Source organism: Streptomyces sp. 7R007 (genome assembly GCF_054850255.1).
This window is the reverse complement of the sequence record NZ_JBTWMV010000040.1, coordinates 1-56,702: the sequence shown is the minus strand read 5'-3', so window position 1 is coordinate 56,702 and position 56,702 is coordinate 1. Positions and strand designations below refer to the sequence as shown.

Genomic DNA, 56,702 nt, shown 5'->3' with positions numbered 1-56,702 from the left:
CCGTGGTGTGGGCGAGCAGGCCGTGGTGCTTGCCGGAGCGGGTGGCCTTGAGGTCGAGTTCGGGGATGTTGCCGTCGCCGTTCGGGGTCTTGGACAGGACGGCGCCCGTGACGGCGCTTCCGTCGGGCGCGATCCACTGCGGCGTACCGGAGTTGGGCGCGACGAAGGAGTGCCGGATGCCGGCGCCGAGCAGGGCGCTGACGTCACGCTGGGCGAAGGCGTATCCGCCGCCGTCGGTGGGCTTGCACTCGTAGATCTGCTTGCCCTTGACGACGGAGGCCTGGAAGTTGTCGAGGGCGCCACGGAAGGCGAAGCCGGCGACGGTGACCTTGTGGAGCTGCCCGCGGACGGCTCCGCCGGGGAACTCGGCGGTGTGGAGGTTGGCGTAGAAGGAGCCGGGGTCGGAGGTGAGGGCGCCGAGCAGGGCCGGGTCGTCGACCTTGACGGTGCCGGTGACGGTGTGGCTGCCGCCGCTCTTGCCGAGCAGGGCGCTGAAGTCGATCTTGACGCCGCCGTTGGTGCCCTTGGCGCCCTGGTGGATGTGGAGCATGGTCGGCCGTGCGGTGCCGCGCCAGGTGACGGCGACGGAGACCTTGTCGCCCTTGACCCTGACGAACTCCAGCGCGGCGCCGTCCTTGTCCCCGACGGCGGGGCCGCCTGCCACGGGCACCTCGTTGGCGCCACGGAGACTGGCGGCGAGCAGTGTCTGGTGGGCCGCGGTGGCGGTGTGGGCCGCGTGGTCGGTGCGGGTGCCTCCGGCGGCGGAGGCGGGGATCACGGCACCGGCCACCCCACCGACGGCGGCCACCGCGGCAGCGGTGACGAGCAGGCTGTTACGGCGCCTGGTCAGGAACGTCGCATTCAAACCCATGATGAACTTGTCTCCCCGTATCACAGCCGACGCCCCCTGCGTCGGCTTCTGTGCATGGATACGGAATGGTTCTTGGTTTGGATTCAGTCCAGAGATGTGCCATACGTCACACCCTGCGCCGGGGCGGGCAGGGGCGACGGGGGCGTCTCAGCCCGCGCGGTGCACCACCGCGTCGCACATCTCCATCAGCGCCACCTTCGCATCGCACTCCGGCAACGGCGCCAACGCGGCCCGCGCGTCCTCCGCGTACCGCACCGTGTCCCGCCGGGCCTGCTCCAACGCGGGATGCGCCCGCAGCCCCGCGAGCGCCTCCGCGTGCCGCGCGTCGTCACTCAGGTCGGAGTCCAGCAGCTCGCACAGCGCGATGTCCTCCGCCAGCCCCAACCGCTCGGCCCGCTCCCGCAGCCGCAGCACCGGCAGCGTCGGCACCCCCTCGCGCAGATCCGTCCCCGGCGTCTTCCCCGACTCGTGCGAGTCGGACGCGATGTCCAGCACGTCGTCGGCGAGCTGGAAGGCCACCCCCAGCCGCTCCCCGTACTGCGTCAGCACGTCCACGACCGTCTCGTCGGCCCCCGACATCATCGCCCCGAACCGGCACGACACCGCCACCAGCGACCCCGTCTTGCCGCCGAGCACGTCGAGGTAGTGCTCGACGGGGTCCCGCCCGTCCTGCGGCCCCGCCGTCTCCAGGATCTGCCCGGTCACCAGCCGCTCGAACGCCAGCGACTGCACGCGCACCGCCTCCGGCCCGAGGTCGGCGAGGATCTGCGAGGCACGCGCGAACAGGAAGTCGCCGGTCAGCACCGCCACCGAGTTCCCCCAGCGGGTGTTCGCGCTGTCGACTCCGCGCCGCACCGCCGCCTCGTCCATGACGTCGTCGTGGTAGAGCGTCGCCAGGTGGGTCAGCTCCACCACCACCGCCGACGGCACGACGCCCGGCGCGTACGGGTCCCCGAACTGCGCCGCGAGCATCACGAGCAGCGGCCGGAAGCGCTTGCCCCCCGCCCGTACCAGATGCTGGGCGGCCTCCGTGATGAAGGGGACCTCGCTCTTGGTGGCTTCGAGCAGTCCCTCCTCGACAGCCGCCAATCCGGCCTGGACATCGGCTTCCAGAGCCTGGTCCCGCACGCTCAGCCCGAACGGCCCGACGACGGTCACGAGGGGTCTCCTGTCTGCTGGTGTCTACTGGCGATTACACGGTTTGTCGATAGGTCGCTGCCATCACTCAAGTCAGCGTATCCGGTCACGTTTCGATCACCGATGCCGCCCGCCCGTCCAGGACGGTCGGTATCGGATCACGACCGGTATGTTGCTGATCACCCGATAAGGATGCATATCGATCCCATGAGACGGAAGTACTGCCACTCGCGGCATCGCCGCAGGCGAGGGTCCGCACAAGCGGCCGGTTATCTGCGAGTTGAGCCGATTGCCCGATTTGCCGTCGGCGTCGACACCCGCCCGGGGCCCGTGAGTTGGCTCACTCCGCCCCACGGCCCGGTCCGCGCGACGCCTTCCCCGATCCCCCTTCCGCCACACCCCAGTTGACCCTTGGCTCCAGCAAAGGATCAAGCACCCCATACGCCCCAGACCAAGGTCAACAGGGTCGTTCTGTGAATCCTGCACTTGTTCCCGACATGTGCTCTCGCATACGTTCCCGCCGTGCCGGGCGGACGCCGAATCCTGCCGCCGCCCACGGCTCACCATCGACGAACGACACTCGCGTACGGCAGGAGCGGGGGAACCAGGTAAGTCGCCGATCCGGGCACGTCCCGGACCGGCTGGGGGTGAAGCCGCGCCGCCGCAGGGCGGAGCGGCCGGGCATCTCCCGCCCGAACCCGACAGCTCACCTCGCAGGCGCCGGAGAGGAACTTCGCCATGCCTGCAACCGCTCGCCACCGCAGCACCAGAACGTCCCGCCTCGCCCGCAAGCTCGCCGTCGCCGGCACCGGCGCCGCCGTGCTCGCCCTCCCGCTCATCGGCGCGACCACCGCCTCCGCGGCCACCTCCGGCGTGGTCACCGCCACCTCGCTCGGCTACCCCAACACCCTCGACGGCTGGATCCGCGCCTCCCTCCAGGTCATGGCGCAGAACGGCATCCCGGGCACGTACGACGGCATCTACCGCAACGTCATCCGCGAGTCCTCCGGCAACCCCTACGCCATCAACAACTGGGACTCGAACGCGGCCGCCGGCACCCCCTCCAAGGGCCTGCTGCAGGTGATCGACCCGACCTTCGCGGCCTACCACGTGGCCGGGACGTCGTACGACCCCTACGACCCGGTCGCGAACATCACCGCCGCCTGCAACTACGCGGCCCACGTCTACGGCTCGATCGACAACGTCTACGGCGCCTACTGAGCGCTGGGCGCGAGAGAGAACACCCTCTCCAGGACGACCGCGATGCCGTCGTCCTCGTTCGACAGGGTGATCTCGTCGGCCACCGCCTTGAGTTCGGGGTGGGCGTTGGCCATGGCGACGCCGTAGGCGGCCCAGTCGAACATGGGGATGTCGTTGGGCATGTCCCCGAAGGCGACCGTCTCGTGCGGGCCGCAGCCGAGGTACTTGGCGGCCAGCGCGAGACCGGTCGCCTTCGTGATGCCGCACGGCTGGAGTTCGACGGTCCCGGGCCCCGACATGGTGACCGTGGCCAGGGAGCCGACCACCGAGCGCGCCGTGGCCGCCAACTCGTCGTCGGACAGGTCCGGATGGCGCAGCAGCACCTTGCTGATCGGCTCGCACCACAGCTCGTCGCGCCGCCCGACCCGCACGGCGGGCAGGGTGGGGTGCGGCATGAGATAGCCGGGCTCGATGAGGGTGAGGCCGTCGACCCCGTCCTGGTCGACGGCCGCGTACACCTGCCCCACCTCCGCCTCGATCTTGCCGAGCGCGGTCTCCGCCAGCTCCCGGTCCAGGGTGACGGACCACAGCAGACGGTCCGCGCCGGCGTCGTACACCTGCGCGCCCTGCCCGCACACCGCGAGCCCGGCGCTGCCCAGGTCGTCCAGGAGCGGCCGCACCCTCGGCGCCGGGCGCCCGGTGACGACGAGGTGCCGGGCGCCGGCCTCCGCCACCCGCGCCAGCGCGGCCAGGGAGCGGTCGGAGAGCGTGTCGTCGCCCCGGAGCAGGGTGCCGTCCAGGTCGGTGGCGATGAGTGCATATGCGGTGGGTGCGGCCATGATCAGAGAATACGGACAGGACGCCCCACCGACTCATCTCGAACCGGCCGACCGCGGTTTCACCCCCGTAGCACGGTCAACTCCCGTATCATCCCCGGCCCTTGGCACCCCTCCGGCGCCGACCGCCTCAACCGTGGGCCGCCGGCTCAGCCGTGCGCCGCCGCGAGGTGCTTCGCCAGCCGCGGGGAGGCGAAGTCCGTACCGCACACGAAGCGCATGACCGGGCCGTACGAGGACGCCGCCGGCAGGCCGGTGAAGTAGAGGCCGGGCACCGAGGAGACGTAGCCGGCGCCCAGCCGCGGAGTGCCTCGGCTGACGGCCAGGCGGGTGCGCAGTTCGTGGCCGAGGAAGTCCATCGCCGCGATGTTCACCCGGTAACCGGTCGCCGCTATGACGTGGTCGGCGGGCAGCTTCTCGGTGTGGCCGGCGTGGGTGCGCACGGTCAGGCTCGCGGCGCCGTCGGACGCCTCGGCCCGCACGATCCGCTCGACCTCGCTGACCTGCACATGGCCGTCGAAGCGGTCCCTGAGCCACCAGGCGCCGAGCGGTCCGAGGACCCGGCGGACCAGGTAGTGGCGCGCCTCGGCCGGAAGGTAGCGGTAGGGGTGGGGGTAGTAGCTGAACGCCCACAGCGACCAGGCGCGGCCGAAGGGCGACTCGGGCCGCAGCCGCGGCTGGTCCCAGGGCGGCGCGCCGAAGGCGACCTTGCCGCGGCCGCGGGAGACCACCCGCACCCGCGCGCCGGCCTCCGCCGCCAGCACGGCCGTCTCCAGCGCGGACTGGCCGGCGCCGACGACGAGCAGTTCCCTGCCGGAGAAGCGCGTGAGGTCGTGGTGCTGGGAGCTGTGGGAGACGGGGCCGGAGGGCGTGGGGCCGTCCGGCGCGGCGGCCGCCAGCTCCCGCGGCAGGTGGGCGAGCCCGGACAGGCCCGTGGCCACGACCACCGCGCGGGCGGTGAACAGTTCCCCCGAGTCCAGCTTCAGTTCGAAACCGCCGCCGGTGCGCCGGTCCACGGAGACCACCCGCACCCGCTCCAGCTCGGGCACCAGTTTCTGCTGGAACCACTCGCCGTAGGCGATGAAGGTCTCCACCGGGATGATGTCCTCGTCGGTCACCAGGCGCGGGATGCCCGCCGCGTCGCAGTAGTCGGCGAGGGTGTGGCCGCGTTGCGGCGCGTGGATGCTGGAGGCGGCCGGTGTCGACTTCAGGAGCATCCCCACGGGCATGTGGTCGCGCCAGCTGACCATGGGCTCGCCGAAGACGCGCACCGGGAGACCGCGGGCCCGCAGGTGGGCCGCGGTCGACAGGCCGAAGGGCCCGGCTCCGATGACTGCTACCGGTTGGATCACGAAGTCCCTCCCCAGGACGTCACTTTCGTCACTTCGTGTTGTCCGGCTCGTGCAACTGGCCGATCCCGCTCGGCTGGTCGATCCGGCCCGGCTGGTCGGTCCAGCTCGGCCGGTCTGTCCGGCTCAGCCGGTCAGGCCGGCCGCCTTGCGCGAACTGGTGGTGCGGCCGCGGCGGTTGGTCCGCCACAGCTGATACAGGTGCTTCGCGCCCGGCCGCACGAAGCGCGCGAGCATCGTGAGGAACGGCAGCGGGTCGTCACCCGCGAGCCAGGCCAGCTCCGTCCCGCTCGCGTGCGCCGGCGCGTGCGGCGTCGTATAGCCGCTGCGGCGGTAGGCGAGCAGGGCGGGCAGGTCGATGTTCTCCACGATGTACCGGTGGCCGGCCCGCTGTTCCCCCTCCGGGACGGGGCGTCCGGTCAGATCGAGGTGCATGGCGCGGACGACGTCCACCCCCGACTCGTTCTCGAAGAGCCGGAACTGGGCGCCCATGCGGGGGTTGAAGTCGAGGAGCTTGTACTGTCCGTCGCGCCGGTCGAAGCGCAGGTCGAGGTCGACGATGCCGGTGAAGCCGATCTGTTTGATGAAACGAGCGGCGAGGTCCGCGAGTTCCGGGTTGTCGACCACGTACGCGTTGGCCGTCATGCCGGCGTGCGGCGGCCAGGAGCGGACCTTCACCCCGGTGAACATGGCGAGCGGGGTGGAGTCCTGGTCGAAGTAGGCGTGCACGATCCAGTCCTCGGCGTCCTCCCTGGGCAGGTACTCCTGGAGGATCACGCCGGGGTGGTCGCCCCAGTCACGGGCGAGGGCGAGCAGTCCCTCACGGGTGGCGATCCTCGTCGTGCCGTTGACCGCGGGCCGCTTCCGCCGCAGGAACGCCTCCCTGTTCTTGGCCACCACCGGGAAGCGGGCCTTCTCGCTGAAGGCCACGATGTCGTCGTACGACCGCGGGAAGGCGGCCGTGGGGCTGGGGATGCCGTGCTCCACGCACAGTTCGTGCAGTCCCTGCTTGCTCGCCAGGCGGCGCGGCAGGTCCGGGTCCACGCGCGGGAAGAGGAAGAACTCCTTCAGCTCGTCCTGGTGCTCGGCGATCAGCACGGCGGCCTCCTCGTCGGTGGGGACGAGGACCGCGGGGCGGCCGATGCGGTGGCCGACGCGGCGCAGTCCCTCCACCAGGTGGCCGGGGTCCTCCGTGCCGGTGGTCGGCCAGACGAAGGCCCGCCGCAGGTAGCGGGAAGCGGCGGCGGGCGTGTAACGGTCCTCCGTGATTGCATACATCGGCACACCGAGGCGGCCCAGGCTGCGGATCGCGCCGACCCCGCCGTGGTGCAGCGGGTAGTCGCCGAACTTGACGATCAGGCCCGGCACGTCGCGGTCCGCCTCGAAAGGCACGCTGCCGGTGCTCCTGGCCACGGGTCCCCCCACGTGTCCCCCCTACGGACCGGACCCACCCCGTCCGTGTCCCCCAAAGGACGCTAAGCCGGAATTGGGTGCTCCGACAAGGCCAATTCGGACATTGCAAACTCTTTAGACACTGCCCAGGACAGGCAACTCAGCCGTAACGTGTGGCGCGGCCACAGGTCAGTACGCGTATCGGTACTGGACACGGAACGCACGAGAGCGAGGCAGCACCCATGCCCCCCTTCGATCTCCCCGAGGGCGACCCCTTCGGTCCGCACAACCTTCCGTACGGCGTCTTCTCGGTCCCCGGCGCGGTCGAGCGGACCGTCGGCGTCCGGTTGGGCGAGCACGTCCTCGACGCGGGCGCGGCGGCCCGCGCACTCGGTTCGCCGTACGCCGCCCTGCTCGCCCGGCCCACGCTGAACCCGCTGCTCGGGGCCGGCCGCACCGCCTGGTCGGACGTGCGGCGGGCGGTCACCGCGTGGGTGACGGTGCCGGCGCACCAGGCGGTCGTCGAGGAGTTCCTCCACCCGCTGACGTCGGTGACCCTGCACCTGCCCTTCGAGGTGGCGGACTACGTCGACTTCTACGCCTCCGAGAACCACGCCCGCAACGTCGGGCAGATCTTCCGCCCGGACGCGGCCGACTCGCTGACCCCGAACTGGAAGCACCTGCCGATCGGCTACCACGGCCGCGCGGGCACGGTGGTGGTCTCCGGCACGGACGTCGTACGGCCGTCCGGGCAGCGCAAGGCCCCCACCGACGCGGCGCCCGTCTTCGGGCCGTCCGTGCGCCTGGACATCGAGGCGGAGGTCGGCTTCGTGGTCGGCGCGCCGTCGCGGCCGGGTGTCCCCGTGGCACTCGGCGACTTCCGGGAGCACGTCTTCGGGCTGTGCCTGCTCAACGACTGGTCGGCACGCGACATCCAGGCCTGGGAGTACGTCCCCCTCGGGCCGTTCCTCGGCAAGTCCTTCGCCACCTCGGTGGCGGCGTGGATCACCCCGCTGGAGGCGCTGGAGGAGGCGCGGGTGGCGCCGCCGCAGCGCACGCACCCGCTGCTGCCGTACCTGGACGACACGACCCCCGGGGACGAGCCGGGCGGCTACGACCTGCGCATCTCCGTCGCGGTCAACGGTCACGTCGTCTCCGAGCCGCCCTTCTCCACCATGTACTGGACGGCGGCCCAGCAGCTGGCGCACATGACCGTCAACGGGGCCTGCCTGCGCACCGGCGACCTGTACGGGTCGGGCACGGTGAGCGGGCCTGCGGCCGACCAGCGCGGGTCGCTGCTGGAGCTGACCTGGAACGGGCGCGATCCGCTGGAACTCCCGGACGGCAAGCGGGCGTTCCTGGAGGACGGGGACGTGGTGACGCTGTCGGCGTGGGCGCCCGGTCCGGGCGGGGTCCGGGTCGGGCTCGGCGAGGTCACGGGGCGGATCGTGCCCGGTCCGGCCGCCGGGTGAGCTTCGGTCGGCGTCGGACTCCTGACGCCGACCGCCCCTCGCCGTCATACTGGCGGCGGGCGGCACGCGCCTCGCGCACCGCCGCCCCCACCGCCCCTCTTCCTCCTATCAAGGAACCGGAGCCCGTGGCATGACCGTCTGCCTGCTCCTGCTGAGCGTCGTCGCCCTCACCGCCGCCGTGCCGGTGCCGCGTGCGCTGGTGCGGGCCGCCTGGCCCGAGCGGGAGCCCGTGGTCGCGCTGTGGGTGTGGCAGTGCCTGGTCGCCACCGTCCTGCTGTGCTGCCTGACGGCGCTGGCGCTGGGCGCGGCCGCCGTGTTCGGCACGGTGCGCGCCCAGCTCTTCGCGCCCGCGCCGCCGGCGGTGACCGCCGCGTACGACCTGTCCGTCGCGCCCGCCTGGGCCGCCGCGCTCACCCTGCTGCTGGCCTGCGGCGCCGCCTGGACGACGGCGATGCTGGCCCGCGAGCTGGTCGAGACGCGGCGGCGGCGCGGGGTGGCCCGGGCGCACCTGCGGGAGCGCGCGCCGGAGCTGCCGGCCGGCCTGGAGGACATGGCCCGCGGGCCGCTGCTGGTGCTGGAGGACGAGTACCCCGACGCCTGGTGGATGCCGGGCCATCCGGCGCAGCTGGTCGTCACGACGGGGGCGCTGCACCGCCTGACCGACCACCAGCTCGACGCGGTCCTCACCCACGAGCGCGATCACGCCCGCTCCCACCACGACTGGCTGCTGCACCTGTCGACCGCGCTGGCCACCGGGTTTCCCCGGGTGCCGCTGTTCACCCACTTCTGCGACCAGACGCACCGGCTGGTGGAGCTGGCCGCGGACGACACGGCGTCGCGCCGGTGCGGTCACCTGACCACCGCGCTGGCCCTGATCGAGCTGAACCAGCACCGCGGGGTGCTGTCCTGCGCCTCCAGCCACCGCCTGCTCGGCGAGCGGGTCGACCGCCTGCTGCAGCCGCCGCCCCGCCTGGGCCGCCGGCACCGGGCCCTGACGACGACGGTGGCGGCACTGGTACCGCTGCTCCCCCTGCTGATCGTGTTCGGCCCAGGGCTGACGGCCCTGACCTGACGCTTGGCGGCGGAAGCCGAGCGGGGTGAGGGGGCCGGCTCGGCGGCGGGAGCCTAGCGGGGTGAGGAGGTCGGCTGGGCGGCGGGAGCCTAGCGGGGTGAGGAGGTCGGCTGGGCGGCGGGAGCCGAGCAGGGTGAGGGGGCCGGCTGGGCGGCGGGGCGAGCGCGTCGAGGAGCGAGCGGGCCGAAGGGGGAGCGGGCCGAGGAGCGGGCGGGTCGAGCGGTCGGTCGTGTTGGCTCGCGTTCGGTGGGAGGCGGCTCCAGGCGCTGGGTGCCCCCAGGGCGGCGCCCGTGCTCCCTCGCCGTGCCTATGTCCAGTCCTCCGGCTCCGGGTCCCCCTCCATCTCCGGCCAGTCGTCATCGGCCCCCGTGCCCGTGCCCGCGTCCGCGTCCGCTCCCGCGGAGGCGTGTGTGTCCGCGCCGGTGTCGGGTGCGCCGTCCAGTGACGCCAGGACCGCCAGCACGCCCTCCCCGTACGTCGCCAGCTTCTTCTCGCCGACCCCGCTGATGCCGCCGAGCTGGGCGATGGACGTGGGCCAGGCCGTGGCGATCTCCCGGAGTGTGGCGTCGTGGAAGATGACGTAGGCCGGGACGCCCTGTTCCCTCGCCTGTTCGGCGCGCCAGGCGCGCAGCGCCTCGAAGGCGGGCTGCAACTCCTGCGGCAGTTCGGCCGCCGCAGCCTTGGCCTTGCGCTCGCCCCGGCCGGCGGACCCGGACGCCGACCGCGCGGTCACCGGCTTCTTCGGCTCCTTGCGCAACGGCACCTCCCGCTCGCGCCGCAGCACCGCCCCGCTGGCCTCGGTGAGCACGAGCGTGCCGTAGTCCCCCTCCACCGCGAGCAGCCCCTGCGCCAGCAACTGCCGTACGACGCCCCGCCATTCCCCCTCGGAGAGCTCCTCGCCGATGCCGAACACGGACAGCTGGTCGTGGTCGAACTGGATCACCTTGGCCGTGCGCCGCCCCAGCAGGATGTCGACGATCTGCACGGCGCCGAACTTCTGCCCCCGCTCCCGCTGCAGCCGCACCACCGTCGACAGCACCTTCTGCGCGGCGATCGTGCCGTCCCAGGTCTCCGGCGGGGCCAGGCAGGTGTCGCAGTTGCCGCAGCCCGCCGGGTCGGGGTCCTGCCCGAAGTAGGCGAGGAGCTGGCCGCGCCGGCACTGGGCCGTCTCGCACAGCGCCAGCATCGAGTCGAGGTGGGCGGCGGCCCGGCGGCGGAACGCCTCGTCGCCCTCGCCGGACTGGATCAGCTTGCGCTGCTGTATGACGTCGTTGAGGCCGTAGGCCATCCAGGCCGTGGAGGGCAGGCCGTCGCGTCCGGCGCGGCCCGTCTCCTGGTAGTACCCCTCGACCGACTTGGGCAGGTCGAGATGGGCGACGAAACGGACGTCCGGCTTGTCGATGCCCATACCGAAGGCGATGGTCGCGACCACGACCAGGCCGTCCTCCCGCAGGAAGCGGGACTGGTGCGCCGCGCGCGTGCCCGCGTCCAGGCCCGCGTGGTAGGGCACCGCCTCGATGCCGTTCTTCGACAGGAACTCGGCCGTCTTCTCCACCGAGTTGCGCGAGAGGCAGTACACGATGCCCGCGTCGCCCGCGTGCTCCTCGCGCAGGAACGCCAGCAACTGCTTCTTGGGGTCGGCCTTGGGCACGATGCGGTACTGGATGTTGGGCCGGTCGAAGCTGGCCACGAAGTGCCGGGCCTCCGGCATGTTCAGCCGCTGCGTGATCTCCTGGTGCGTGGCCCGCGTGGCCGTCGCCGTCAGGGCGATCCGCGGGACGTCCGGCCAGCGCTCGCCCAGCAGGGACAGGGCCAGGTAGTCGGGGCGGAAGTCGTGGCCCCACTGGGAGACGCAGTGCGCCTCGTCGATCGCGAAGACCGCGATCTTGCCCCGGGAGAGCAGGTCCAGCGTGGAGTCCAGACGCAGTCGCTCCGGCGCCAGGTAGAGCAGGTCCAGCTCTCCTGCGAGGAACTCGGCCTCCACCACGCGCCGCTCGTCGAAGTCCTGCGTGGAGTTCATGAACCCGGCGTTGACGCCGAGCGCGCGCAGTGCGTCCACCTGGTCCTGCATCAGCGCGATCAGCGGGGAGACCACCACGCCCGTGCCGGGTCTGACCAGGGCCGGGATCTGGTAGCACAGCGACTTGCCGCCGCCGGTCGGCATGAGGACCACGGCGTCGCCGCCGGCCACCACATGCTCGATGACCGCTTCCTGTTCGCCGCGGAAGGCCTCGTATCCGAAGACCCGGTGCAGCGTGGCCAGCGCCTCGCTGTCCGTCACCTCTGGCATCTCGCTGATCCCGCCCATCCCGCCCATAGCCCTGTCCCCCGCACGTCGTCCCTCGACCACTGCCTCCACGATAGGGGCCCGCACCGACAGCGACGGAGTTATCCACAGGCCCGCGTCAGTGACTGTGTGTCGTCATCCTTCCGGCTCTCGTCACATGGCGCGGTCAGGGCCGCCGGGACATGCTGCTGGGGCGGGACGGGGAGGCCCGTCGTCCCCGATCCAAGGAGCTCCGGCATGTCCCCTCGGCCCCTCGCAGCCGCCCTCACCCTGGCGGCGGCCACGTCGCTCTCCCTCACCGCCCTGCCGGCCCGCGCCGCCTCCGACCCCGCGCCGTCGGACTGGGTGCAGCTGACCGACACTTACACGGCGACGGCGAAGTACGCCTACGAGCCGTTCGCCAAGGACGGCGGCTACGTCCCCATCGGCGGTTGCGCCGCCTCGGCCGAGGGCGGCGTCGGCTACCGCTACGTCAACATGGGCAACATCGGCTCACTCGATCCGGCCAAACCGGCGGCCCTGCTGTACGCGGACGAGGAGCAGGACCCGGACGGCGTGACGGCCGGCCTGGTCGACGACGAGGACGACGCGGGCAGCGACGCGCGTGAGCTCGTCGGCGTGGAGTGGATCGTCCCGAACTCGGGCCAGGCCACGCCGGCGCTGTTCGGCCAGACCTTCCGCACGGACCGGCTCTCCGGCTACTACACCCTGGACGCCTGGCTGTACCGCCCCAGCCCCCAGGGCCTGCTGGGGGCGGCGAACCCGGAGGTGACGTGCCCGGCCGCCTCCTGAGCCCTCCGGTCCGCGGACGGCGACGGGCCCCGGCTCCCACGAGGGGATCCGGGGCCCGTCGGCCTGGTGGCACAGGTCAGCGCACGAACACCCCGGCCTGGTTCGCCAGGTCCAGGAAGTACTGCGGCGCCACACCCAGCACCAGCGTGACCGCCACGCCGACGGCGATCGCCGTCATCGTCAGCGGCGACGGCACGGCGACCGTGGGGCCCTCCGGCCGCGGCTCGCTGAAGAACATCAGCACGATCACGCGGATGTAGAAGAACGCGGCGACCGCGGACGAGATCACACCGACCACGACCAGCGGCACCGCCCCGCCGTCCGCCGCCGCCTTGAACACCGCGAACTTCCCGGCGAAGCCGGAGGTCAGCGGGATACCGGCGAAGGCCAGCAGGAACACCGCGAACACGGCCGCCACCAGCGGCGAACGGCGCCCGAGCCCGGCCCACTTGGACAGGTGCGTCGCCTCGCCGCCCGCGTCGCGCACCAGCGTCACGACGGCGAAGGCGCCGATGGTCACGAACGAGTACGCGCCCAGGTAGAACAGGACGGACGAGACACCGTCCGGCGTGGTGGCGATGACACCCGCGAGGATGAAACCGGCGTGCGCGATGGACGAGTACGCCAGCAGCCGCTTGATGTCGGTCTGCGTGATCGCGATGATCGCGCCGCCCAGCATGGTGACGATCGCGACGGCCCACATGACCGGCCGCCAGTCCCAGCGCATCCCCGGCAGCACCACGTACAGCAGCCGCAGCAGCGCGCCGAACGCCGCGACCTTCGTGGCCGCCGCCATGAACCCGGTCACCGGGGTCGGCGCGCCCTGGTAGACGTCCGGCGTCCACATGTGGAACGGCACGGCGCCCACCTTGAACAGCAGCCCCATGACGACCATCGCGGAGCCGATCAGCAGCAGCGCGTCGTTGCCCATGGTGTCGATGAGGGCCGGGTTGACGTTGGTGATGGAGCCGTCGACGACCCGCGCGATCGTCCCGTACGACACCGAGCCCGCGTAGCCGTACAGCAGTGCGATGCCGAAGAGCGTGAACGCGGAGGCGAACGCGCCCAGCAGGAAGTACTTGACCGCGGCCTCCTGCGACATCAGCCGCTTGCGGCGGGCGAGGGCACACATCAGGTACAGCGGCAGGGAGAAGACCTCCAGGGCCACGAACAGCGTCAGCAGGTCGTTGGCCGAGGGGAAGACCAGCATGCCGGCGACCGCGAACAGCAGGAGCGGGAAGACCTCGGTCGTGGTGAACCCGGCCTTCACGGCCGCCTTCTCGCTGTCGCTGCCCGGCACGGAGGCGGCCTGCGCGGCGAAGGAGTCGACCCTGTTGCCGTGCGCCTCCGGGTCCAGCCGGCGCTCGGCGAAGGTGAACAGGCCGACCAGACCGGACAGCAGGATCGTGCCCTGCAGGAACAGGGAGGGTCCGTCGACGGCGATCGCGCCCATGGCCGCGATGTGCGCCTTGGTCGTGCCGTACCCGTCCGCCGCGAGCGCGACGACCGCGGCGAAGGCGGCGACCAGCGCGACGGCGGACACGAACACCTGGGCGTAGTAGCGGGACTTGCGCGGGACGAACGCCTCGACCAGCACCCCGACGATCGCCGCGCCCACGACGATCAGGGTGGGCGACAGCTGCGCGTATTCGATCTTCGGCGCGTCGATCTTGGAGATCGGGTCGGCCGCGGTTGTCCACAGGCTGTGGACGGCTGCTGCGCTCACTTGGCCACCGCCTCCACGTCGGGCTTGGGGTCCTTCTTGTGTACGTCGGACAAGGTCGACTTCACCGCCGGGTTGACGATGTCCGTCACGGGCTTCGGGTAGACGCCCAGGAAGATCAGCAGAACGATCAGCGGGGCCACCACGAGGAGCTCGCGCACCCTGAGGTCGGGCATCGCGGAGACCTCCGGCTTCACCGGGCCCGTCATCGTCCGCTGGTAGAGGACGAGGGCGTACAGCGCGGCCAGCACGATGCCGAAGGTGCCGATGATGCCGATCGCCGGGTAGCGCGTGAACGTGCCGACCAGGACCAGGAACTCGCTCACGAACGGCGCGAGACCCGGCAGGGAGAGCGTGGCCAGCGTGCCGATCAGGAACGTGCCGGCGAGCACCGGGGCGACCTTCTGGACGCCTCCGTAGTCGGCGATGAGCCGCGAGCCGCGCCGCGAGATGAGGAAGCCGGCCAGCAGCATCCACGCGGCCGTGGAGATCCCGTGGTTGACCATGTAGAGCGTCGCGCCGGACTGGCCCTGGCTGGTCATCGCGAAGATGCCCATGATGATGAAGCCGAAGTGCGAGATCGACGCGTACGCCACCAGGCGCTTGATGTCCCGCTGGCCGACCGCGAGCAGCGCCCCGTAGACGATGCTGATGAGCGCCAGCACGAGGATCGTGGGCGTCGCCCACTTCGACGCCTCCGGGAAGAGCTGGAGGCAGAAGCGGAGCATCGCGAAGGTGCCCACCTTGTCGACGACCGCCGTGATGAGGACGGCGACCGGGGCGGTGGACTCCTGCATGGCGTTGGGCAGCCAGGTGTGCAGCGGCCACAGCGGCGCCTTCACCGCGAAGGCGAAGAAGAAGCCGAGGAACAGCCAGCGTTCGGTGCTGGTCGCCATGTGCAGCGAGCCGCTCGCGCGGGCCTGCGCGATCTCCTGGAGGCTGAAGTTCCCGGCGACCACGTACAGGCCGATCACCGCGGCCAGCATGATCAGGCCGCCGACCAGGTTGTAGAGGAGGAACTTCACGGCCGCGTACGACCGCTGCGTGGACGCCGCCTCCTCGCCGTGCTCGTGGGCACGGTCCCCGAAGCCGCCGATGAGGAAGTACATCGGGATCAGCATGGCTTCGAAGAAGATGTAGAAGAGGAAGACGTCGGTGGCCTCGAAGGAGATGATCACCATCGCCTCGACGGCCAGGATCAGGGCGAAGAAGCCCTGTGTGGGACGCCAGCGGCGGCTTCCGGTCTCCAGCGGGTCGGCGTCGTGCCAGCCCGCGAGGATGATGAACGGGATGAGCAGGGCGGTCAGCGCGATCAGCGCCACCGCGATGCCGTCCACGCCCAGTTCGTAGCGGACTCCGAAGTCCTTGATCCAGGCGTGCGACTCGGTGAGCTGGTAGCGGCCGCCGTCCGGGTCGAAGCGGACCAGGACGGTGATCGCGAGCGCGAGCGTGGCGAGCGAGACGAGCAGAGCCAGCCACTTGGCGGCGGTGCGCTGGGCGGCCGGGACGGCGGCCGTGGCGACCGCCCCGATCGCCGGGAGCGCCGCCGTCGCTGTCAGCAGAGGAAAGGACATCGGTATCAGACCGCCCTCATCAGCAGGGTCGCGGCGACGAGGACCGCCGCACCGCCGAACATCGAGACCGCGTAGGAGCGTGCGAAGCCGTTCTGCAGCCTGCGCATGCGTCCGGACAGGCCCCCGACCGAGGCCGCCGTGCCGTTGACGACACCGTCGACCAGGGTGTGGTCGACGTAGACCAGGGAGCGCGTGAGGTGCTCGCCGCCGCGGACCAGGACGACGTGGTTGAAGTCGTCCTGCAGCAGGTCCCGCCGGGCGGCCCGGGTCAGCAGCGAGCCGCGCGGGGCGACGGCCGGGACGGGACGGCGGCCGTACATGGCGTACGCGATGCCGACGCCGATGAGCAGGCAGACCATGGTCCCGGCGGTGACCGCCGTCGCGCTGAGCGGGGAGTCGCCCTCGCTGTGGCCGGTGATCGGCTCCAGCCAGTGCAGGAAGCGGTCGCCGATGCTGAAGAAGCCACCGCCGAAGACCGAGCCGACGGCCAGCACGATCATGGGGATCGTCATGACCTTCGGGGACTCGTGCGGGTGCGGCTCGGCGTGCTCGCCCTGGTGCTCGGCGGCGGGCTCCGCGCTCGGGGCCTCCGGGGAGCGAGTGGGTTGGTTCTTCCAACGCTCCTCTCCGAAGAACGTCATCAGCATCACGCGCGTCATGTAGAAGGCGGTGATGGCCGCGCCGAGCAGGGCGCAGGTGCCGAGGATCCAGCCCTCGGTGCCGCCCTTGGCGAACGCCGCCTCGATGATCTTGTCCTTGGAGAAGAAGCCGGACAGGCCCGGGAAGCCGATGATGGCGAGGTAGCCGAGGCCGAAGGTGACGAAGGTGACCGGCATGTACTTCCTGAGGCCGCCGTACTTGCGCATGTCGACCTCGTCGTTCATGCCGTGCATGACCGAACCGGCGCCGAGGAAGAGCCCGGCCTTGAAGAAGCCGTGCGTCACCAGGTGCATGATCGCGAAGACGTAGCCGATGGGGCCGAGGCCCGCCGCCAGCACCATGTAGCCGATCTGCGACATGGTCGAGCCGGCCAGCGCCTTCTTGATGTCGTCCTTGGCGCAACCGACGATCGCACCGAACAGGAGCGTGACCGCGCCGACCACGGTGACCGCCGTCTGCGCGTCGGGCGCCGCGTTGAAGATGGCCCCGGAGCGGACGATCAGGTAGACGCCCGCGGTCACCATGGTCGCGGCGTGGATGAGGGCCGAGACCGGGGTCGGGCCCTCCATCGCGTCGCCGAGCCAGGACTGCAGCGGCACCTGGGCGGACTTGCCGCAGGCGGCGAGCAGCAGCATCAGGCCGATCGCGGTGAGCTTGCCCTCGCTGGTGTCGCCCACGTGGCCGAGGACCGGCCCGAAGGCGAAGGTCCCGAAGGTGGTGAACATCAGCATGATCGCGATGGACAGGCCCATGTCGCCGACGCGGTTGACCAGGAAGGCCTTCTTCGCCGCGGTCGCCGCGCTGGGCTTGTGCTGCCAGAAGCCGATGAGGAGGTACGACGCGAGACCGACGCCCTCCCAGCCGACGTACAGCAGCAGGTAGTTGTCGGCGAGGACGAGCAGCAGCATCGCCGCGAGGAACAGGTTCAGGTAGCCGAAGAAGCGACGGCGGCGCTCGTCGTGCTCCATGTACCCGACCGAGTACAGGTGGATGAGCGAGCCGACGCCGGTGATCAGCAGGACGAACGTCATCGACAGCTGGTCCAGGCGGAAGGTGACGTCCGCCTGGAAGCCCTCCACCGGCACCCAGCTGAACAGGTGCTGCATCAGGGTGCGGTGTTCGGCGCCCTTGCCGAGCAGGTCGGCGAAGAGGATCAGACCGAACACGAAGGAGGCGGTCGACATCAGCACGCCGATCCAGTGGCCGACGGCATCGAGCCGCCGGCCGCCGCACAGCAGGACGGCCGCTCCGAGCAGTGGCGCCGCCACCAGCAGCGCAATCAGGTTCTCCACGATTCTTCCGACCCCTCAGAGCTTCATCAGGCTGGCGTCGTCGACCGAGGCCGAGTGGCGGGAACGGAACAGGGACACGATGATCGCCAGCCCGACCACGACCTCCGCGGCGGCGACGACCATCGTGAAGAAGGCGATGATCTGGCCGTCGAGGTTGCCGTGCATCCGGGAGAAGGTGACGAACGCGAGGTTGCAGGCGTTCAGCATCAGTTCGATGCACATGAACACGACGATCGCGTTGCGCCTGATCAGTACGCCGGTGGCGCCGATCGTGAACAACAGGGCCGAGAGATACAGGTAGTTGACCGGGTTCACTTCGACGCCTCCTCCCGCTTGAAGGTGGCCGGTTCGATCGCGGTGCGCTCCAGGCGCTCCTCGGCGCGCTGCTCCAGCGCCTTGAGGTCGTTGAGCGCCTCGGCGGACACGTCACGGATCTGACCGCGCTCGCGCAGCGTCTTGCTGACGGTGAGCTCGGACGGGGTGCCGTCGGGCAGCAGGCCCGCGATGTCCACCGCGTTGTGCCGGGCGTACACACCCGGTGCCGGCAGCGGCGGCACGTACCTGCCCTCGCGTACGCGCTGTTCGGACAGTTCGCGCTGGGTCTTGGCGCGCTCGGTGCGCTCGCGGTGGGTGAGCACCATGGCGCCGACGGCGGCCGTGATCAGCAGGGCGCCGGTGATTTCGAAGGCGAAGACGTACTTGGTGAAGATGAGGGCGGCCAGGCCCTCCACGTTGCCGTTCGTGTTCGCCTCGGCCAGGCCGTTGAACTCCTTGAGGGAGGCGTTGCCGATCCCGGCGATCAGCAGGACGCCGAAGCCGAGGCCGCACAGAAGGGCCAGCCAGCGCTGGCCCTTGATGGTCTCCTTCAGCGAGTCCGCGGCCGTCACGCCGACGAGCATCACCACGAACAGGAACAGCATCATGATCGCGCCGGTGTAGACGACGATCTGCACGATGCCCAGGAAGTAGGCGCCGTTGGCGAGGTAGAACACCGCCAGGATGATCATGGTGCCGGCGAGCGACAGCGCGCTGTGCACGGCCTTCTTCATGAAGACGGTGGACAGGGCGCCGATCACGGCGACGGTGCCGAGGACCCAGAACTGGAAGGCCTCTCCGGTGGAGGTGGAGTAGGCGGCGAGTTGCTGCGCGCTCATCGGCCGATCACCTTCTCCGAGGCGGGCTCGCCCTCACCGAAGGTGGAGTCGCCCTCCTGGACGACCTCGCCCTTGGAGAGGGCCGGCTGACGCACCGTGCCGGGCGCGGCCTCGGTGACCAGTCCCCGGTAGTAGTCCTGCTCGTCGGTGCCGGGGTAGATGGCGTGCGGGGTGTCGACCATGCCCTCTTCGAGACCGGCGAGCAGCTGCTCCTTGGTGTAGATGAGGTTGGCGCGGCTGGAGTCGGCGAGCTCGAACTCGTTGGTCATCGTCAGCGCGCGCGTGGGGCACGCCTCGATGCACAGACCGCACAGGATGCAGCGGGCGTAGTTGATCTGGTAGACGCGGCCGTAGCGCTCACCCGGCGAGTAGCGCTCCTCGTCCGTGTTGTCGGCGCCCTCCACGTAGATGGCGTCGGCGGGGCAGGCCCAGGCGCACAGTTCACAGCCGACGCACTTCTCCAGGCCGTCCGGATGGCGGTTGAGCTGGTGCCGTCCGTGGAACCGGGGGGCGGTGGTCTTCTGCTGCTCCGGGTACTGCTCGGTCAGCCGCTTCTTGAACATGGCCTTGAAGGTCACGCCGAAGCCGGCGACGGGGTTCATGAAACCGGGCTTGGTCTCCTTGGGCTCCTCAGCCATCGGACGCCTCCTTTCCATCCGAAGATCCGTCACTGGCAGTATCCGACCCACCACTGACAATGAGCTCCCGCTCCCGGCGCGGACGGCGCCTGGGCACCGGCGGAAGCTCCTGCCCGGGCAGGGGTGGTACCGGGAATCCGCCAGCCATCGGGTCGAACCCGGCCGGCTCCGCGGCGGGCCGCTCGGCCGCCTTCGCCCGCTCGCGGAACATGTCGGCGACGAAGGACAGCAGGAGCAGGGCGAGGACCGCGCCGCCGATGTACAGCGCGATGTCGGCGAAGTCGTAGTTCTCGTTCCTCAGCGCCCGCACGGTGGCGACCAGCATCAGCCAGACCACGGAGACGGGGATGAGGACCTTCCAGCCGAGCTTCATCAGCTGGTCGTAGCGCACCCGCGGAAGCGTGCCGCGCAGCCAGATGAAGAAGAACAGCAGCAGCTGGACCTTGATCACGAACCAGAGCAGCGGCCACCAGCCGTGGTTGGCGCCCTCCCAGAAGGTGCTGATCGGCCAGGGGGCGCGCCAGCCGCCGAGGAAGAGCGTGGTCGACACGGCCGAGACCGTCACCATGTTGACGTACTCGGCGAGCATGAACATCGCGAACTTGATCGACGAGTACTCGGTGTTGAAGCCGCCGACCAGGTCACCCTCGGATTCCGGCATGTCGAAGGGGGCGCGGTTGGTCTCGCCGACCATCGTGACGATGTAGAGGATGAACGAGACCGGCAGCAGCAGGATGTACCAGCGGTCGTGCTGCTGCTCGACGATCGTCGACGTCGACATCGACCCGGAGTAGAGGAACACGGAGGCGAACGCGGCGCCCATCGCGATCTCGTAGGAGATCATCTGCGCGCAGGAGCGCAGACCGCCCAGCAGCGGATAGGTGGATCCGGAACTCCAACCCGCCAGCACGATGCCGTAGATGCCGACCGAGGCGACCGCGAGGATGTAGAGCATCGCGATCGGCAGGTCGGTGAGCTGCATCGTGGTGCGGTGGCCGAAGATCGAGATCTCGTTGCCGGCCGGGCCGAAGGGGATCACGGCGATCGCCATGAAGGCCGGGATGGCCGCGACGATCGGCGCGAGGACGTACACCACCTTGTCGGCGCGCTTGACGATGACGTCTTCCTTGAGCATCAGCTTCACGCCGTCGGCGAGCGACTGGAGCATGCCCCAGGGGCCGTGCCGGTTGGGGCCGATGCGCAGCTGCATCCAGGCGACGACCTTGCGCTCCCAGACGATGGAGAACAGCACGGTCACCATCAGGAACGCGAAGCAGAAGACGGCCTTGACGACGACCAGCCACCAGGGGTCGCGGCCGAACATCGAGAGGTCTTCAGCGGCGAGGTACGGGCTCATGCCTCCACCTCCTCGGGGGCTTCGGCGTCGAGCGTCGCCGGGCCGATGCGGACGAGGGCGCCGGGCAGCGCCCCGGTGTCGGAGGCGACTCCCCCGCCGACGGAGTTCAGCGGGAGCCAGACCACCCGGTCGGGCATCTCGGTGATCCGCAAGGGGAGTTCGACGACTCCGGCGGGACCGGTCACGGCGAGGAGATCGCCGTCCTTGACGCCCGCCTCCGCCGCGGTGGCGGCCGACAGGCGCGCGTGGGCGGCGTGCCGGGTGCCGGCGAGCGCCTCGTCGCCCTCCTGGAGGACGCCCTGGTCGAGCAGGAGGCGGTGACCGGCGAGCACGGCCTCCCCGGCGGCGGGCCGGGGCAGCACGCCCCCGCTCTCCATCGGCTCGGTGGCGCGCGGGCCGTCCCAGGCGCCGAGCCGGTCGATCTCCGCGCGGATGGTGCGCAGATCGGGCAGCCCCAGGTGGACGTCCATGGCGTCGGCCAGCATCTGCAGCACGCGCGCGTCGGTCGGCGCGAGGCGGCGGGTCATCTGGTCGGGCTTGAGCGCGGCGTCGAAGAACCGCACCCGGCCCTCCCAGTTGAGGAAGGTGCCCGGCTTCTCGGCGACCGCGGCGACCGGCAGGACCACGCTGGCGTGCTCGGTGACCTCGCTGGGCCGCAGCTCCAGCGACACCACGAACCCGGCCTCGTGAAGCGCTTCACGCGCGCGTGCCGGGTCGGGCAGGTCGGCGATCTCGACGCCCGCGACGACCAGGGCCTGCAGTTCGCCGCTGACGGCGGCCTCGATGATCTGGCTGGTGTCGCGGCCGTAGTGGTGCGGGAGATCGGCGATCCCCCAGACGGCGGCGACCTCCTCACGCGCGCGTGGGTCGGTCGCCGGCCGTCCGCCCGGCAGCAGCGAGGGCAGCGCGCCCGCCTCGACGGCGCCGCGCTCCCCGGCCCGCCGCGGGATCCACGCCAGTGCGGCGCCGGTGGCGGAGGCGGCCCGTACGGCGGCGGTGAGCCCGCCCGCGACGGCGGCCAGCCGCTCGCCGACGACGATGACGGCGCCCTCGGCGCGCAGCGCCTCGGCGGCCTTCGCGCCGTCCTCCTCCAGGCCGACCCCGCCGGCGAGCGCGTCCAGCCACTCGGTCTCGGTGCCGGGAGCGGCCGGCAGCAGCGTGCCGCCCGCCTTCTCCAGTCCGCGGGTCGCGTGCGTGGCCAGCGCGAACACCTTCTGTCCGTGCTTGCGCCAGGCCTTGCGCAGCCGGAGGAAGACGCCGGGCGCCTCCTCCTCGGCCTCGAACCCGACCAGCAGGACCGCGGGCGCCTTCTCCAGCAGGGTGTACGTGACACCCGTACCGTCGAGGTCACGGCCGCGACCGGCGATCCGCGCGGCCAGGAAGTCGGCTTCCTCGGTGCTGTGCACACGCGCGCGGAAGTCGATGTCGTTCGTGTCGAGCGCCACGCGCGCGAACTTGCTGTACGCGTAGGCGTCCTCGACGGTGAGGCGACCGCCGGTCAGGACGCCGGTGCGGCCGCGCGAGGCGAGCAGTCCCTGCGCCGCGATCTGCAGCGCCTCCGGCCAGGAGGCCGGTTCGAGGTCGCCCTCGGCGTTGCGCACCAACGGCGTGGTGAGTCGGTCGCGCTGCTGGGCGTAGCGGAACGCGAAGCGGCCCTTGTCGCAGATCCACTCCTCGTTGACCTCGGGGTCGTTGGCCGCCAGGCGCCGCATGACCTTGCCGCGCCGGTGGTCGGTACGGGTCGCGCAGCCGCCGGAGCAGTGCTCGCACACGCTCGGCGAGGAGACCAGGTCGAAGGGGCGGGAGCGGAACCGGTACGCCGCCGAGGTGAGCGCGCCGACCGGGCAGATCTGGATGGTGTTGCCGGAGAAGTACGACTCGAAGGGGTCGCCCTCGCCGGTGCCGACCTGCTGCAGGGCGCCCCGCTCGATCAGCTCGATCATCGGGTCGCCGGCGATCTGGTTGGAGAAGCGGGTGCAGCGGGCGCACAGCACGCACCGCTCGCGGTCCAACAGGACCTGCGTGGAGATCGGCACGGGCTTCTCGTACGTCCGCTTCTTTCCGTCGAAGCGGGACTCGGCCTGGCCGTGCGACATGGCCTGGTTCTGCAGCGGGCACTCACCGCCCTTGTCGCAGACCGGGCAGTCCAGCGGGTGGTTGATGAGGAGCAGCTCCATCACACCGTGCTGGGCCTTGTCGGCGACCGGCGAGGTGAGCTGGGTCTTGACGACCATGCCGTCGGTGCACGTGATGGTGCAGGACGCCATCGGCTTGCGCTGGCCCTCGACCTCGACGATGCACTGGCGGCAGGCGCCGGCCGGGTCGAGGAGGGGGTGGTCGCAGAAGCGGGGGATCTCGATGCCGAGCTGTTCGGCGGCCCGGATGACCAGGGTGCCCTTGGGCACGCTGATCTCGGCGCCGTCGATGGTCAGCGTCACGAGATCTTCCGGCGGGACCGCCGCCTCTCCCCCTCCCGCGGGAGCGCTGGTGGTCACGGTCATGCGTTCACCTCCGGGCGGTCGGCCCAGGCCGTGGACTTCGCCGGGTCGAAGGGGCAGCCCCGGCCGGTGATGTGCTGCTCGTACTCCTCGCGGAAGTACTTGAGCGAGGAGAAGATCGGCGAGGCGGCGCCGTCGCCGAGGGCGCAGAAGGACTTGCCGTTGATGTTGTCGGCGATGTCGTTCAGCTTGTCGAGGTCGGACATGGTGCCCTTGCCGGCCTCGATGTCACGCAGCAACTGCACGAGCCAGTAGGTGCCTTCGCGGCACGGCGTGCACTTGCCGCAGGACTCGTGGGCGTAGAACTCGGTCCAGCGGGTCACGGCGCGCACGACGCAGGTCGTCTCGTCGAAGCACTGCAGGGCCTTGGTGCCGAGCATGGAGCCGGCGGCGCCCACGCCCTCGTAGTCGAGGGGGACGTCGAGGTGTTCGTCGGTGAACATCGGCGTCGAGGAGCCGCCCGGCGTCCAGAACTTCAGTCGGTGGCCCGGTCGCATTCCGCCGCTCATCTCCAGCAGCTGGCGGAGTGTGACGCCGAGCGGGGCCTCGTACTGGCCGGGGCTGGCGACGTGGCCGCTGAGCGAGTAGAGCGTGAAGCCCGGCGACTTCTCGCTGCCCATCGACCGGAACCATTCCTTGCCCCGATTCAGGATTGCGGGAACCGACGCGATCGACTCGACGTTGTTCACAACAGTCGGGCACGCATAGAGGCCCGCGACCGCAGGGAAAGGGGGACGGAGCCGCGGTTGACCACGGCGGCCTTCGAGCGAGTCGAGCAGTGCGGTCTCCTCACCGCAGATGTACGCACCGGCGCCCGCGTGCACGGTGAGCTGGAGATCGAGGCCGCTGCCGAGGATGTTCTGTCCGAGGTAGCCGGCCGCGTAGGCCTCGCTCACGGCCGAGTGCAACCGCCGCAGCACGGGGACGACTTCACCACGCAGATAGATGAAGGCATGCGACGACCTGATGGCGTAACACGCGATGACAATGCCCTCGATGAGGCTATGCGGGTTCGCGAAGAGGAGCGGGATGTCCTTGCAGGTTCCGGGCTCCGACTCGTCGGCGTTGACAACTAGATAGTGCGGCTTTCCATCCCCTTGGGGAATGAACTGCCATTTCATTCCCGTCGGGAATCCCGCGCCGCCGCGGCCGCGCAGACCGGAGTCCTTGACGTACGCGATGACGTCGTCCGGCGACATGGCGAGTGCCTTGCGCAGCCCCTCGTATCCTTCGTGCCTTCGGTAGACGTCCAGCGTCCAGGACCTGTCCTCGTCCCAGAAGGCCGACAGCACGGGTGCGAGCAGCTTCTCGGGGCTGGTGTCTTTCAGCTCGGCTGCCAAGGTCATCACTCCCCCTCCTCGGCGGCGGGCCCGGCCGGGTGGGCCGGGTCGGAGGCCGACGTGTCCTGTGGCGCGTCGTGCGAGCTCAGATGCTCGGTCGGCGACGGCTCGTGCACTGCCCTGTCCTGCGGCTCCTCGTGGGGGCCGCCGTCGCGCGGATGGACCACGCGCGCGGGTGCGGTCTCTCCCTTGGCCAGGCGGAGACCCACCAGCGACGCCGGTCCCGCGCTGCCGCTCTCCTCGACGGCTCCGGGCCGCTCGTCGGGGAAGCCGGCCAGGATCCGCGCGGTCTCCTTGAAGGTGCACAGGCGCGCCCCGCGCGTGGGTTCGACGGCGCGTCCCGCGCGCAGGTCGTCGACGAGGCGCTTGGCGCTGGCCGGGGTCTGGTTGTCGAAGAACTCCCAGTTGACCATCACCACCGGCGCGAAGTCGCAGGCCGCGTTGCACTCGATGTGCTCCAGGGTGACCTTGCCGTCGTCGGTGGTCTCGCCGTTGCCGACGCCGAGGTGCTCCTGGAGCTCCTCGAAGATCGCGTCGCCGCCCATCACCGCGCACAGCGTGTTGGTGCACACGCCCACCTGGTAGTCACCGGACGGCTTGCGCCGGTACATGGTGTAGAAGGTGGCGACGGCGGTGACCTCGGCCGTGGTCAGGTCGAGCACGTCCGCGCAGAACTGCATCCCGGTGCGCGTGACATGGCCCTCCTCCGACTGCACGAGGTGCAGCAGCGGCAGCAGGGCCGAGCGGGAGTCGGGGTAGCGGGCGATGATCTCGCGCGCGTCCCGCTCCAGCCGCTCACGGACGTCGTCCGGGTAGGCGGGCGCGGGCAGTTCGGGCATGCCCAGGCTGACGCCCCGCTCCGAAGAAGAGGTGGTCACCGGTCGACGCCTCCCATCACGGGGTCGATGGACGCGACGGCGACGATGACGTCGGCGACCTGGCCGCCCTCGCACATCGCCGCCATGGCCTGCAGGTTGGTGAAGGACGGGTCGCGGAAGTGGACCCGGAAGGGGCGGGTGCCGCCGTCGGACACGGCGTGCACCCCGAGTTCGCCCTTGGGGGACTCGACGGCCGCGTACGCCTGTCCCGGCGGGACGCGGAAGCCCTCGGTGACCAGCTTGAAGTGGTGGATCAGGGCCTCCATGGAGGTGCCCATGATCTTCTTGATGTGGTCGAGGGAGTTGCCCAGGCCGTCCGGTCCCAGGGCGAGCTGGGCGGGCCAGGCGATCTTCTTGTCGGCGACCATGACCGGGCCGGGCTGCAGCCGGTCCAGGCACTGCTCGACGATCCTGAGCGACTGGTGCATCTCCTCCAGGCGGATCAGGAACCGGCCGTAGGCGTCGCAGGTGTCGGCGACCGGGACGTCGAAGTCGTAGGTCTCGTAGCCGCAGTAGGGCTGGGCCTTGCGCAGGTCGTGCGGCAGGCCGGTGGAGCGCAGGATCGGGCCCGTCGCGCCGAGGGCCATGCAGCCGGCCAGGTCGAGGTAGCCGATGTCCTGCATGCGGGCCTTGAAGATGGGGTTCCCGGTGGCGAGCTTGTCGTACTCCGGGAGGTTCTTCTTCATCTTCTTCACGAACTCGCGGATCTGGTCCACCGCGCCGGGCGGCAGGTCCTGGGCGAGTCCGCCGGGGCGGATGTACGCGTGGTTCATCCGCAGGCCCGTGATGAGCTCGTAGATGTCGAGAATCATTTCACGATCACGGAATCCGTAGATCATGATCGTGGTGGCGCCGAGTTCCATGCCGCCGGTGGCGATGCACACCAGGTGCGAGGAGAGCCGGTTCAGCTCCATCAGGAGCACCCGGATGATCTTGGCTCGCTCGGTGATCTGGTCCTCGATGCCGAGGAGTTTCTCGACGGCGAGGCAGTAGGCGGTCTCGTTGAAGAAGGACGTCAGGTAGTCCATGCGGGTCACGAACGTGGTGCCCTGCGTCCAGGTGCGGAACTCGAGGTTCTTCTCGATGCCGGTGTGGAGGTAGCCGATACCGCAGCGGGCCTCGGTGACCGTCTCGCCCTCGATCTCCAGGATCAGGCGGAGCACGCCGTGGGTGGAGGGGTGCTGGGGGCCCATGTTGACGACGATGCGCTCGTCGTCGGCGCGGGCCGCGGACTGCACGACCTCGTCCCAGTCGCCACCGGTGACCGTGTAGACGGTGCCCTCGGTGGTCTCGCGGGGGGAAGCGTGGGAAGTGCTCACGAGTACGACCTCCGCTGGTCCGGAGCCGGGATCTGGGCGCCCTTGTACTCGACGGGGATGCCGCCGAGGGGATAGTCCTTGCGCTGCGGATGGCCCTGCCAGTCGTCCGGCATCATGATCCGGGTCAGGGCCGGGTGACCGTCGAAGACGATCCCGAAGAAGTCGTAGGTCTCGCGCTCGTGCCAGTCGTTCGTCGGGTACACCGAGACCAGCGAGGGGATCGTCGGGTCGCTGTCCGGGGCGCTGACTTCGAGGCGGATCAGCCGGTTGTGGGTGATCGAGCGCAGGTGGTACACGGCGTGCAGCTCGCGGCCCTTGTCGTGCGGGTAGTGGACGCCGCTGACGCCGGTGCACAGTTCGAACCGCAGGGCCGGGTCGTCGCGCAGGGTGCGGGCGACGCGGACCAGGTGTTCGCGCTCGATGTGGAAGGTGAGTTCGCCGCGGTCGACGACCGTCTTCTCGATGGCGTTGTCGGGGAGCAGGCCCTGCTCCTCCAGGGCGCCCTCCAGCTCGTCGGCGACCTCGTCGAACCAGCCGCCGTAGGGGCGGGCCGCCGGTCCCGGGAGTCGGACCGAGCGGACCAGGCCACCGTAGCCGGAGGTGTCGCCGCCGTTGTTGGCGCCGAACATGCCGCGCTGGACGCGGATCTCCTCACCGCCCTGGCCGCGCTGGCCGGGGAGGTTGGAGGCGGAGAGGTCCTTCTCGGGGTTCACCCCGTTCGCGGAGCCGTTCACCCCGTTCGCGGAGCCGTTCGCGCCGCCCGTGCCGTTCGCGTCGCTCACCGCAGCAGCCCCTTCATCTCGATCGTGGGCAGGGCCTTGAGCGCCGCCTCCTCCGCCTCGCGGGCCGCCTCCTCGGCGTTCACGCCGAGCTTGGAGGTCTGGATCTTGTGGTGGAGCTTGAGGATGGCGTCCATCAGCATCTCCGGCCGCGGCGGGCAGCCGGGCAGGTAGATGTCGACGGGGACGATGTGGTCGACGCCCTGGACGATCGCGTAGTTGTTGAACATGCCGCCCGAGGAGGCGCAGACCCCCATGGAGATGACCCACTTGGGGTTCGGCATCTGGTCGTAGACCTGCCGCAGCACCGGCGCCATCTTCTGGCTGACCCGACCGGCGACGATCATCAGGTCGGCCTGGCGCGGAGATCCGCGGAAGACCTCCATGCCGAAGCGGGCCAGGTCGTAGCGGCCGGCGCCGGTGGTCATCATCTCGATGGCGCAGCAGGCCAGGCCGAAGGTGGCCGGGAAGACGGACGCCTTGCGCACCCAGCCCGCGGCCTGTTCGACGGTGGTCAGCAGGAATCCGCTCGGCAGCTTTTCTTCGAGTCCCATGTCGTTAAAGGCCCCTCAGTCCCATTCCAGGCCGCCGCGCCGCCATACGTACGCGTACGCGACGAAGACGGTGAGCACGAAGAGCAGCATCTCCACGAGCCCGAAAATCCCCAGGGCGTCGAAGGTGACGGCCCAGGGATAAAGGAAGACGATCTCGATGTCGAAGACGATGAAGAGCATCGCCGTCAGGTAGTACTTGATGGGGAAGCGCCCGCCGCCGGCCGGCGTGGGGGTCGGCTCGATCCCGCACTCGTAGGCTTCGAGCTTGGCCCGGTTGTACCGCTTCGGACCGATCAGCGTGGCCATGACCACGGAGAAGATCGCAAAGCCTGCCCCGAGGGCTCCCAGTACGAGGATGGGCGCATACGCGTTCACCGCTCCTCGCTCCTCTCAGTCGGCACTGACTGCTGGCGATGGCCGGACTCACACCCGCCTCTCACGCCCCTCTCACCCCGCCCGTCCCGGCGAAGATCGAGAACATGTGAAGCAGGTCACAAGCCCAACTGCCTCGCATCTTATGCCCGTGGCTCTGTGATCTGCGACACGGGGTATTGCACAAGCTTTGTGATCTCCACCACCTGACGAAGGATCATGAAGTCGGATGAGCGGTGATCTTCGTACGTGAAGCGTCCGACTGATCACCAGAGGTGACATTTCCGCTCGTCGGCGCAGGTCCGGAGGGGCGTCTCCATATCAAGAGAGTTCCCTTGCATGCAAATTGGCGCTGGACGCGGCCCCTTGATAGAGGCCGCCGTTCACACATCAGGAGGAGGCGCGGGGTGCGATGTGGACGCGTGCACGCGTTCACGAGCGGGTCACGGTCGTGACCGGAGCGCAATCGGGCCGTGATCCCCGCGCGAGACGCACCCGCCACTGTGACCGTTGCGTGACCTCCGCCACATCCATGAGAGGCGCCTGAGAAGCGGGCTTGGCCACGTGCCTCAACCAGTGGTAAGCGCGGGGCAATTCGGGCGTAATGGCGAAAGACCGTGATCACGGGCCCGTTGGGTCGCGCCCGCAATGTCCGTTACGGCGTCAATAAAGAGTGACGCGCAGGGTATTTGGGGCTCCGATTGAGCAACTGTGGCGCACCACACGTTTCTTGAAGGTATGGAGGAGCCCCTGATACCGGTTGTTCTCATGTCCCACACCGCTCACATACGCAGCCACCGGAAGCCCCGCCGCAACGCGACGACGAACCTCGCGGTGCGTGCCGGAGTGGCCGGTGGCGTCCTCAGCATGGCGGCGGCGGGCGCGTCGGCCTCGGCGAGCGCCGCCGAGACGACGCAGACCCTGCAACTGCCCACCCTGACGGCCGACCTGTCCACTCAGGTCGCCCAGTCCGCGGAGGCCACCCAGCAGGCCGCCGCGAACTACCAGCTGCAGGCCGAGCGTGACGCGGCCGCCGCGAAGGCCGCCAAGCAGGCCAAGGCGGACCTCGCGGAGGCCAAGAAGAAGGCGGAGGCCAGGAAGAAGGCGGAGGCCGCCCGCAAGGCCGCCGCCGAGCAGGCCGCCTCCCGCAGCGCCGAGCGGACCACGCTGGCCGCGTCCACGACCAGCACCGCCTCCACGAGCTCCTCGACGGCCACCGGTTCGGCCGCCGCGGTCATCGCCTTCGTGAAGGCGCAGATCGGTGACGCCTACGTCTCCGGCGGCACCGGCCCCAACTCCTGGGACTGCTCGGGCCTGGTGCAGACCGCCTTCAAGCAGGTCGGCATCAGCCTGCCGCGCGTCTCCCAGGACCAGTCGACGGCCGGCACCCAGGTCTCGCTGAGCAACCTTCAGCCGGGCGACATCCTGTACTGGGGCAGCGCGGGCAGCGCGTACCACGTGGGGGTGTACGTCGGCGACGGCATGTTCGTCGGCGCGCAGAACCCCTCGACGGGTGTGGTCGAGAAGCCGCTGTCCTACGACCCGCCGACCGGCGCGGTGCGGGTGCTCTGACACCCGGCACACCGTGGAGGGCCGCAGCCGCTCGGGGGCAGCGGCCCTTCGTCGTACCGTCGGCGCGGCTGTGTGAGTGGCCGGTGTTCTGCTGCGGCTGTTGCGGGTGTTCTGTTGTCATGTCTCCTGGAGGGCGGGGAGAGGCTCCGTGGACCGGAGCCCCGTTGTCCCGCCGTCCGCAGCATCCTCACCGTCACAAGGAGACACCCACATGCCCAGTGTGTTCGTGCAAGGCAGGCCCGTCGACTCCTATCCGCCGCTCGCGCCCGAGGCACGGCGCGGGAAGGTGCGGCGCGTCACCGAGGTCGGCGAGGAGGTGCTGCACAAGCCGTGCCGGGACGTGACCGAGTTCGGGCCGGATCTGGCGGCGCTCATCGACGACATGTTCCTGACCATGTACGTCGCCGAGGGAGCGGGGCTCGCGGCGAACCAGGTCGGCGTCGATCTGCGGCTGTTCGTGTACGACTGCCCGGACGACGACGGTGTCCGGCACGTCGGACACGTCGTCAACCCGGTGCTCGACCCGCTCGGCCCCGCCGGACGCCGGCTGCTCGACGAGGGCGAGGGGTGCCTGTCGGTGCCCGGTGCCGTCATGGCCGTACCGCGGCCGGACCGGGCCGTGGTGCGGGGGCTGGACAAGGACGGCGCGCCGCTCGTCATCGAGGGCACCGGGTACTTCGCGCGCTGCCTGGCCCACGAGACCGACCACGTCAACGGCCACGTCTACCTGGACCGGCTCTCCAAGCGCGACCGCAAGGACGCCCTGCGCCAGGTGGCGGACCGCCGCGACGAGGTCTTCGCCCGCCGGGCCGCCAACGTCGCGGCGCTGAACGGCTAGCTAGGCCTTCGGCGCCACCTTGCTCAGGCCGTTGATGATGCGGTCCATCGCGTCGCCGCCGGTCGGGTCGGTGAGGTTGGCCAGCAGCTTGAGGGTGAACTTCATCAGCAGGGGGTGCGTCAGGCCGCGCTGGGCCGCGATCTTCATGATCTTCGGATTGCCGATGAGCTTCACGAAGGCGCGGCCCAGCGTGTAGTAGCCGCCGTAGGTGTCCTTCAGGACGCGCGGGTAGCGCTGGAGGGCGAGTTCGCGGCTCGCGGGGGTCGGGCGGGCGTGGGCCTGGACGATGACGTCGGCGGCGAGCTGGCCGGACTCCATGGCGTAGGCGATGCCCTCGCCGTTGAAGGGGTTCACCAGGCCGCCGGCGTCGCCGACCAGCAGCAGCCCGCGCGTGTAGTGCGGTTGGCGGTTGAAGGCCATGGGGAGGGCGGCGCCGCGGATCGGGCCGGTCATGTTCTCCGGCGTGTAGCCCCAGTCCTCGGGCATGGAGGCGCACCAGGCCTTCAGCACCTCGCGCCAGTCGAGCTCCTTGAAGGAGTCGGAGGTGTTCAGGACGCCGAGGCCGACGTTGGACGTGCCGTCGCCCATGCCGAAGATCCAGCCGTAGCCGGGCAGCAGGCGGTCCTCGCCGGGGCCGCGGCGGTCCCACAGCTCCAGCCAGGACTCCAGGTAGTCGTCGTCGTGGCGCGGCGACTCGAAGTACGTGCGCACGGCCACGCCCATGGGGCGGTCCTCGCGGCGGTGCAGGCCCATCGCCAGGGACAGGCGGGTGGAGTTGCCGTCGGCGGCCACCACGAGCGGCGCGTGGAAGGTGACCTCGCGCTTGTCCTCGCCCAGTTTGGCGTGCACGCCGGTGATGCGGCCGGTGCGGTCGTCGACGATCGGGGCGCCGACGTTGCAGCGCTCGTACAGCCGCGCCCCCGCCTTCTGGGCCTGGCGGGCGAGCTGCTCGTCGAAGTCGTCGCGCTTGCGGACGAGTCCGTAGTCCGGGAAGGAGGCGAGATCCGGCCAGTCCAGCTGGAGCCGGACGCCGCCGCCGATGATGCGCAGCCCCTTGTTGCGCAGCCAGCCGGCCTCCTCGGAGATGTCGATGCCCATCGCCACGAGCTGCTTGACCGCGCGCGGGGTGAGGCCGTCGCCGCACACCTTCTCGCGGGGGAACTCGGTCTTCTCCAGCAGGAGCACGTCGAGTCCGGCCTTGGCGAGGTGGTACGCGGTCGTGGAGCCGGCCGGCCCCGCGCCGACGACGATCACATCGGCGGTGTTCTCGGAAAAGGGGTCGGAGTGGGGCTCGGTCACGACGGTCACGGCGGGATCTCCCCAAGTTCGAAATCTGCGTGCCGACCGGCACTGGACACCGGCAGTCTATTCAGCGGAACTGATCACCCGGCTGAAGGGCTGCCCCGTGAACCGAGCTCTCCCCGTCGTACGGCTGCGCGTCCCCACCGACGAGGACGCCGTCGCCTGGTACCGGGTCTTCGACGACCCCGAGGTCATGGAGTTCCACGGCGGCAAGGCCGCGGAGTTGTCGGTCTACGAGGAGCTCACCGCCCGCCAGCGCCGGCACGACGCGGAGCTCGGCTTCTGCCTGTGGACCATGGTGAACGAGGACGGCGACGTCATGGGCTTCACCGGCGCGCAGCCGTGGCCGCGGGAGTGGGGGCCGACGGGCGAGATAGAGATCGGCTGGCGGCTCGGGCGGGCGTACTGGGGCAAGGGGTACGCGACCGCGGCCGCGCAGATGACGCTGGAACGGCTCAGGGCGGCGGGCGTGGACAGCGTCGTGGCGATGGTCCGGCCCGGCAACCGGCGCTCCATCGCGGTCACCGAGCGCCTCGGCATGCGCCTGGCCCGCACCTACCCGCACCCGCACCTCCCGGAGGAGGCCCTCTGCTTCCGGCTGGACCTGCCGGGCCGCGAGCCCGCCTGACCACTCACGGTAACCGACCGCTACAGAAAGAGACTTGAGGCTTCCGGTCGGCGCCCCCACGCGGTTACCCTGCCAGTACCGCTGGGGGTGACATCTGTGCACATACCGCCCAAGACACCCGAAGTGCGAGTCCCGAGACTCGTCGGCTTGATGGCCATGGACGCGCGCGAGGCGGCGCAGTCCCGCGGCCTGTTCATCAACTCCCCCGACCGGCCGGACTTCCATCTGGCCGCGGTCGACTACGTCGTACGCCAGTACCCCGCGCCGGGCGCCGAGGTGCCGCGGGACTCGATGGTGTACGTGTGGTTCGACTTCGGCGAGGGCGAAGGCGGCGGAGGCGTGCGCGAGCCGCGCATCCCGCGGCCGCCCACCGGCGGACTGCAGCGCGAGCTGGACGAACCGGGCGGTGACCCGTACGCCGTCATCGGCTCCGGCTGAGCGCCGGGAACGTCGGGCCCGGGCCGAGCGCCGGGAACGTCAGCTCTTGAACCCGCGGTGCAGGGCCACGACCCCGCCCGTCAGGTTGCGCCAGGCCACCTTCGACCAGCCGGCCTTGCGCAGGTGCTCGGCCAGCGCCGGCTGGTCGGGCCAGGCGCGGATGGACTCGGCGAGATAGACGTAGGCGTCGGGGGCGGAGGAGACCGCGCGCGCGACCGGCGGCAGGGCGCGCATCAGGTACTCGGTGTAGACCGTGCGGAACGGCGCCCAGGTCGGGTGCGAGAACTCGCAGATCACCACCCGGCCGCCGGGCCGCGTCACCCGGTGCATCTCGCGCAGGGCGGCGTCGAAGTCCTGCACGTTGCGCAGCCCGAAGGAGATCGTCACCGCGTCGAAGGTGTCGTCCTTGAACGGCAGCCTCGTCGCGTCCCCGGCGGTGAAGGGCAGCCAGGGGTGGTTCCTCTTGCCGACCCGCAGCATGCCGAGGGAGAAGTCGCAGGGCACCACATAGGCGCCGGTGCGCGCGAACGGCAGCGAGGAGGTCGCCGTACCGGCCGCCAGGTCCAGGACCTTCTGCGCGGGCCGCGCGTCGACGGCCCGCGCCACCTCCTTGCGCCATCGCCGGTCCTGGCCGAGGGAGAGCACGTCGTTGGTCAGGTCGTACCGTTCCGCCACGTTGTCGAACATCGAGGCGACTTCGTGCGGCTGCTTGTCCAGGGATGCGCGGGTCACCGGCCCATTGTGGCAGTACGGCCACCGGGCACGAGCGTCGGCTTCTTCTTCGCCGCCACGTCCTCCACCCATCCGCACGCCACCACGAACACCGCGATCAGGATCCAGCCGATGCCGAACATGAACCACTGGCTCTCCAGCGGCAGCCACTTCTCGAACGCGGGCACGTTCCAGAACTGGTCGATCAGCGGCACGGCCAGGATCAGTGCGATCTCGTGCCAGAGGTAGATCGTCACGGCGCGCGCGTTGAAGACGGTCACCGTCCGGTCCAAGCGCCGGAAACGGGTCAGCCAGGCGAAGTCGATGCGGAAGTACGCCTTGGCCCACATCAGCAGCATCACGAACCCGGCCGACCAGAAGGCCTGCGCGAGCGGGTTCTCGTCCAGGTCGTAGGTGCCGAAGTCGGCCTGGTGCGAGAAGGCGTACCAGGCGCCGTACCCCATCGCGGCGAGCGCGAGGACCGCCACCACGGCCGGCTTGAGCTTCTGCAGGACGCCGTCGCGGTGTGCGAAGCCGAGGATCCAGCAGAACAGGTACGTCGACAGGTCCCACAGCGCGCTGCCCAGCCGGTTGTCGGGACCGGACCAGACGAAGTTCAGGACCAGGATCGGGGCCAGGGACAGCACCAGCACCGGGACCGGGGCGAGCCGGAAGACGCGCAGCAGCAGCGGGGAGAGCAGGACGAACCACAGGTAGGTGCGCAGGTACCAGAGGATCTCCCAGGCCTGCTCGCCCCACGCGTTGCCCGGCGGGTCGCCGAGCGGCACGACCCAGTAGACGATCTGCCAGCCCGGCATCCAGTCGTGGATCAGCATCGCGAGGACCACGAAGAAGCCCCAGAACCAGAACGGGGGCAGCAGCCGGCGCAGCCTGCTCCTGAGCACCTTGAGCGCCGGGCGCTCCAGCGACTTGGCCATCAGCGTGCCGGCCAGGCCGAACATGATGCCCATGGAGGGGAGGACCAGCCCGCACCAGGCCCAGCCGAAGGTGTGGTACGTGACCACGCGGATCAGGGCGAGGGCGCGCAGGGTGTCGAAGTAGCGGTCGCGGCCGGAGGGCCGAGGCGGAGGCTTCTCCTCCTCCACCTCGGCGGCGTGGGGAGCCGCGGGCTCCGGCTGCGGCTCCGGCTCCACGACCGGCAGGGGGGCCGTCGACTCGGCCGGCGCCCCCTGCCCGTGGTCGGCGTACTGCTGCGGATACGGCTGCTGGACAGGGGCCTGCGCAGGGCCCGGGTACCCCGTGCTTCCCGGGTACCCGTACCCCTGACCGTAACCCTGCTGCGGGTACTGCTGCCCGTACGGCTGCTGATGTGGCTGCTGGTACGGCTGGTGCCCGTACCCGTACGCCTGCTGCTCCCAGCTCATCAACTCACCCCCGCCGGGGTGCCGACCTCGCCGGTCCGCTTCAGCTTCTGCCAGCGCAGGCGGCCGCCGGTGAGGGCGGTGATGCAGGAATGGATGAGGACGAGGTACATCATCTGGCGGTAGGCCAGTTGCTGCAGCGGCATCATCAGCAGGTACCTGTACTTCTCGCGGTCCAGACGGAACGCGTAGGCGGCGCAGACGAGTTGGATGCCGAGCACCGCCAGCCAGGCCAGCAGGGCCGCCTGGAAGTCGACGAAGATCATCGAGTAGACGGTGAACACGTCGATGAGCGGCGCGAAGACGGGCGTCACGATCTGGAAGACGACCACCAGCGGCATCCCGATCCGCCCGAAGCGGCCCGAAGGGCCCTTGTCCGTCAGGGACTTGCGGTGCTTCCACAGCGCCTGCATGGTGCCGTAGGACCAGCGGTAGCGCTGGGACCACAGCTGCTTCAGGGACCCCGGCGCCTCGGTCCAGGCACGGGCGTGCTCCTGGTAGACGACCCGCCAGCCCGCGCGGTGCATGGCGATGGTGATGTCGGTGTCCTCGGCGAGGGTGTCCTCGCTCATGCCGCCGACCTGGAGCACCGCCTCGCGGCGGAAGGCGCCGATCGCGCCCGGGATGGTCGGCATGCAGCGCAGCAGGTCGTACATGCGCCGGTCGAGGTTGAAGCCCATCACGTACTCGATGTGCTGCCAGGCGCCGATGATCGTGTTGCGGTTGCCGACCTTGGCGTTGCCGGCGACCGCGCCGACCTCGGGGTCGGCGAAGGGCTGCACGAGCTGGCGCACGGTGTCCGGCTCGAAGACGGTGTCGCCGTCCATCATCACGACGATGTCGTGACTGGCGCTGCGCACACCGTTGTTGAGGGCCGCCGGCTTGCCCGCGTTCTCCTGCCGGATGACGCGGACGTTGGTCATGCCCAGCTCCATGGCCGCGTTGCGGGCGATCTCGCTGGTGCCGTCGGTGGAGCCGTCGTCGACGACGATGATCTCGATCGGGTGCGTGCTCTGCGCCAGCGAGCCGAGGGTGTTGGCGATGCACTCCTTCTCGTTGTACGCCGGGACGATCACGCTCACCGGGCGGGTGACCGGCGGCCCCCAGCTGAAGCGGCGTTTGTTGCGCTGTCTGTAGTGGCGCCGGGCGAGGATCAGCATCATCCCGAACCGTCCCATGACGGCCACGCCCACGACGACGAGTCCGGCCGACAGCGCGGGCACGGTCCACTCGGCGACCGCGACGGCCACGATGAGCGCCTTGCCCTCGTAGAGGGTGGTCCCGGTGGCGGTGCGGTGGGCGGCCTGCAGACGGGCGGCGGTGGCCGCGGTACCGCCGGTGCCGAGGCCGTCGAGGCCGCCCGCGGGCTGCTCTCCCGTGGCACCCGCGACGCCCTCCGCGCCGGTCGGCCCCGAGGTCCCCGCCGTGGCCGTCGTACCGGTCGGCCCCGAGGCGTTCGCCGTGCCCGTCGCGCCGGTCGCCGCCTGCCGGCCGGCGGTGGTGTCCTTCTCGATGACACCGCTGACGGTGGTGAAGGTGTAGCCCTTCGCCTTCATCTTCTCGATGTACTTCGGCAACGCCTTGATCGTCTGCGAGCGGTCGCCGCCGGCGTCGTGCATGAGGACCGAAGCGCCGTCGCCGCTCTTCGGCGTGGCCCACTGCACGATCTTGGAGACGCCCGGCTTCTTCCAGTCGTCGCTGTCGGTGTCGACGAAGACGCTGGTGTAGCCGTCCTTGGCGAGCTTCTTGTAGACGGGCCAGCTGTAGTTGTCGATGGCGTCGGTCTCCGAGGAGTACGGCGCCCGGAACAGCGTGGTGGTGATGCCGGCCGCGCCCGCCAGCGCGAGCTGGGTCTGCTCCATCTCACGGTCGATGCGGGCGTCGCTCTGGTAGGAGAGGTCGACGTGGGTGAAGGTGTGGACGCCCACCTCGTTGCCCTGCTCGACCATCGTCTTCACGATGCCCGGATAGCGCGAGACCATCGAGCCGACCAGGAAGAACGTGGCCGGGACGTCGTACTTCTCCAGGATCTCCAGGACCTGGGGCGTGTACGTGGGGTTCGGACCGTCGTCGAAGGTGAGGGCGATGGTCTTCGCCGGCACCGAGAGGCTGGTCATCCGCCCGCCCCGGTAGGTCAGGATCGGCCCGCCGTTGAGGATCTTGTCGGGCACCTTGCTGGAGCTGGCGCCGTCGCGGACCCGCTGGTCGCCGCCGACCTCGGCGCGCAGATAGCCGTCGAGCAGCATCACGCTGGTCAGCCCGAGCAGGAGCAGCAGGGCGAGGATCACGCGCGGGCGCTGCAGCGCCGCCGCCTTGCCCGCGGCCCGCTCGATGCGGGAGGGGGCACGCCGGCGGCCGCGTGAGGACGTCGTCGTGGACATGGGCCTGTGCGCTCCGGTCAGTTGGCCGCTGACGCGGACGCGGACGGGGTGGGCAGGGCCGAAGGGCCGCCGACCTGACTGCCGGTGCCACCCTGCTGGCGGTAGCCGCCGGGACCGGCACCGCTCCCTGCCGGGCCCGCCTGACCGCTGCCGAAGGGCAGCAGCGAGGACGGGTTGACGGACGTGCCGATGCCCATGAAGGCCAGCCCCAGGACGACGGCGTACCCGAGACACAGGACGCCGACCAGGAGGCCGATCCGGCGCAGCAGCTTCGAGCGGCGACCGGAGTTGTCAACGAAGACGGGCCCCTCGACGGACCCGTTGCCGCGTTTGCGGCGGCGACCGGACGCGGTCGCGCGGTTTTCGATGGCAGGCTCGGATTGCATTCCCCAGACATTAGACAGCCTTTATGTGACCGAAACCCCACTTCTTGTGAGGCGCATATGAGAAGCCTCATAACCTGTCCCTCACCTGAGAGATAACCTGAACGACTGGGGGGTGACGGTTGGGGTTGTAGGTAAGTGAATGCCCGTTTTATTCCGCCTTGTTTGTCTGTTGTGTTCGGATCATTCCATGTGTTGCCTGTGCATTAGCCGTCATTCTGAACACAGGTTTCCCGTGAGACGTTTTCCTTTGGAATGGGACCTTGTTTCAATGCTGAGACAGAAATCACGAGAGCGGGTGCATGCCAATGCGGAGTTTCCTGAAGCCGGCGGCCGGGTTCACTTGTCTGTTTGCCCTGGCCACGGCGGGGTGCTCCTCGGGGTCCGGTGGGCCCACCAGCGCCGCGCCCTCCGAGGAAGCCGGGGCGAGCACGTCGTACGCCCCCTACGTGAGCGCCACGCAGGCCGCCGACACCGACTCCAGCGGCTCTCCGTCGACGTACAACCTGGCCTTCGTGATCGCCGACGGCAGTGCGTGCACGCCGAGTTGGAACGGTGAGCACGACCTGGCCGACTCCTCCGTCACGTCCCGGATCTCCCAGCTGAAGCAGGACGGCGCGAGCGTGCGCGTCTCCTTCGGCGGGGCCTCCGGCAAGGAGCTGGCGACGACCTGCGACAGCGCGTCGAAGCTGGCCGCCGCGTACGCCGCCGCCCTGGACGCGGCGGGCTCCCAGCAGGCCGACTTCGACATCGAGGGCGACCAGCTGACCGACGCCGACTCGGTCAAGCTGCGCTCCCAGGCGATCGCCGAGCTCCAGAAGCAACGGCCCGACCTGAAGGTGTCGTTCACGCTTCCCGTGATGCCGTCCGGGCTGGACTCCGACAGTCTGGCGCTGCTGGAGTCCGCGAACACCTACGACGTGCAGGTCTCCACGGTCAACATCATGACCATGAACTACGGCGAGTCGTACGACGGTGACATGGGCGACTACGCCCTCACCTCGGCCAGGGCCGCGCACACGCAGCTGAAGAAGGTGTTCGGGCTGTCGGACGCGGCCGCGTGGCGTGGGATGGCGCTGACGTCGATGATCGGGGTCAACGACGTGGACAACGAGACGTTCACCCTCTCCGACGCGGCGCAGGTGCGGACGTTCGCGGAGGAGAAGGAGATCGCGTGGGTGTCGATGTGGTCGACGTTCCGGGACCAGCAGTGTGAGGCGGGGCAGTCGTCCCAGGACGACGCGGCGACCAACTGCAGCGGGGTGAAGCAGAGTTCGGGGGCGTTCGGAAAGGCGCTGGCGGGCTGACGGCCGGGGGGCAGCGAACCGGAGGGTCAGTGGGCTGGCGGGTCAGTGGGCCGGCGGGCCAGTGGGCCGGTGGCTATCGGCGCCGGTGCACCAGGCGGCCTGCGCACACGGTGGCGACGCAGGCGCCGGTCTCGTCCAGGACGGCGAGGTCGGCCCGGGCGTCCGGCGTGATCTCCGGCGGCCGGGCGGCCGGCAGGACCAGCACGTCGTTGCGGTCCGCCGCCGCGCGGAGTCCGGGCGGGTCGGCGTACGCGGCGAGGATCGCCGTGGCGCCCGACTTCAGTACCTCGTGAACACGTTCACGGGGGCTCGGGGCGTCCGGCAGCGGCCCCTCGTGGACGCGCCCCGGCCCCAGCACGCCCGGCCAGCTGCGCACCCGCGCCCCCGGAAACCGCTCCCGCACGTCCGCCAGCGTGCCCACGGCGGCGACACGGGCGCCGTCCACCGCGACGGCGCCGTCCTTGACCGGCTCGGCGTCGTCCCACGTGGTGCGGACCTCGTCCGCCGCGTGAATCGTCAGCACGGGAAGGTCAGTTGGAGGCGAGGATCTTCAGCTCGGGGTGCGCCGTGCCGCCCGCGATCGCCGTCGAGGAGATGTGCGAGGCGACCCGCTCGTCGACCGGGTCGTTCGCCGGGTCGTCGTGCACGACGAGGTGCTCGTACGTCGTCGAGCGCTGCGCGGGCACGCGGCCGGCCTTGCGGATGAGGTCGATGATCTCCAGCCGGTTGGAGCGGTGCTTGGCGCCGGCCGACGAGACGACGTTCTCCTCCAGCATGATCGAGCCGAGGTCGTCGGCGCCGTAGTGCAGGGAGAGCTGGCCGACCTCCTTGCCGGTCGTCAGCCAGGAACCCTGGATGTGGCGGACGTTGTCGAGGAAGATGCGGGCGATCGCGATCATCCGCAGGTACTCGAAGATCGTCGCCTGCGTGCGGCCCTTCAGGTGGTTGTTCTCGGGCTGGTAGGTGTACGGGATGAAGGCCCGGAAGCCGCCCGTGCGGTCCTGGACGTCCCGGATCATCCGCAGGTGCTCGATGCGCTCGGCGTTGGTCTCGCCGGTGCCCATGAGCATCGTCGACGTCGACTCCACGCCCAGCCGGTGCGCGGTCTCCATGATCTCCAGCCAGCGCTCGCCGCTCTCCTTCAGGGGAGCGATGGCCTTGCGGGGGCGCTCGGGGAGGAGTTCCGCGCCGGCACCGGCGAAGGAGTCGAGGCCGGCCGCGTGGATGCGGGTGATGGCCTCCTCGACGGAGACCCCGCTGATCCGGGCCATGTGCTCGACCTCGGACGCGCCGAGGGAGTGGATGACCAGCTGCGGGAACGCGTCCTTGATCGCCTTGAAGTGCTTCTCGTAGTACTCGACGCCGTAGTCCGGGTGGTGCCCGCCCTGGAACATGATCTGCGTGCCGCCGAGCTCGACGGTCTCCGCGCAGCGGCGCAGGATGTCGTCCAGGTCGCGCGTCCAGCCCTTCTCCGTGTCCTTGGGAGCGGCGTAGAAGGCGCAGAACTTGCAGGCCGTGACGCAGACGTTCGTGTAGTTGATGTTGCGCTCGATGATGTACGTCGCGATGTGCTCGATCCCGGCGTACTGGCGGCGGCGCACGGCGTCGGCGGCGGCGCCGAGGGCGTGCAGCGGGGCGTCGCGGTAGAGGTCGAGCGCCTCTTCGGGGGTGATCCGTCCGCCGGCCGCGGCACGGTCGAGCACGGACTGGAGGTCGGCCTTCTCGGTCACCGGGGCGTCCCTTTCGTCAAGGGGGTGGACGGACCGAACCAGCCTACGTCAGGCGTTTCCCGGCGCCGACGTCAGGCCGGATACCGGATACGCGCCGGCGTCGTCAGACCGCATACGCGCCGGCGTCGTCAGGCCGCGTACGCGCCGATGAGGAGGCCGGCGAACGCGCCGGTGATCAGGAACGGCCCGAACGCGATCGCCGTCCTGCGCCCGGCCCGCCGCAGGACGACGAGCGCGCCGCCGTAGAGGGCACCGAGCAGGAAGGCGGCGAACGTGCCCAGCATCACCGTCGGCCACCCGTACCAGCCCAGCACGGCGCCCAGCCCGAGCGCCAGCTTCACGTCGCCGAAGCCCATGCCGCCGGGGTTGACGAGGAACAGCACGAAGAAGGCGCCGCCCAGCGCGAGGGCGCCGTACAGCGCGGTGAGCCAGTCGCCGGCGTGCTCCGGTACGAGGGCGACGGCGCCGAGCAGGACCAGCGCGGCGCCCGCGAGCGGGAGGGTCAGGGCGTCGGGCAGCCGTTGCACCCGGAAGTCGACCACCGCCAGCAGCACCCCGACGGGCGCGAGCAGCAGCCAGACGCCGAGCTCGGGCCGCGTGCCGGTGGCGGCGGCGAGGGCGGCGCAGACGAGGGCCGTGAGCACGGCGAGGGTGAGGGTGGCGGGGCCGTACGACTGCGAGCGCGTCCCTGGGTTCCCGGAGCCGGTCCCGCAGTCGGGGCAGCGCGCGCGCCCGAGCCACCCGGCGATCCGGTGGCCCGCCGGGCACGACGACCGCCACGGCTCGCCCGCCGGCGCGGAGAAGCGGTACGCGGCGCGTGGCAGCAGCGCTCCGCTCGCCGCACCCCACAGCGCGGCGACGGCGGCCAGCAGCGCCGTACTCACATCGGCGTTCATCCTGCCGCGACGCTGCCGCTGCGCCAGGACGGGAGCAGTTCGTCGAGGAGCGCCTCGGTGCGCGGCGGCAGGCCGCGGGCGCCGCTGCGGCCCACGAGGTCGGCGGCGAGGGCCTGGAGGCGGTCGGCGTCACCCGTGGCGTGCGTGGCGCGCAGCAGCTCGTTCCACAGGCGCTCGTCCGCCGGAGCGGTCCGCAGGGCCGCGTTCAGCGCCTCGATGGCCTTCTCCGCGCGGTCCTTCTCCAGGTGGAACGCCGACAGCGCGAGCCCGATGTCCGCGACCAACAGGGGGAGTTGGGCGTCGATGATCTCGTGCGTGAGCCAGCGGTAGCGGCCCTCGGGCCGGTCGGCGAGCAGCGGGCCGCGCACCAGGACCAGCGCGTCGGTGAGCAGCCGCCCGCGCACGGCCCGGCTGTCGACGCCCTTGCCCTGGGTGGCCTCGTGGTAGAGCGACCGCAGCACGTCCAGGTCCGACACGACGGACTTGGCGAGTGTGAGCCGCCCGGTGGCGTCGGTGGCGAGCCGCGGGCTGCCGTCCGGGTCGGTGCCGAGCCAGGCGCCGAGCCGCTCCAGCAGCGCGTCGCGCACGTCCTCGGTGACGCCGCGCGGCCACAGCGCGGAGGAGAGGACGCGCGGGTGCACGCCCTCGCGGTGCAGGAGCAGCAGCGCGAGCGCCTCGTGCAGCAGCGCGCTGCGCTCCCCGTCCGGCGTCTCCAGGCCGATGATCTCGTACGGGCCGACGAGACGCGCGTACACCGCGGGCCGCCCCTGCTCGCTGATGTCGACGAGGAACGGCGGTGTGGTGGTGGGTCCTTCGGGACCGCGGTCGGGGTCGGCCTCGACGAACAGCTCGACGACGGCCCGTTGGGTCGCCAACGGCAGCATCTGGGCGTCGAGTTCGAGCCCGAGCAGCGGCGCGAGGAGCTTGCCCTCGCCGGTGACCTCCATCTCCCAGGCGGCGCCGGGCAGTTCACCGCTGTCCGTGCCGACCAGGTACCCGATGCCCAACCGGCTCGCGTCGGCGGCGAGTTCGGCGAGCTTGACGGCGTCCTCGGCGGAGGGCTGGGCGGCGAGCAGGACCAGGTGCGGGGCCCAACGGGTGTGCTGGGCGGGGCCCGTGCGCCCGGTGAGCACGGAGTCGTGACCGGCGGCGCCCAGCGCGCCCCGCCGCTGCCGGGTCTCGGCCTCCATGGTCTCGATGAGGTCGTCGATGCCGTCGAGGTGGCGCAGCCGGTTGGGGGCGAGCGGGGTGAGGTCCTCGCCGAACCCGACGAGCGTGATCGTCATCCGGTCGGACCACCCGTTGGTCGCCAACTCGGCGGCCACGGAGGCGAAGACGGCCGCCCGGTCGGCCTCGCGGCCGCTGAGCGAGACGATGCCGGGGACGGACTCCAGGTTGAGCAGCAGCCGCGAGTCGTCCATGGTGCCGAGGCTGACCAGACCGGGGTAGGGCGCGGCCGTGTCGAGGTCGCCGTAGCGCTCGGCGTCGGTGCGCGCCAGCATCCAGAACGTCTGGTCCTGCCCGAGCTGCCACGGCGCCGGGGGCTTCCCGGCGGGCTGGGCGAGTTGCAGGTGCAGATCGCCGTTGGTGAGCCAGGCGGCGTACACGGTGGGCAGGGCGCGCGACTCGGCGGCCAGCGAGGCCGCGAGTCCCCTCAGTGACCGGTCCAGCAGGCGTACGCCTTCGGGGTCGGCGCCGACGAGCAGGGCGTCCTGCGCGTTCGCGGCCTCACCGGTGGGCGTCGGCGGCTCCATCCCGCGCCGCCCACCGAACGCCGCCTGCCACAGCGCCTGCCGGCGCCGGCGGCCCAGGGCACCGAGGAGGCCGGCGGCGAGGAGGGGGGCGGTGAGCAGGGCCTCGGACAGGCCGAAGGAGTGGGAGCCGGACTCGGCGGTGGCGTGCTGGTGGGCGGCGGGGGCGTGCTGCTGCGGCACGGAGACCTGCCGGCCGTGCGGGGCGCCCTGCTGTCCTTGGGCCTGATCGCCGCCCTGGGCGTGGTCGCCGCCCTGGGCGTGGTCGCCGGTCTTGGCGTAGTCGTGGATCTGCTGCTGGAGGCCGTGCGAGACCTGGGCGTTGCCGCCGCCGTCCGCGTCCGGCATCTCGACGAGTTCGCCGCCGTGCGCGTCGCCCGGCATCTCCATGATCCAGCCGGGCCGGATCAGACTGGCCTCGGACAGCTTCGAACCGTCGGGCTGGACACGGTCCTTGTTGAGCTCGTAGATCTCCTTGTACCGGCGTCCGTCGCCGAGGTGGCGCTGGGCGATCTCCCAGAGGGAGTCGTGGTGGCGGCCCTCGGGCGGCTGGATGCGGTAGTACTTCGTCTCGCCGTGCTGATGGGCGGCGGTGTCGGCGTGCGCCGCCGCGTGCGAGGCCTGCTCGGCGAGGGCGGCGGCGGTGCTCGCGGCCTGCTCCTGCTGCTGGGCGAAGAGGCCGGGGGTCGCCTGGGCGGCGGCGACGGCGACGGCGGGCTTCTGGTTGCCCTCCAGGCTGTGCCCCAGCTGCGACAGCCCCGGCGTGAGGCTGGCCGCCGTGGCGCCGACCAGCAGCAACGCGGCGACGAGCTGCCGGGCGAGCAGCTGGCTGGGGCCGGCTCCGGGCACCCGGCCGGGCACGCCGACGCCGGACAGCGCGGCCTTGACCTCCACCAGCACGCAGGCGGTGAACTGCGCCCAGGCCAGCCACACGACGACCGTCAGGATGTGCAGGAACGTCCCTACGGTGATCTCCTGCTGCAGCCAGTCCAGGCTGGGCGCCCCGTGCGGCAACGGCCAGCCGACCGCCACGGCCAGCGCCCCCGGCACCCCGACGACCAGCACGAGCAACGCGACGAACGCGAAGAACGCCTTGACGAAGTCCCCGAAGGTACGCCGCCGGATGCGCACGGGCTGCGGTGTCCGGTTCCTCGGGGCCGAGGCGTTGCCCGTCGTACTGCTCATCGAGCTTGAGGTGCGGCGTCGCGGCATGGCGGGTGTCCTGGTGGTGTGGTGGTGGTCGGTGGGGATGGCGTGGGCGAATGCGTGACGTGCGTGACGTGCGTGAGTGGTGTACTGAGCCTACAGAGATCTTATGGACTCTTATTTGGGACGTCGAAGGTCCGGTACGGGGCTGATACATCAGAGCGGGGCGGCTCCGGGCACGCCGCCACACTCCTCACATCCCCCACACAATCCCCCGCCGCCCCGCAAAGCCCCCTTACCAACCCCTGATAGCTTCGTTCCCTGTTGCACACAGCCGATCTCTCCGGGGGAGTTCCACAGTGGTCCGCCGCACCCTGACGTCCACTGCCACCGCGTTCACCGCGGCAGCCACCCTTTTGCTCACCGCGTGCGGCGGGGGTGGTGACGACAAGGGGTCGGACGACATCAAGGGGGCGGACATCTCCGGCAGTCCGTCGGCCTCCACGTCGGCGTCCACGTCGGCGTCCGCGGCGGCGGGCGGCAGCGGGCCCGACCTCGGCCTGCCCGAGGACTTCAAGCTGGTCTTCGACTTCGACAAGCCGTCGGAGGCGACGCGTGCGGGGGCGCTCGGGGGTGCGGAGAACTACATTCGCGCCCTGAACCACGGCATCGACCAGCAGGACCCGAACGACCCGGCGTACCGGTACTACTCACTCAACCAGGCCGCGTCGTACGCGAAGTCGCAGATCGAGACCTGGAAGAAGGGCGGCTGGACCGTCACCGGCACGGACAGGTACTACAACGACGAAGTCACCACCCTCCGCGGCGGCCAGGGCGTGCTCGTCCAGTTCTGCAGGAACCAGGCCAAGTTCTACGGCAAAGAGATCAAGACCGGAAAGATCCTCTACACGAAGGAAAGCCTGAGCAGCTACCAGACGTTCAGGCTGCGCATGATCCCCCCGACCGGTTCGTCCAAGGTCTGGAGGGCGTTCACCATCGAGGTCATCGGCAAGGCGAAGGAATGCCGGTGATGACCCCCTCCGCGCGGACGGTGCGCTGGGGCGCCGCCGTAGGTGCGGCAGCCGTGTTCTGGACCGCGGGCACAGCGCGTGCCGACGGACCCGCGGACAACACGACCCCTCCCCCGGTATCCGGCCATGCCAACGGCAACGGCGAACTCTCCGCCGCCGTCTCCCGGATCAAGGTCACCCAGGTCAGCGGTCCCACCGGCGGCAGGACGGGGAGCCTCTCGTCGACGGACGTGAACTGGGAGCCGCCGCCCTGCTGGTACGAGCCGGTGTACACGCCGGAGAAGCTCAAGGCGTTCGCGGAGTCGGACAACCCGCTCGGATACGTCAGCCCGCACACGGAGTGGGGCGGCACGAAGCTCTGGACGGATCACTACCGCGACGGCAAGGACGCCTACAACTACAAGGACGGCGACCTCACGCCCACCGGGGGCTACCACGACTACAACATCGGCAAGGACGGCTACTTCTGGCGTGGCGTCGCCCGCGACCCCGCCTCCCCCGACTCCTTCGGCTGTGAGCGCGTCATGTTCTGGCAGGACGCCGGCGAGATCCCCGCGGTCCCGAACGCCCCCACCCCCAAGACCCTCGCCGAGTACGCCTACGACAAGATCAAGGTGCCCACGACCGAGGTCGAGTCGAAGCCGGCCGCCAGATCCACGGTGAACCTGCCGACCTGGGTGTGGCTGGACCAGGACACGTTCAAGGAGGTCAAGGTCCGCGCGGAGCTGCCGGACACGGGCCTGTGGGCGGAGACGACCGCCAAGCCCGTCGCCCTCCACCTGGACCCGGGCACGCGGGACGCGACGACGAACCCGGCCTCGGGCGACTGCACCGTCAACGCGGACGGCTCCATCGGAACGCCGTACGAGCCGGGCGACGCCGACAAGTCCCCGTCCTGCAGCATCACCTACCTCCACGCGACGAACGGCACGCCGTACCGCCTCAGGGCCGGCATCACCTGGAAGATCAGCTGGCACGGCTCCGACGGCAGCGGCGGCGACCTCCCCGACGGCGTCTTCGAGACGACCCAGGCCATGGACGTCCAGGAGATCCAGTCGGTGAACCGCTGACGCGGACGGGTGCTTCAGGTGTCGGCCGCCGGCGTGACCGTCATTCCTCGAGTGTCCAGAAAGGCGAATCCTTCGGGGGCGCGGGGCGGATCGGCAGGCGTGTGAAGTCGATGTCCGCGTCCGCGTCCGCGTCCCCGGTCGGCAGCCGGTCGTCGGCGTCCGGAAGGTAGTAGGCCCCGTAGGCCCAGAACTCGGGAAACTCATGGGTCATGAGGTTCTGCTCCAGCGTGTCCATCTCCTTCCTGGCATACCTCTCGTTGATCCTGGCGACCGCCTCCGCACGGGAGATTCCGCAGTTCTCCACGAGGAAGTCCACCATCTCGCGGAAATACTCGAGCATTTCTTCGTCGAGAGGAATCAGGAACTCGGTCTTCACGATGTCGGCCCCACCACACGATGTACTGAATTATTGAACAGTTCAGCGGCACGGTCCGAGTAGATGGCTATCTGGTGCCCGAAGAATTCGGGCTCCGCTTTGCCGCTGACGAATCTTCTCACGTTCCTCAGCATGGGTCCCTCGACCATCTCGTAGTTGTGCATGGCGCCACCGGTGCGGTGGTGCTTGATGAAGGCGGCCAGCTCGTCGCTCGGCCCGTCGAAGATCTTGCTGGTCAGGTTGTCGAGCTCGCTCTTCGGCACCTTGAAGTGGACGACTGCGGGCAACCCCCCGCGTTTGTCGGCCAGTTGCTTGGCCCACGTGAGCGCCTGGCGGGGGTCGTTGGTCACGTAGAACCCTCCCTTGCCGAAGTCCATGGCACGGTTGCTTCCCACGAGGTTGATCCCGTCGTTGACGATGCTGTCGGCGTGGTGGCGTTGCGTGCCGTGGTAAAGGTCCACCATGCACGGCGCCTTGAGGCCGAGCGGGTCCTTCCACTGGAGCGGGTTCTTCACATAGGCGTGGTGATTCGGCGCCGGTGTCCGTCCCAGCGGGTCCGGACTGAGATAGCGCGCCGTTCCGGGCTCGTAGTACCGGTGGTGGTTGTAGTGCAGCCCCGTTTCCGCGTCGAAGTACTGGCCGGGGAACCGGAGCGGGAAGTCGACGTGCTCGGCGCGGGGCTCCTCGACGGGAACGCCCCACAGGGTGGCCGAGCGCGTCCACGCGATGGTCCCCTCCGCGTCGACCAGCTCCGTCGGCGTACCGAGGAGGTCGGTGACGATGGCGTAGAAGCGCTCGTCGATCTCGTCCTGCGGCGTGTCCGGGTCGACCGGGCCGGTTTCCCTGACGCGCTGACCGATCGGTGTGGGTCCCTCGGTCCAGTCCCATGACGTGCTGACGGTGCCGTCCGTCTGCTCGGCGAGATCGTCGCCGTCCCAGAAGAAGGACACCTGCTCGACGACGGTCGTGCCGTCCCCCGCGAGCAGTTGCTTGGCCACCCGGCGACCGACGGGGTCGTAGACGTAGTGCCAGTGACGCCCGTCCGGTGTCGAGACGTCCGTGAGCTGGTCCTCGGCGTTCCACGCGTAGCGCCATTCGCGTCTGCCGCCCGACAGCAGCTTGGTGACCCGGCGGATCACCCTCCCCTGGGCGTCGTGCCGGTAGACGGTACGGCCGGCCCGTTCGAGGAGCGTGCCCGAGTAGCTGCGGTCGCCGGGCCCGGGCTGGTCCTCGGGTACGGGGGCCGCGGTGTGGAAGCCAGTGAGGTTGCCCAGCAGGTCGTACTGGTAGGTCTCGTCCCAGGCCGCGCCCCCTCGCGCCCGGGTCACCCTGCCGGCGTGGTCGAGGACGAAGGTCCGCTCGCCGTGGCGCGAGTCCGTCACCGAGGTGAGGACGCCGTCGGCCCGGTGCTGGAAGGCCCGCTGCCTGGTGTCACCGGTGCTGGTCACGACCCGTTGAGTGGTGCGCAGCCGCTCGGTGTCCCACTCGTGGGTCAGGCGCGCCGCCTCTCCGAGGACCCGTTCGACCTCCCGGCCGGCGATGTCGTACCGGAAGGTGACCGAGTGCTGTCCGACCTGCTGCACCAGGGTCCGCTGTTCGGCCTCGTAGGCCCACCGGGTGATCGCACCGCTCGGTGTCCTGCGGCTCGTGCGCCGTCCTGTGACGTCGTACTCGGAGCGGACCTCCCGGCCGTTCCACGACTCGGCGAGCAGGCGGCCCGTCGCGTCGTGTTCCCGTCCGAGCTCGACGTCCGCGTTGCGCGCTCCCACCAGCCTGCCGAGCGGGTCGTACGTGTACGTCGTGACAGCGCCGTCGGCGTCCATGGCGACGACGTTGCCGAGACTGTCGTGGCGGAAGCGCGTGACCTGTCCCGCTCCGTTGGTCCGCTCGACGAGCTGCCCTGCCGCGTCGTAGCGGTAGGTCAGTGTCCGTCCGTTGTAGTCCGTCTCGGAGACCAGCCGGCCGACGCCGTCGTAGGAGTAACTCCAGGTCTGCCCGGCGGCGTTGGTCACGCTCCGCAGGCGCAGTTCGGTGTCGTACTCGAAGCGCTCAAGCGTGCCGTCGTCGTCCGCGCGCAGCGTGCAGAGGTCGAAGTGGGTGTGCTCGTAGCGGGTGCGGCGCCCGTTCGAGGAGCGGTACTCGCGCGGGTTGCCCTCGGCGTCGTAGGACCAGTCCTCCCGTGTCCCGTTCGGGAGCTGCCGCCAGGCGATCTGGCCCTCGGGGGTCCAGCCGACGCGGGTGACCGCTCCGAAGGGGTCGGTCAGCTCGGTGATGCGACCGAAGGCGTCCCGGGTGAAGGAGGTGGCGGCCCCGAGCGCGTCCGTGGTGCCGACGACGAGGCCGGCGGCGTCGTTGACCAGGGTCTGCTGACGCCGGCCCAGCGCGTCGGTGACGCCGGTGAGTCCTCCGCGCTCGTCGAAGGTGAAGGACGTGGCGGCGCCGAGCGGATCGATGACGGCCACGCGGTTGCCCCGGTCGTCGTACACCGTCCGCCAGGTGCTGCCGTCCGGTTGGGTCACCTTCGTGACCTGGCCGAACTCGTCGTACTCGGTGCGCACTACCCCGCCGTCGGGGCGCACGACCCGGGTGACGTTGCCTTCGGTGTCGTGGCTCAGGTGCGTGGTGCGGCCGAGCGGGTCGGTGAGGGCGACCAGGCGGCCGTGGTCGTCCCAGCTGCGGGTGACGGTGTGGCCGAGCGGGTCGGTCTCGCGGACGGGCCGGAGATCCTCGTTGAAGGTGTAGCTGAGCGAGTGGCCGAGGGAGTCAGTGGCGACGGTGGTGCGCGTGTCGTCGTCGTACGCGTAGGTGTAGGCGAGGACGCCGCCGTCACCGCCGGTACGGACACAGCGGCCCTTGTCGTCGTAGGCGTAGCGGTACCAGTGGCCGTTCCGGCTCTGCCAGCCGGTGATCCGCTGCCGGTCGTCGTAGCTGTACCGCTGCGGGACGGACGAGGAGTCCACGGCCCCGGTGAGCCGGCCGTGCTCGTCGTACTCGTAGGTCAGCAGCACGGACCGCTCGGGGGCGCTGTCCAGGGAGAGGGCCCGCACGCGTCCTCCGGTGACCGTCACCCCGACGCGGTATCCGCCCCGGTGGACGAGGGCGGACGGCGACCCGTCCGCCGCGTAGTGCACCTCGATCGCGTTGCCGTTGCGGTCCCGCACGGCGGTCAGCGGCAGTTCGGCCGGACGGGCGCCCGGTATGCGCCTGAAGTGCAGCGTCGTACCGCTCTCCGGTTGCCACACCGTGATGTCGGATTCCGGGGAACCGTCCCACTCCAGCGGCCAGTTGGGACCGACGATCGGTCTCATGCGCGCGCCCGGCTCCGGGACCGCGTAGTACAGCACCGTGCCGTCGGCGCCGACGAACCGGACGCCGTCCTCGTCGATGAGCAGCCGCTGGTCCAGCGTCGACGTCCAGCTCGCCCCGAACCAGCCGCCGGCCTTGACTCCGGTGCGGTGCGTGCGCTCGATCACGAGCGGCAGTACGCCGGGGAGGGCCACGTCCGTGATCGACATGACCATCTGGCCCGTCGCCATGTCGATCGGGTCGCCGCAGGTGAAGAGGTTCTTCATCTCCCGGCCCAGGCCCTTCAGGCGCGGCCCGAGTCCCCTGAGCCCGAGCGCCATGCCCTTGAGGCCGCCCTTGCCCAGCGCCTTCATGCCCTTCGCGAGCTTGCCCAGCGAGGTGATTCCCTTGCCGCCGGGTATGCAGTCCAGTGCCGCGAACGCCACGTCCCACAAGGACGCTTGGCCCTTGCGGTACTTGTTCAGCGTGTCCGCCAGCACCACGAGTGCCGCCACCAGCACGATCGCGCCGAGGATCGGCCCACCGATGATCATCGCGATGATGCCGACCACCGCCACGACCACCTTGCACACCGTGACGATCGTGTCCCAGTTGTCCTCGAACCAGTCGCCGACCTCCTCCCACCAGGACCGGTTCTGGATGCCGGCGTCGGAGGCCTCGTCGATCTGCTGCTTGGCCTCCCGGGCCGCCTCCTCGCGCATCCGGCGGGCGTCCTCGGCCATCTTCTTCGCGGCGGACAGGGCGTCCTGCGCGTCGGTGACGTCCGACTGGGCCTTGGTGTGAGCGGACTTGGCGTGCTGCACGTCGCGGGTGGCGGCACGGACCTTGGACTCGTCCGGCTTGTCGGCGTCCGTCTTGCTGCCGGTGGGGTCGTCCTTGTACTTGTCGGCCTCACGCGTGGCCCGGGTCACCCACGAATCGGCCGACGCCAGGCGGGACTTGGCCGACGACAGGTCGTTCTGCGCCTCACGCCCCTTGGCCAGCGCCCGGTCCGCCAGGGCCTGCGCCCGCTCCAGCTTCGGCCAGTACGCGGCCAGCGCGTCGCCGCACATCTCGTACGACTTCTTCAGCTTCTTGAGGTTCTTCGGTACGCCGGAGAACTCGTCCTTGAAGACCTCCGCGGACTTGCCCGCCCACTGCAGGGTCGCGTCGTCGTCCGCCATCCCCTTGACGACCCTCAGCGCCTCGGAGACGTCCTCCGCGAACTCGTGCAGGGTCCGGGCGAGGGTCCGTACCCGGTCCGGATCACCCGGTGTCGGATCCTTGTCCAGGTCCAGGACATGCCAGTCCCGCGGCCGGTGCCCCGCCATGCTGCAACCCCCGTCACGCGCACATCACCATCAACAGCCGTATGCACGTGTGAACTTACCCTCTTCTTAACTACGACGCGAAGATCCGGCGCTGTGACGAATCTCAGCCCGTGAAGCGGAACGTCGACGTGATCGCGTCGAAGATGTCGAAGAAGGAGTCCGCGAGATCCAGGACCTGGCTGCTGCCCGCCACGAGCGCCACCTTGCCCTCCTGACCGGGCACGGGGATGAAGGTCTGCATCAGCACGGCCCGGACGGTGCGGTTCAGGCTGTCGTCCGGTACGGCGATGTCCTCGATGCCGTACGTGCGGGCCGCGGCGCCCACGCCCGGGATGTCGACCGTCGTCACCTTCCGCCAGGAATCGCCGTCCTTCCTGGGCTCCTTGGGGGCCAGCCCGGCGGCGATCGCGGCCGGGTCGGTCGACAGCGGTGCGCCCTCCCGGGTGCGTCCGCCGACCAGCGACACCGTCACCGACCCGGTGATCGGCGTGGGACCGCCGAAGCTCTCGGCCATGCACCCGCAGTACAGGGCGCCCGACTTCCAGGCGTCCGCGGCCGCCTTGCGCAGAAAGGCGACGTAGGTGTCCCGGTACTGCGCCAACTCCGGCTGCCGGCGTACGCGTCCGCCGACCATCTGCCGGATCGAGTCGTCCCGGGACTCCGGCCGGACGTCGAACTCCCACCACGACTCCGGCACCTTGATCCGGAAACCTCCGCGCTCGATCGTGAGCGCCTCCATGTAGCGGGCCATGACGTCCGACTCCCCGTTTTCCCGATCGCTCGTGTCAACATCGTTCCGTTGTACGGTTCGGGCCAGACTACGAGATCGGGGGAGGCACATGGGCCAGGGCAAGAGCGACCTCGCGTTGCCGCTCGGCGAACTGGAGGACTACGGCGAGCGGCTGCGGTCACTGAAGACCCGTCTCAACCACACCAAGAAGCTCTTCGAGTCCTACAAGGAGGACATCGGCGACGGCAGTGTCAACGACGCTCTCGGCGACTTCGAGTCCAACTGGGAGGACGGACGTGAGGACATCACCCAGCAGCTCGACGCCCTCGTCGACATGGCCGACGCGGTCGTCCGCGAGTTCAAGAAGCTCGACCTCGACCTCGCGAAGCAGGCACAGGACGGGGTGAAGGAGGAGGGGGACGGCGGCAAGGGCAAGTGATCGTCGCCGCGTCTCACGCCTCCCGCAGCACCGCCAGGGCGAAGGCCAGGCGCCGGTCGAACCACTCCGCCTGGGGCAGGTAGGCACGGACGCCGTCGACATGGTCGCACGTCAGCACCACCGTCTCCGGCTCACCGTCGGGACGCCAGGTGACCGGCTTCGCGGTGTACGTACGTCCGCTGTCGCCCTCCGCACCGAACGAGATCAGCGAGTCGACCACGCTCCCGGCCAACGCCCCGGCCCCCTTGACCACCGTCTCCTTGCCGCGCTGCGCGATCTCCTTCGCGCTGCCCCGGGCCCAGTGGTAGCGGGCGACGATGTCCGGCCGGCCCGGCTGCTGGAGCCACCAGCCGTGCTGGATGGTGCGCTTGGCGGCCGGCGTGCGGTGCACGAGGCCGATCTGCTGCCCGTGGCCGTCGGTCACGCGGTAGCGCGCGCCCTCCTTCTCCGGCGTCAGGGAGCACAGCGGCACCTGCGGGTGCACGGCGTCGTAGAGCCCGTATGACGGGACCTCCTCGCCGCCGCGCGAGACGAGCACCGTCGGCGCGAAGTACCGCACTCCGTCGCGGACGGTCGCCACGCGCAGCGCCCTCGGGCCCTTCACGGCCTTGCGGCCCAGTGTGGCCGGGCGCACGACGTCGGTCACCGTGAACCGGCCCGGCCGGTCCCAGGGCACCGGCTCGACGACCGGCTCCTGCCTGCCGCGGCCGAGCATCAGCCGACCTCGTTCTGCGCCACGGCCTCGCCGTGGACGACCACGTCGCCGCCGTAGAACATGCCGGTGAACACCGGGGTGTACGTCAACTGCACCTGGACCTCGACCTGTTCGGCGTCGGCGGCCACGCAGTGGGTCGCGGCGATGTCCGCGCCGCGCATGTCCATCTCCCGCGCGAACGCCTTCACGCGGGCGTCGCAGTTCTGGTAGTTGATCGGTGCCGGGCCGCCCTCGTTGTCGTAGAGGGCCTCGCGGTCGATGTCCTGGGCGGCGTAGCGGGCCGCCTGTTCCGCTATGTCGGCGGCGCGTTCGCGCTTGGAGATGGACAGGCCGCCGTCGATGACGAAGGCCGACAGCGACAGGAAGACGATCGCGAAGATGATGACCGCGCCGGCGCCCGAGCCGCGGTCGTCGAGGTGGGCCCGGCGGGAGGACAGCCAGGTCCGTACGGAGTCCCTCATGCCTTCCTCTTGTACGGGTCCAGCGGGGCCGTGAACGAACCCGACATGTGGGCGGGGAGGTTCAGGCCCAGCATCGCCAGGCCCCGTACCTCGCAGCTGACTTGGACGGTGAAGAGGTCGGCGTCGGCGAAGCCCGCGCTGGTCTTGGTGACCGTCACCGGGCCCGAGCAGACGTCGGTCAGGTCCGCCTCCGCCGCCTTGCGCGCCTCGGCCATGGCGTTGGCCTCGTCCCACTGGAGGGAGCCGGAGCGGGCCGCGTCCCGGGCCGCGCCGTCGATCGCGCCGCGTCCGTCGACCATCTGGCCGAAGGCCACCAGGACGAGGACGAACAGGATCATCACCGGGGCGAGGATGACGACCTCGATCGCGGACAGGCCGCGGTCGTCGCCATCGAAGCGGCGGCGCAGCCGTCGGCTCGGTCCCCGGTACAGCCCCCGGTACAGCCCTCGGCACAGTCCTCGACACAGGGAGGTGGCGCGCACCTAGTTCTCCCCCTCGCGTACGAACCGCTCCACCGGCCCCAACGACTGCGCGTGCACGGTGAAGTTCAGGCCCGGGAACACCGTCGGCACCTTCGCCGTGATCTCCACGCCGACCGTGTTCTGCTGCGGCTGGAGCATCTCCACGTTCGGCGACAGCACCAGCTGCGGGCCGAGTTGGCTGATGTAGCTGTCCACCACGGTGCGTGCCTCGCCCCGCCACGCGCCCGGCTGGTCGTGCGCGGTGGCACGGGCCTTGCGGGCACCGGCCTGGGCCGCCGCCTGGGCCACGTGGTCGGCGAAGAAGTACAGCGCGAACTGCACCGTAGCGAAGATCATGAAGAACAGCACCGGCGTGAGCAGCACGAACTCGATCGCGGTCATGCCGGAGTCGCCGCGGGTGGCCGTCGCCTCGCGTACGGCCCCCAGCCTGCGGCGCATCCATCTGCCCACGTGTGCCGGCACCCCTTCAACCCCGTTGTACGTACGCCCGGTCAGCAGGTGCCGCTCTGGTTGGCGCCGTTGATGCAGTCCTTGACCTTGTTGGCGCCGTCGCTGAGCGCGCCGTTGATGATGGCGGCCACCACGCCGACGATCGCGACGACGACCGCGGAGATGATGACCCACTCCACCGCCGAGGCACCGCGGTCCAGTTCGCCGGAGCGGGCGCGCTGCACGCGCCCCTGGAGGAAGGTGACCAGGAAGTCGACGGCCGGAATGCCGGTCTGGAAGTTTCGTGCGTTCATGACGCTTGTCGTCCTCTCGAATCGGTTCACGGAAGTGCTGCAGAACGGCTTACGACACCTGGAACACCCGCATCGCCGCCGGGAAGATCAGGAACACCAGGAATCCTGCGCACAGCAGCAGCTGCGCCACGAGCATGGACTGCGACTTCTCGCCCGCGCTGCCCTCGATCTCGGCGAGTTCGCGGTGCCGCATGGTCTCGGCGCGGGAGGCGAGGGACTCGCGGACCTTGGCACCGTCGTCGGCCACCAGGGCCAGCGACGCGGACAGGTCCTTCAGCTCCTCCACGCCGATCTCCTCGCCGAGCTGGCCGAGCGCCTGCCACTGGCTGATGCCGGTGATGCGGGCGTCGGCCAGGGCGTTGCGGATGCGCTGCGTCGCCCAGCCGTCGGAGACCTCCGCCGCCGCCATCAGCGCCTCCGGCAGACCGCGCCCGCCGGCCAGGCTCATGGAGACCAGGTCCAGGTACGCGCCGATCACGCGCCGCAGGTCACGCCGCTTGTCGGCCGCGTCCCGCCGTACCTCCACATCGGGGAGGAAGAAGAACAGCAGGGCGCACACCAGCGCCAGCCACACCGGGATGACCGGGCTGCTGCCGAAGCCCATCGTCCAGACCACGGCGAACAGGAACGGCCCGAAGAACAGGCCCGCCACCCCGAGCAGCACCTTCGTCGCGAGGAAGTTCTCCCAACTGCGCTCCAGCACCGCCAGATCGGCGCGCAGCGAGCGCTGCTCCCAGCCCTGCTGGAGGTAGAACTCCGAGACCCTGATGCCCACTTCGGCGCGCAGCGAGCCCAACCGGCCGGTACCCGCCGACGTCCGCGCCGACTCGTACGCCGCCCCGCGCGCCCGCATCGCGTCGATGCGGGCGACCTGTGCGACCGCGCTGCGCTTGGACGGCATCAGGGCGCGTACGAGGACGTAGACACCGAGGCCCAGGACCGCGCCGACCACGATCGGCATCGTCAGGTTCACCGTCGTACCCCCTCTTCCGGCTGGGCGGGCATCCGCGGCCGCACGAACTGCACGG

50 protein-coding genes and 1 riboswitch (1 of these 51 running past the window's edge) are annotated in these 56,702 nt (G+C 70.4%); of the genes, 12 read left to right on the top strand and 38 right to left on the bottom strand.

Features of this window, described 5'->3' with window-relative positions; genetic code table 11:
- On the bottom strand, window positions 1-871 hold the 5' portion of the coding sequence (locus tag ACYF6T_RS34565; protein WP_461701482.1) for a CHRD domain-containing protein. It extends 110 nt beyond the left edge of the window; only the first 871 of its 981 coding nucleotides appear in the window; it begins with the start codon at window positions 869-871; the stop codon falls past the left edge of the window.
- Between the two features lie 147 nt (window positions 872-1,018).
- Window positions 1,019-2,029: a polyprenyl synthetase family protein gene (locus ACYF6T_RS34560; protein WP_461701481.1), complete on the bottom strand. Its 1,011-nt coding sequence runs from the start codon at window positions 2,027-2,029 to the stop codon at window positions 1,019-1,021.
- Window positions 2,030-2,579: 550 nt separating this feature from the next.
- Window positions 2,580-2,743, top strand: a riboswitch (cyclic di-AMP (ydaO/yuaA leader).
- 3 nt (window positions 2,744-2,746) lie between these two features.
- On the opposite strand from ACYF6T_RS34560, the gene ACYF6T_RS34555 reads away from it, so the two are divergent.
- Window positions 2,747-3,229, top strand: a complete 483-nt coding sequence (locus tag ACYF6T_RS34555) for a transglycosylase SLT domain-containing protein (RefSeq protein ID WP_461701479.1) — start codon at window positions 2,747-2,749, stop codon at window positions 3,227-3,229.
- Here ACYF6T_RS34555 and ACYF6T_RS34550 read toward each other — a convergent pair.
- From ACYF6T_RS34550 to ACYF6T_RS34540, 3 genes are all read right to left on the bottom strand, one after another.
- On the bottom strand, window positions 3,223-4,047 hold the full coding sequence (locus ACYF6T_RS34550; protein WP_461701478.1) for an HAD family hydrolase: 825 nt from the start codon (window positions 4,045-4,047) through the stop codon (window positions 3,223-3,225). The genes ACYF6T_RS34555 and ACYF6T_RS34550 overlap by 7 nt on opposite strands.
- Window positions 4,048-4,193: 146 nt before the next feature.
- A complete protein-coding gene (locus ACYF6T_RS34545) occupies window positions 4,194-5,396 on the bottom strand; it encodes an FAD-dependent oxidoreductase (protein WP_461701477.1) in 1,203 nt (400 codons plus the stop codon).
- A 123-nt stretch (window positions 5,397-5,519) separates the two neighbouring features.
- On the bottom strand, window positions 5,520-6,785 hold the full coding sequence (locus ACYF6T_RS34540; RefSeq protein WP_461701476.1) for a carboxylate--amine ligase: 1,266 nt from the start codon (window positions 6,783-6,785) through the stop codon (window positions 5,520-5,522).
- Between the two features lie 242 nt (window positions 6,786-7,027).
- Between ACYF6T_RS34540 and fahA the strand changes: the two genes are divergently transcribed.
- Together fahA and ACYF6T_RS34530 are read left to right on the top strand one after the other, a co-directional pair.
- Window positions 7,028-8,257, top strand: a complete 1,230-nt coding sequence (fahA, locus tag ACYF6T_RS34535; protein ID WP_461701474.1) for a fumarylacetoacetase — start codon at window positions 7,028-7,030, stop codon at window positions 8,255-8,257.
- 130 nt (window positions 8,258-8,387) lie between these two features.
- Entirely contained in the window at window positions 8,388-9,329 is a 942-nt protein-coding gene (locus tag ACYF6T_RS34530) for a M56 family metallopeptidase (RefSeq protein WP_461701473.1), read from the top strand.
- Window positions 9,330-9,636: 307 nt separating this feature from the next.
- Here the strand turns inward: ACYF6T_RS34530 and recQ are convergent, their stop codons facing one another.
- Window positions 9,637-11,646: a DNA helicase RecQ gene (gene recQ, locus ACYF6T_RS34525; protein WP_461701471.1), complete on the bottom strand. Its 2,010-nt coding sequence runs from the start codon at window positions 11,644-11,646 to the stop codon at window positions 9,637-9,639.
- Between the two features lie 207 nt (window positions 11,647-11,853).
- Between recQ and ACYF6T_RS34520 the strand changes: the two genes are divergently transcribed.
- On the top strand, window positions 11,854-12,408 hold the full coding sequence (locus ACYF6T_RS34520; RefSeq protein ID WP_461701470.1) for a hypothetical protein: 555 nt from the start codon (window positions 11,854-11,856) through the stop codon (window positions 12,406-12,408).
- 76 nt (window positions 12,409-12,484) lie between these two features.
- Here ACYF6T_RS34520 and nuoN read toward each other — a convergent pair whose 3' ends face one another.
- Genes nuoN through ACYF6T_RS34450 form a run of 14 tightly spaced genes read right to left on the bottom strand, consistent with a single transcriptional unit; the run spans window position 12,485 to window position 28,549 of the window.
- Window positions 12,485-14,134: an NADH-quinone oxidoreductase subunit NuoN gene (gene nuoN, locus ACYF6T_RS34515; protein ID WP_461701469.1), complete on the bottom strand. Its 1,650-nt coding sequence runs from the start codon at window positions 14,132-14,134 to the stop codon at window positions 12,485-12,487.
- Complete coding sequence (locus tag ACYF6T_RS34510) at window positions 14,131-15,705, bottom strand: NADH-quinone oxidoreductase subunit M (RefSeq protein WP_461701468.1); 1,575 nt, start codon at window positions 15,703-15,705, stop codon at window positions 14,131-14,133. Before ACYF6T_RS34510 ends, nuoN begins: the two co-directional genes overlap by 4 nt.
- A 5-nt stretch (window positions 15,706-15,710) precedes the next feature.
- Window positions 15,711-17,657 (bottom strand): NADH-quinone oxidoreductase subunit L, encoded by a 1,947-nt coding sequence (gene nuoL / locus ACYF6T_RS34505; RefSeq protein WP_461701466.1) that lies wholly within the window; start codon window positions 17,655-17,657, stop codon window positions 15,711-15,713.
- A 15-nt stretch (window positions 17,658-17,672) separates the two neighbouring features.
- The gene (gene nuoK / locus ACYF6T_RS34500; protein ID WP_242779136.1) at window positions 17,673-17,972 is read right to left on the bottom strand and encodes an NADH-quinone oxidoreductase subunit NuoK; all 300 of its coding nucleotides are present in this window, start codon (window positions 17,970-17,972) and stop codon (window positions 17,673-17,675) included.
- Window positions 17,969-18,811: an NADH-quinone oxidoreductase subunit J gene (locus ACYF6T_RS34495; RefSeq protein ID WP_461701464.1), complete on the bottom strand. Its 843-nt coding sequence runs from the start codon at window positions 18,809-18,811 to the stop codon at window positions 17,969-17,971. The genes nuoK and ACYF6T_RS34495 overlap by 4 nt, the downstream gene beginning before the upstream one ends.
- Complete coding sequence (nuoI, locus tag ACYF6T_RS34490; protein WP_461701463.1) at window positions 18,808-19,449, bottom strand: NADH-quinone oxidoreductase subunit NuoI; 642 nt, start codon at window positions 19,447-19,449, stop codon at window positions 18,808-18,810. The genes ACYF6T_RS34495 and nuoI overlap by 4 nt, the downstream gene beginning before the upstream one ends.
- Window positions 19,442-20,806: an NADH-quinone oxidoreductase subunit NuoH gene (nuoH, locus tag ACYF6T_RS34485; protein ID WP_461701462.1), complete on the bottom strand. Its 1,365-nt coding sequence runs from the start codon at window positions 20,804-20,806 to the stop codon at window positions 19,442-19,444. Before nuoH ends, nuoI begins: the two co-directional genes overlap by 8 nt.
- Window positions 20,803-23,307 (bottom strand): NADH-quinone oxidoreductase subunit G, encoded by a 2,505-nt coding sequence (locus tag ACYF6T_RS34480; protein ID WP_461701460.1) that lies wholly within the window; start codon window positions 23,305-23,307, stop codon window positions 20,803-20,805. The genes nuoH and ACYF6T_RS34480 overlap by 4 nt, the downstream gene beginning before the upstream one ends.
- A complete protein-coding gene (gene nuoF, locus ACYF6T_RS34475) occupies window positions 23,304-24,653 on the bottom strand; it encodes an NADH-quinone oxidoreductase subunit NuoF (protein WP_461701459.1) in 1,350 nt (449 codons plus the stop codon). The genes ACYF6T_RS34480 and nuoF overlap by 4 nt, the downstream gene beginning before the upstream one ends.
- A complete protein-coding gene (gene nuoE, locus ACYF6T_RS34470) occupies window positions 24,650-25,522 on the bottom strand; it encodes an NADH-quinone oxidoreductase subunit NuoE (protein WP_461701457.1) in 873 nt (290 codons plus the stop codon). The genes nuoF and nuoE overlap by 4 nt, the downstream gene beginning before the upstream one ends.
- Entirely contained in the window at window positions 25,519-26,841 is a 1,323-nt protein-coding gene (locus ACYF6T_RS34465; RefSeq protein ID WP_461701455.1) for an NADH-quinone oxidoreductase subunit D, read from the bottom strand. The genes nuoE and ACYF6T_RS34465 overlap by 4 nt, the downstream gene beginning before the upstream one ends.
- On the bottom strand, window positions 26,838-27,623 hold the full coding sequence (locus tag ACYF6T_RS34460; RefSeq protein ID WP_461701453.1) for an NADH-quinone oxidoreductase subunit C: 786 nt from the start codon (window positions 27,621-27,623) through the stop codon (window positions 26,838-26,840). Before ACYF6T_RS34460 ends, ACYF6T_RS34465 begins: the two co-directional genes overlap by 4 nt.
- Window positions 27,620-28,174 carry a NuoB/complex I 20 kDa subunit family protein gene (locus ACYF6T_RS34455; protein WP_023547484.1) on the bottom strand — a complete coding sequence of 185 codons (555 nt, stop codon included), beginning with the start codon at window positions 28,172-28,174 and terminating at the stop codon, window positions 27,620-27,622. The genes ACYF6T_RS34460 and ACYF6T_RS34455 overlap by 4 nt, the downstream gene beginning before the upstream one ends.
- Window positions 28,175-28,189: 15 nt before the next feature.
- On the bottom strand, window positions 28,190-28,549 hold the full coding sequence (locus ACYF6T_RS34450; RefSeq protein ID WP_003992243.1) for an NADH-quinone oxidoreductase subunit A: 360 nt from the start codon (window positions 28,547-28,549) through the stop codon (window positions 28,190-28,192).
- 765 nt (window positions 28,550-29,314) lie between these two features.
- Between ACYF6T_RS34450 and ACYF6T_RS34445 the strand changes: the two genes are divergently transcribed.
- Window positions 29,315-30,118: a C40 family peptidase gene (locus tag ACYF6T_RS34445; protein WP_461701450.1), complete on the top strand. Its 804-nt coding sequence runs from the start codon at window positions 29,315-29,317 to the stop codon at window positions 30,116-30,118.
- A gap of 211 nt (window positions 30,119-30,329) precedes the next feature.
- Window positions 30,330-30,956 (top strand): peptide deformylase, encoded by a 627-nt coding sequence (gene def / locus ACYF6T_RS34440; RefSeq protein ID WP_461701449.1) that lies wholly within the window; start codon window positions 30,330-30,332, stop codon window positions 30,954-30,956.
- Here def and ACYF6T_RS34435 read toward each other — a convergent pair whose 3' ends face one another.
- Window positions 30,957-32,264: a geranylgeranyl reductase family protein gene (locus tag ACYF6T_RS34435; protein WP_461701448.1), complete on the bottom strand. Its 1,308-nt coding sequence runs from the start codon at window positions 32,262-32,264 to the stop codon at window positions 30,957-30,959.
- Window positions 32,265-32,361: 97 nt separating this feature from the next.
- Between ACYF6T_RS34435 and ACYF6T_RS34430 the strand changes: the two genes are divergently transcribed.
- Together ACYF6T_RS34430 and ACYF6T_RS34425 are read left to right on the top strand one after the other, a co-directional pair.
- Window positions 32,362-32,886 carry a GNAT family N-acetyltransferase gene (locus tag ACYF6T_RS34430; protein WP_461701447.1) on the top strand — a complete coding sequence of 175 codons (525 nt, stop codon included), beginning with the start codon at window positions 32,362-32,364 and terminating at the stop codon, window positions 32,884-32,886.
- A gap of 123 nt (window positions 32,887-33,009) precedes the next feature.
- Window positions 33,010-33,324, top strand: coding sequence for a PASTA domain-containing protein (locus ACYF6T_RS34425; protein ID WP_461701446.1), 315 nt, complete (start codon window positions 33,010-33,012; stop codon window positions 33,322-33,324).
- Between the two features lie 39 nt (window positions 33,325-33,363).
- Here the strand turns inward: ACYF6T_RS34425 and ACYF6T_RS34420 are convergent, their stop codons facing one another.
- From ACYF6T_RS34420 to ACYF6T_RS34405, 4 genes are read right to left on the bottom strand one after another with little or no spacing between them, the layout of a single operon-like run.
- Window positions 33,364-34,056: a demethylmenaquinone methyltransferase gene (locus tag ACYF6T_RS34420; protein ID WP_461701445.1), complete on the bottom strand. Its 693-nt coding sequence runs from the start codon at window positions 34,054-34,056 to the stop codon at window positions 33,364-33,366.
- A complete protein-coding gene (locus tag ACYF6T_RS34415) occupies window positions 34,053-35,420 on the bottom strand; it encodes an acyltransferase family protein (protein WP_461701443.1) in 1,368 nt (455 codons plus the stop codon). Before ACYF6T_RS34415 ends, ACYF6T_RS34420 begins: the two co-directional genes overlap by 4 nt.
- Entirely contained in the window at window positions 35,420-37,798 is a 2,379-nt protein-coding gene (locus ACYF6T_RS34410) for a bifunctional polysaccharide deacetylase/glycosyltransferase family 2 protein (RefSeq protein WP_461701442.1), read from the bottom strand. The genes ACYF6T_RS34415 and ACYF6T_RS34410 overlap by 1 nt, the downstream gene beginning before the upstream one ends.
- Window positions 37,799-37,815: 17 nt before the next feature.
- Window positions 37,816-38,184, bottom strand: a complete 369-nt coding sequence (locus tag ACYF6T_RS34405) for a hypothetical protein (RefSeq protein WP_461701441.1) — start codon at window positions 38,182-38,184, stop codon at window positions 37,816-37,818.
- Between the two features lie 305 nt (window positions 38,185-38,489).
- Here ACYF6T_RS34405 and ACYF6T_RS34400 point away from each other — a divergent pair, with 305 nt between their 5' ends.
- A complete protein-coding gene (locus ACYF6T_RS34400; RefSeq protein ID WP_461701439.1) occupies window positions 38,490-39,488 on the top strand; it encodes a chitinase in 999 nt (332 codons plus the stop codon).
- A gap of 73 nt (window positions 39,489-39,561) precedes the next feature.
- On the opposite strand, the gene ACYF6T_RS34395 is transcribed toward ACYF6T_RS34400, so the two are convergent.
- The 4 genes from ACYF6T_RS34395 to ACYF6T_RS34380 form a co-directional block, all read right to left on the bottom strand.
- Window positions 39,562-40,011, bottom strand: a complete 450-nt coding sequence (locus tag ACYF6T_RS34395; RefSeq protein WP_461701437.1) for an imidazolonepropionase-like domain-containing protein — start codon at window positions 40,009-40,011, stop codon at window positions 39,562-39,564.
- Between the two features lie 7 nt (window positions 40,012-40,018).
- The gene (mqnC, locus tag ACYF6T_RS34390) at window positions 40,019-41,218 is read right to left on the bottom strand and encodes a cyclic dehypoxanthinyl futalosine synthase (RefSeq protein ID WP_461701435.1); all 1,200 of its coding nucleotides are present in this window, start codon (window positions 41,216-41,218) and stop codon (window positions 40,019-40,021) included.
- Between the two features lie 128 nt (window positions 41,219-41,346).
- Window positions 41,347-42,114, bottom strand: a complete 768-nt coding sequence (locus tag ACYF6T_RS34385; RefSeq protein WP_461701433.1) for a prepilin peptidase — start codon at window positions 42,112-42,114, stop codon at window positions 41,347-41,349.
- Window positions 42,111-45,077: a BTAD domain-containing putative transcriptional regulator gene (locus ACYF6T_RS34380; protein WP_461701431.1), complete on the bottom strand. Its 2,967-nt coding sequence runs from the start codon at window positions 45,075-45,077 to the stop codon at window positions 42,111-42,113. Before ACYF6T_RS34380 ends, ACYF6T_RS34385 begins: the two co-directional genes overlap by 4 nt.
- A 293-nt stretch (window positions 45,078-45,370) precedes the next feature.
- Between ACYF6T_RS34380 and ACYF6T_RS34375 the strand changes: the two genes are divergently transcribed.
- Both ACYF6T_RS34375 and ACYF6T_RS34370 read left to right on the top strand, forming a co-directional pair.
- Window positions 45,371-46,042, top strand: a complete 672-nt coding sequence (locus tag ACYF6T_RS34375; RefSeq protein ID WP_461701429.1) for a hypothetical protein — start codon at window positions 45,371-45,373, stop codon at window positions 46,040-46,042.
- Entirely contained in the window at window positions 46,042-47,112 is a 1,071-nt protein-coding gene (locus ACYF6T_RS34370; protein WP_461701427.1) for a hypothetical protein, read from the top strand. Before ACYF6T_RS34375 ends, ACYF6T_RS34370 begins: the two co-directional genes overlap by 1 nt.
- A 40-nt stretch (window positions 47,113-47,152) precedes the next feature.
- On the opposite strand, the gene ACYF6T_RS34365 is transcribed toward ACYF6T_RS34370, so the two are convergent.
- From ACYF6T_RS34365 to ACYF6T_RS34355, 3 genes are all read right to left on the bottom strand, one after another.
- Window positions 47,153-47,488, bottom strand: a complete 336-nt coding sequence (locus ACYF6T_RS34365; RefSeq protein ID WP_461701425.1) for a hypothetical protein — start codon at window positions 47,486-47,488, stop codon at window positions 47,153-47,155.
- Window positions 47,485-52,104 carry a DUF6531 domain-containing protein gene (locus ACYF6T_RS34360; protein WP_461701424.1) on the bottom strand — a complete coding sequence of 1,540 codons (4,620 nt, stop codon included), beginning with the start codon at window positions 52,102-52,104 and terminating at the stop codon, window positions 47,485-47,487. Before ACYF6T_RS34360 ends, ACYF6T_RS34365 begins: the two co-directional genes overlap by 4 nt.
- Before the next feature lie 103 nt (window positions 52,105-52,207).
- Complete coding sequence (locus ACYF6T_RS34355) at window positions 52,208-52,855, bottom strand: hypothetical protein (RefSeq protein ID WP_461701423.1); 648 nt, start codon at window positions 52,853-52,855, stop codon at window positions 52,208-52,210.
- Between the two features lie 88 nt (window positions 52,856-52,943).
- On the opposite strand from ACYF6T_RS34355, the gene ACYF6T_RS34350 reads away from it, so the two are divergent.
- Window positions 52,944-53,273 carry a hypothetical protein gene (locus ACYF6T_RS34350; RefSeq protein WP_461701421.1) on the top strand — a complete coding sequence of 110 codons (330 nt, stop codon included), beginning with the start codon at window positions 52,944-52,946 and terminating at the stop codon, window positions 53,271-53,273.
- A 13-nt stretch (window positions 53,274-53,286) separates the two neighbouring features.
- On the opposite strand, the gene ACYF6T_RS34345 is transcribed toward ACYF6T_RS34350, so the two are convergent.
- The 6 genes from ACYF6T_RS34345 to ACYF6T_RS34320 are packed head-to-tail and all read right to left on the bottom strand — an operon-like array spanning window position 53,287 to window position 56,647.
- Entirely contained in the window at window positions 53,287-53,988 is a 702-nt protein-coding gene (locus ACYF6T_RS34345; RefSeq protein ID WP_461701419.1) for a hypothetical protein, read from the bottom strand.
- Complete coding sequence (locus tag ACYF6T_RS34340) at window positions 53,988-54,449, bottom strand: TadE/TadG family type IV pilus assembly protein (RefSeq protein WP_461701418.1); 462 nt, start codon at window positions 54,447-54,449, stop codon at window positions 53,988-53,990. The genes ACYF6T_RS34345 and ACYF6T_RS34340 overlap by 1 nt, the downstream gene beginning before the upstream one ends.
- Complete coding sequence (locus ACYF6T_RS34335) at window positions 54,446-54,880, bottom strand: TadE/TadG family type IV pilus assembly protein (RefSeq protein WP_461701501.1); 435 nt, start codon at window positions 54,878-54,880, stop codon at window positions 54,446-54,448. Before ACYF6T_RS34335 ends, ACYF6T_RS34340 begins: the two co-directional genes overlap by 4 nt.
- Window positions 54,881-54,931: 51 nt before the next feature.
- Window positions 54,932-55,369, bottom strand: coding sequence for a TadE/TadG family type IV pilus assembly protein (locus tag ACYF6T_RS34330; protein ID WP_461701499.1), 438 nt, complete (start codon window positions 55,367-55,369; stop codon window positions 54,932-54,934).
- A gap of 53 nt (window positions 55,370-55,422) precedes the next feature.
- Window positions 55,423-55,674 (bottom strand): hypothetical protein, encoded by a 252-nt coding sequence (locus tag ACYF6T_RS34325; RefSeq protein WP_461701416.1) that lies wholly within the window; start codon window positions 55,672-55,674, stop codon window positions 55,423-55,425.
- A gap of 49 nt (window positions 55,675-55,723) precedes the next feature.
- A complete protein-coding gene (locus tag ACYF6T_RS34320; RefSeq protein ID WP_461701414.1) occupies window positions 55,724-56,647 on the bottom strand; it encodes a type II secretion system F family protein in 924 nt (307 codons plus the stop codon).
- Window positions 56,648-56,702 lie beyond the last annotated feature (55 nt).

Bases quoted from the DNA above. Each gene is read 5' to 3' on its own strand.
- ACYF6T_RS34555 (WP_461701479.1), top strand. From the start codon at position 2,747: ATGCCTGCAACCGCTCGCCACCGCAGCACCAGAACGTCCCGCCTCGCC.
- ACYF6T_RS34550 (WP_461701478.1), bottom strand. From the start codon at position 4,047: ATGGCCGCACCCACCGCATATGCACTCATCGCCACCGACCTGGACGGC.
- fahA (WP_461701474.1), top strand. From the start codon at position 7,028: ATGCCCCCCTTCGATCTCCCCGAGGGCGACCCCTTCGGTCCGCACAAC.
- ACYF6T_RS34530 (WP_461701473.1), top strand. From the start codon at position 8,388: ATGACCGTCTGCCTGCTCCTGCTGAGCGTCGTCGCCCTCACCGCCGCC.
- recQ (WP_461701471.1), bottom strand. From the start codon at position 11,646: ATGGGCGGGATGGGCGGGATCAGCGAGATGCCAGAGGTGACGGACAGC.
- ACYF6T_RS34520 (WP_461701470.1), top strand. From the start codon at position 11,854: ATGTCCCCTCGGCCCCTCGCAGCCGCCCTCACCCTGGCGGCGGCCACG.
- ACYF6T_RS34510 (WP_461701468.1), bottom strand. From the start codon at position 15,705: ATGTCCTTTCCTCTGCTGACAGCGACGGCGGCGCTCCCGGCGATCGGG.
- ACYF6T_RS34495 (WP_461701464.1), bottom strand. From the start codon at position 18,811: ATGAGCGCGCAGCAACTCGCCGCCTACTCCACCTCCACCGGAGAGGCC.
- nuoI (WP_461701463.1), bottom strand. From the start codon at position 19,449: ATGGCTGAGGAGCCCAAGGAGACCAAGCCCGGTTTCATGAACCCCGTC.
- nuoH (WP_461701462.1), bottom strand. From the start codon at position 20,806: ATGAGCCCGTACCTCGCCGCTGAAGACCTCTCGATGTTCGGCCGCGAC.
- ACYF6T_RS34480 (WP_461701460.1), bottom strand. From the start codon at position 23,307: ATGACCGTGACCACCAGCGCTCCCGCGGGAGGGGGAGAGGCGGCGGTC.
- ACYF6T_RS34455 (WP_023547484.1), bottom strand. From the start codon at position 28,174: ATGGGACTCGAAGAAAAGCTGCCGAGCGGATTCCTGCTGACCACCGTC.
- ACYF6T_RS34445 (WP_461701450.1), top strand. From the start codon at position 29,315: ATGTCCCACACCGCTCACATACGCAGCCACCGGAAGCCCCGCCGCAAC.
- def (WP_461701449.1), top strand. From the start codon at position 30,330: ATGCCCAGTGTGTTCGTGCAAGGCAGGCCCGTCGACTCCTATCCGCCG.
- ACYF6T_RS34415 (WP_461701443.1), bottom strand. From the start codon at position 35,420: ATGAGCTGGGAGCAGCAGGCGTACGGGTACGGGCACCAGCCGTACCAG.
- ACYF6T_RS34410 (WP_461701442.1), bottom strand. From the start codon at position 37,798: ATGTCCACGACGACGTCCTCACGCGGCCGCCGGCGTGCCCCCTCCCGC.
- ACYF6T_RS34405 (WP_461701441.1), bottom strand. From the start codon at position 38,184: ATGCAATCCGAGCCTGCCATCGAAAACCGCGCGACCGCGTCCGGTCGC.
- ACYF6T_RS34400 (WP_461701439.1), top strand. From the start codon at position 38,490: ATGCGGAGTTTCCTGAAGCCGGCGGCCGGGTTCACTTGTCTGTTTGCC.
- ACYF6T_RS34385 (WP_461701433.1), bottom strand. From the start codon at position 42,114: ATGAACGCCGATGTGAGTACGGCGCTGCTGGCCGCCGTCGCCGCGCTG.
- ACYF6T_RS34380 (WP_461701431.1), bottom strand. From the start codon at position 45,077: ATGCCGCGACGCCGCACCTCAAGCTCGATGAGCAGTACGACGGGCAAC.
- ACYF6T_RS34370 (WP_461701427.1), top strand. From the start codon at position 46,042: ATGACCCCCTCCGCGCGGACGGTGCGCTGGGGCGCCGCCGTAGGTGCG.
- ACYF6T_RS34360 (WP_461701424.1), bottom strand. From the start codon at position 52,104: ATGGCGGGGCACCGGCCGCGGGACTGGCATGTCCTGGACCTGGACAAG.
- ACYF6T_RS34355 (WP_461701423.1), bottom strand. From the start codon at position 52,855: ATGGCCCGCTACATGGAGGCGCTCACGATCGAGCGCGGAGGTTTCCGG.
- ACYF6T_RS34350 (WP_461701421.1), top strand. From the start codon at position 52,944: ATGGGCCAGGGCAAGAGCGACCTCGCGTTGCCGCTCGGCGAACTGGAG.
- ACYF6T_RS34345 (WP_461701419.1), bottom strand. From the start codon at position 53,988: ATGCTCGGCCGCGGCAGGCAGGAGCCGGTCGTCGAGCCGGTGCCCTGG.
- ACYF6T_RS34340 (WP_461701418.1), bottom strand. From the start codon at position 54,449: ATGAGGGACTCCGTACGGACCTGGCTGTCCTCCCGCCGGGCCCACCTC.
- ACYF6T_RS34330 (WP_461701499.1), bottom strand. From the start codon at position 55,369: ATGCGCCGCAGGCTGGGGGCCGTACGCGAGGCGACGGCCACCCGCGGC.
- ACYF6T_RS34325 (WP_461701416.1), bottom strand. From the start codon at position 55,674: ATGAACGCACGAAACTTCCAGACCGGCATTCCGGCCGTCGACTTCCTG.